The sequence below is a fragment of the Streptomyces sp. NPDC039480 genome (assembly GCF_055597165.1).
Genome location: NZ_JBVITX010000008.1, coordinates 165,808 through 223,079, shown reverse-complemented (window position 1 = coordinate 223,079; position 57,272 = coordinate 165,808). Strand labels below are relative to the sequence as shown.

General features: G+C 71.4%; 47 protein-coding genes and 2 pseudogenes (2 of these 49 only partly in view). 25 read left to right on the top strand and 24 right to left on the bottom strand.

The features are described 5' to 3' along the window. The 4 genes in view from iolD to iolC are tightly spaced (at most 26 nt apart) and all read right to left on the bottom strand, a layout consistent with a single transcriptional unit that may run on beyond the window. Positions 1–390, bottom strand: the 5' portion of a protein-coding gene (gene iolD / locus ACZ56E_RS25225) for a 3D-(3,5/4)-trihydroxycyclohexane-1,2-dione acylhydrolase (decyclizing) (RefSeq protein ID WP_471217491.1). 1,500 nt of this gene lie to the left of the window's left edge; the window shows 390 of its 1,890 coding nt (coding positions 1–390); it begins with the start codon at positions 388–390; its stop codon lies off the left edge, out of view. Further along, positions 387–1,199, bottom strand: coding sequence for a 5-deoxy-glucuronate isomerase (gene iolB / locus ACZ56E_RS25220; protein WP_471217489.1), 813 nt, complete (start codon positions 1,197–1,199; stop codon positions 387–389). Before iolB ends, iolD begins: the two co-directional genes overlap by 4 nt. A 26-nt stretch (positions 1,200–1,225) precedes the next feature. Next, the gene (locus tag ACZ56E_RS25215; protein WP_471217487.1) at positions 1,226–2,152 is read right to left on the bottom strand and encodes a Cgl0159 family (beta/alpha)8-fold protein; all 927 of its coding nucleotides are present in this window, start codon (positions 2,150–2,152) and stop codon (positions 1,226–1,228) included. Further along, positions 2,145–3,092 carry a 5-dehydro-2-deoxygluconokinase gene (gene iolC, locus ACZ56E_RS25210; RefSeq protein ID WP_471217779.1) on the bottom strand — a complete coding sequence of 316 codons (948 nt, stop codon included), beginning with the start codon at positions 3,090–3,092 and terminating at the stop codon, positions 2,145–2,147. Before iolC ends, ACZ56E_RS25215 begins: the two co-directional genes overlap by 8 nt. 157 nt (positions 3,093–3,249) lie before the next feature. On the opposite strand from iolC, the gene ACZ56E_RS25205 reads away from it, so the two are divergent. From ACZ56E_RS25205 to ACZ56E_RS25190, 4 genes are all read left to right on the top strand, one after another. Continuing rightward, a complete protein-coding gene (locus tag ACZ56E_RS25205; protein WP_471217485.1) occupies positions 3,250–4,149 on the top strand; it encodes a sugar phosphate isomerase/epimerase family protein in 900 nt (299 codons plus the stop codon). Between the two features lie 266 nt (positions 4,150–4,415). Further along, positions 4,416–4,613 carry a MerR family transcriptional regulator gene (locus ACZ56E_RS25200; RefSeq protein WP_150168108.1) on the top strand — a complete coding sequence of 66 codons (198 nt, stop codon included), beginning with the start codon at positions 4,416–4,418 and terminating at the stop codon, positions 4,611–4,613. A 163-nt stretch (positions 4,614–4,776) separates the two neighbouring features. After that, entirely contained in the window at positions 4,777–5,097 is a 321-nt protein-coding gene (locus tag ACZ56E_RS25195) for a heavy-metal-associated domain-containing protein (RefSeq protein ID WP_468601304.1), read from the top strand. A gap of 125 nt (positions 5,098–5,222) precedes the next feature. After that, entirely contained in the window at positions 5,223–7,487 is a 2,265-nt protein-coding gene (locus ACZ56E_RS25190) for a heavy metal translocating P-type ATPase (protein ID WP_471217482.1), read from the top strand. Between the two features lie 413 nt (positions 7,488–7,900). Here ACZ56E_RS25190 and ACZ56E_RS25185 read toward each other — a convergent pair whose 3' ends face one another. Beyond that, positions 7,901–9,199 (bottom strand): citrate synthase, encoded by a 1,299-nt coding sequence (locus tag ACZ56E_RS25185; RefSeq protein WP_398297948.1) that lies wholly within the window; start codon positions 9,197–9,199, stop codon positions 7,901–7,903. A 197-nt stretch (positions 9,200–9,396) separates the two neighbouring features. Further along, positions 9,397–11,628 (bottom strand): SF1B family DNA helicase RecD2, encoded by a 2,232-nt coding sequence (gene recD2 / locus ACZ56E_RS25180; RefSeq protein ID WP_471217777.1) that lies wholly within the window; start codon positions 11,626–11,628, stop codon positions 9,397–9,399. Positions 11,629–11,997: 369 nt separating this feature from the next. On the opposite strand from recD2, the gene ACZ56E_RS25175 reads away from it, so the two are divergent. Further along, positions 11,998–12,195, top strand: coding sequence for a hypothetical protein (locus tag ACZ56E_RS25175; RefSeq protein ID WP_468601308.1), 198 nt, complete (start codon positions 11,998–12,000; stop codon positions 12,193–12,195). A 4-nt stretch (positions 12,196–12,199) separates the two neighbouring features. Here the strand turns inward: ACZ56E_RS25175 and ACZ56E_RS25170 are convergent, their stop codons facing one another. Genes ACZ56E_RS25170 through ACZ56E_RS25160 form a run of 3 tightly spaced genes read right to left on the bottom strand, consistent with a single transcriptional unit; the run spans position 12,200 to position 15,389 of the window. Further along, positions 12,200–13,057, bottom strand: a complete 858-nt coding sequence (locus tag ACZ56E_RS25170) for a sugar phosphate isomerase/epimerase family protein (RefSeq protein ID WP_471217481.1) — start codon at positions 13,055–13,057, stop codon at positions 12,200–12,202. Then, the gene (locus ACZ56E_RS25165) at positions 13,054–14,223 is read right to left on the bottom strand and encodes a dihydrodipicolinate synthase family protein (RefSeq protein WP_471217479.1); all 1,170 of its coding nucleotides are present in this window, start codon (positions 14,221–14,223) and stop codon (positions 13,054–13,056) included. Before ACZ56E_RS25165 ends, ACZ56E_RS25170 begins: the two co-directional genes overlap by 4 nt. Beyond that, positions 14,220–15,389 (bottom strand): Gfo/Idh/MocA family protein, encoded by a 1,170-nt coding sequence (locus tag ACZ56E_RS25160; RefSeq protein ID WP_471217478.1) that lies wholly within the window; start codon positions 15,387–15,389, stop codon positions 14,220–14,222. Before ACZ56E_RS25160 ends, ACZ56E_RS25165 begins: the two co-directional genes overlap by 4 nt. Before the next feature lie 251 nt (positions 15,390–15,640). Between ACZ56E_RS25160 and ACZ56E_RS25155 the strand changes: the two genes are divergently transcribed. After that, positions 15,641–16,684 carry a LacI family DNA-binding transcriptional regulator gene (locus ACZ56E_RS25155; RefSeq protein ID WP_471217476.1) on the top strand — a complete coding sequence of 348 codons (1,044 nt, stop codon included), beginning with the start codon at positions 15,641–15,643 and terminating at the stop codon, positions 16,682–16,684. A gap of 49 nt (positions 16,685–16,733) precedes the next feature. On the opposite strand, the gene pdxR is transcribed toward ACZ56E_RS25155, so the two are convergent. After that, positions 16,734–18,263 (bottom strand): MocR-like pyridoxine biosynthesis transcription factor PdxR, encoded by a 1,530-nt coding sequence (gene pdxR, locus ACZ56E_RS25150; protein WP_471217474.1) that lies wholly within the window; start codon positions 18,261–18,263, stop codon positions 16,734–16,736. 29 nt (positions 18,264–18,292) lie between these two features. Here pdxR and ACZ56E_RS25145 point away from each other — a divergent pair, with 29 nt between their 5' ends. The 4 genes from ACZ56E_RS25145 (at position 18,293) to ACZ56E_RS25130 (ending at position 21,498) form a co-directional block, all read left to right on the top strand. After that, entirely contained in the window at positions 18,293–18,892 is a 600-nt protein-coding gene (locus tag ACZ56E_RS25145) for a LysE family translocator (protein ID WP_468601320.1), read from the top strand. Positions 18,893–18,992: 100 nt separating this feature from the next. Then, on the top strand, positions 18,993–19,565 hold the full coding sequence (locus ACZ56E_RS25140) for a Uma2 family endonuclease (RefSeq protein WP_471217472.1): 573 nt from the start codon (positions 18,993–18,995) through the stop codon (positions 19,563–19,565). 85 nt (positions 19,566–19,650) lie between these two features. After that, complete coding sequence (locus tag ACZ56E_RS25135; RefSeq protein ID WP_471217470.1) at positions 19,651–20,643, top strand: bifunctional helix-turn-helix transcriptional regulator/GNAT family N-acetyltransferase; 993 nt, start codon at positions 19,651–19,653, stop codon at positions 20,641–20,643. Positions 20,644–20,697: 54 nt separating this feature from the next. Beyond that, positions 20,698–21,498 (top strand): sugar phosphate isomerase/epimerase family protein, encoded by an 801-nt coding sequence (locus ACZ56E_RS25130; RefSeq protein WP_471217468.1) that lies wholly within the window; start codon positions 20,698–20,700, stop codon positions 21,496–21,498. A gap of 133 nt (positions 21,499–21,631) precedes the next feature. Here ACZ56E_RS25130 and ACZ56E_RS25125 read toward each other — a convergent pair. Next, positions 21,632–22,516: pseudogene (locus ACZ56E_RS25125) on the bottom strand (EamA family transporter); the annotation flags it as partial. Between the two features lie 122 nt (positions 22,517–22,638). On the opposite strand from ACZ56E_RS25125, the gene ACZ56E_RS25120 reads away from it, so the two are divergent. The 3 genes from ACZ56E_RS25120 (at position 22,639) to ACZ56E_RS25110 (ending at position 25,893) form a co-directional block, all read left to right on the top strand. Next, positions 22,639–23,535 carry a LysR family transcriptional regulator gene (locus tag ACZ56E_RS25120; RefSeq protein WP_471217465.1) on the top strand — a complete coding sequence of 299 codons (897 nt, stop codon included), beginning with the start codon at positions 22,639–22,641 and terminating at the stop codon, positions 23,533–23,535. 356 nt (positions 23,536–23,891) lie between these two features. Then, the gene (locus tag ACZ56E_RS25115; protein ID WP_471217776.1) at positions 23,892–25,655 is read left to right on the top strand and encodes a glycoside hydrolase family 3 protein; all 1,764 of its coding nucleotides are present in this window, start codon (positions 23,892–23,894) and stop codon (positions 25,653–25,655) included. 49 nt (positions 25,656–25,704) lie between these two features. Next, on the top strand, positions 25,705–25,893 hold the full coding sequence (locus ACZ56E_RS25110; RefSeq protein WP_471217463.1) for a hypothetical protein: 189 nt from the start codon (positions 25,705–25,707) through the stop codon (positions 25,891–25,893). Positions 25,894–25,941: 48 nt separating this feature from the next. On the opposite strand, the gene ACZ56E_RS25105 is transcribed toward ACZ56E_RS25110, so the two are convergent. From ACZ56E_RS25105 to ACZ56E_RS25075, 7 genes are all read right to left on the bottom strand, one after another. After that, positions 25,942–27,375 (bottom strand): aminopeptidase, encoded by a 1,434-nt coding sequence (locus tag ACZ56E_RS25105; RefSeq protein ID WP_471217461.1) that lies wholly within the window; start codon positions 27,373–27,375, stop codon positions 25,942–25,944. A gap of 89 nt (positions 27,376–27,464) precedes the next feature. Then, positions 27,465–27,872, bottom strand: a complete 408-nt coding sequence (locus ACZ56E_RS25100) for a hypothetical protein (RefSeq protein WP_468601332.1) — start codon at positions 27,870–27,872, stop codon at positions 27,465–27,467. 121 nt (positions 27,873–27,993) lie between these two features. Continuing rightward, entirely contained in the window at positions 27,994–31,722 is a 3,729-nt protein-coding gene (locus ACZ56E_RS25095) for an ABC transporter ATP-binding protein (RefSeq protein WP_471217459.1), read from the bottom strand. Between the two features lie 116 nt (positions 31,723–31,838). Then, positions 31,839–32,777 (bottom strand): serine hydrolase, encoded by a 939-nt coding sequence (locus ACZ56E_RS25090; RefSeq protein WP_471217457.1) that lies wholly within the window; start codon positions 32,775–32,777, stop codon positions 31,839–31,841. A 150-nt stretch (positions 32,778–32,927) separates the two neighbouring features. After that, a complete protein-coding gene (locus tag ACZ56E_RS25085) occupies positions 32,928–34,616 on the bottom strand; it encodes a thiamine pyrophosphate-binding protein (protein ID WP_471217456.1) in 1,689 nt (562 codons plus the stop codon). 104 nt (positions 34,617–34,720) lie between these two features. Next, positions 34,721–35,713, bottom strand: a complete 993-nt coding sequence (gene speB / locus ACZ56E_RS25080; RefSeq protein WP_471217455.1) for an agmatinase — start codon at positions 35,711–35,713, stop codon at positions 34,721–34,723. A gap of 56 nt (positions 35,714–35,769) precedes the next feature. Further along, a complete protein-coding gene (locus tag ACZ56E_RS25075) occupies positions 35,770–37,239 on the bottom strand; it encodes a sodium:solute symporter family protein (RefSeq protein ID WP_471217453.1) in 1,470 nt (489 codons plus the stop codon). Positions 37,240–37,419: 180 nt separating this feature from the next. Between ACZ56E_RS25075 and ACZ56E_RS25070 the strand changes: the two genes are divergently transcribed. Further along, the gene (locus ACZ56E_RS25070; protein WP_471217451.1) at positions 37,420–38,877 is read left to right on the top strand and encodes a PucR family transcriptional regulator; all 1,458 of its coding nucleotides are present in this window, start codon (positions 37,420–37,422) and stop codon (positions 38,875–38,877) included. A 79-nt stretch (positions 38,878–38,956) separates the two neighbouring features. Continuing rightward, positions 38,957–39,745, top strand: a complete 789-nt coding sequence (locus ACZ56E_RS25065) for a phosphatase (protein ID WP_398297981.1) — start codon at positions 38,957–38,959, stop codon at positions 39,743–39,745. On the opposite strand, the gene ACZ56E_RS25060 is transcribed toward ACZ56E_RS25065, so the two are convergent. The 4 genes from ACZ56E_RS25060 to ACZ56E_RS25045 form a co-directional block, all read right to left on the bottom strand. After that, positions 39,706–40,680: a cation diffusion facilitator family transporter gene (locus ACZ56E_RS25060; protein WP_471217449.1), complete on the bottom strand. Its 975-nt coding sequence runs from the start codon at positions 40,678–40,680 to the stop codon at positions 39,706–39,708. The two genes, ACZ56E_RS25065 and ACZ56E_RS25060, sit on opposite strands and share 40 nt — an antisense overlap. A gap of 20 nt (positions 40,681–40,700) precedes the next feature. After that, a complete protein-coding gene (locus ACZ56E_RS25055; RefSeq protein WP_471217447.1) occupies positions 40,701–41,561 on the bottom strand; it encodes an acyl-CoA thioesterase in 861 nt (286 codons plus the stop codon). A 23-nt stretch (positions 41,562–41,584) separates the two neighbouring features. Continuing rightward, a complete protein-coding gene (locus ACZ56E_RS25050) occupies positions 41,585–42,742 on the bottom strand; it encodes an acyl-CoA dehydrogenase family protein (RefSeq protein ID WP_468601350.1) in 1,158 nt (385 codons plus the stop codon). Between the two features lie 94 nt (positions 42,743–42,836). Next, positions 42,837–43,427 (bottom strand): SACE_7040 family transcriptional regulator, encoded by a 591-nt coding sequence (locus ACZ56E_RS25045; protein WP_471217444.1) that lies wholly within the window; start codon positions 43,425–43,427, stop codon positions 42,837–42,839. Positions 43,428–43,547: 120 nt separating this feature from the next. On the opposite strand from ACZ56E_RS25045, the gene ACZ56E_RS25040 reads away from it, so the two are divergent. The 7 genes and pseudogenes from ACZ56E_RS25040 to ACZ56E_RS25010 all read left to right on the top strand — a co-directional run bounded on the left by ACZ56E_RS25040 (position 43,548) and on the right by ACZ56E_RS25010 (position 51,827). Next, entirely contained in the window at positions 43,548–45,179 is a 1,632-nt protein-coding gene (locus ACZ56E_RS25040; RefSeq protein ID WP_471217442.1) for a carboxyl transferase domain-containing protein, read from the top strand. 13 nt (positions 45,180–45,192) lie between these two features. Then, positions 45,193–47,130, top strand: a complete 1,938-nt coding sequence (locus ACZ56E_RS25035) for an acetyl/propionyl/methylcrotonyl-CoA carboxylase subunit alpha (protein ID WP_468601847.1) — start codon at positions 45,193–45,195, stop codon at positions 47,128–47,130. Positions 47,131–47,195: 65 nt separating this feature from the next. Beyond that, positions 47,196–48,155, top strand: a complete 960-nt coding sequence (locus ACZ56E_RS25030) for a hydroxymethylglutaryl-CoA lyase (protein ID WP_471217773.1) — start codon at positions 47,196–47,198, stop codon at positions 48,153–48,155. Between the two features lie 6 nt (positions 48,156–48,161). Further along, a complete protein-coding gene (locus tag ACZ56E_RS25025; protein ID WP_471217440.1) occupies positions 48,162–49,316 on the top strand; it encodes an acyl-CoA dehydrogenase family protein in 1,155 nt (384 codons plus the stop codon). A gap of 125 nt (positions 49,317–49,441) precedes the next feature. Continuing rightward, positions 49,442–50,491 carry an ABC transporter substrate-binding protein gene (locus ACZ56E_RS25020; protein WP_471217438.1) on the top strand — a complete coding sequence of 350 codons (1,050 nt, stop codon included), beginning with the start codon at positions 49,442–49,444 and terminating at the stop codon, positions 50,489–50,491. Positions 50,492–50,608: 117 nt separating this feature from the next. Further along, positions 50,609–51,553: pseudogene (locus ACZ56E_RS25015) on the top strand (pyridoxal phosphate-dependent decarboxylase family protein); the annotation flags it as partial. Further along, the gene (locus tag ACZ56E_RS25010; protein WP_471217772.1) at positions 51,543–51,827 is read left to right on the top strand and encodes a GNAT family N-acetyltransferase; all 285 of its coding nucleotides are present in this window, start codon (positions 51,543–51,545) and stop codon (positions 51,825–51,827) included. The pseudogene ACZ56E_RS25015 and the gene ACZ56E_RS25010, both read left to right, overlap by 11 nt. A gap of 62 nt (positions 51,828–51,889) precedes the next feature. Here the strand turns inward: ACZ56E_RS25010 and ACZ56E_RS25005 are convergent, their stop codons facing one another. Next, positions 51,890–53,542, bottom strand: coding sequence for a beta-N-acetylhexosaminidase (locus tag ACZ56E_RS25005; RefSeq protein ID WP_471217436.1), 1,653 nt, complete (start codon positions 53,540–53,542; stop codon positions 51,890–51,892). A 93-nt stretch (positions 53,543–53,635) separates the two neighbouring features. On the opposite strand from ACZ56E_RS25005, the gene ACZ56E_RS25000 reads away from it, so the two are divergent. From ACZ56E_RS25000 to glmS, 3 genes are all read left to right on the top strand, one after another. Continuing rightward, positions 53,636–54,508, top strand: coding sequence for a DUF4429 domain-containing protein (locus ACZ56E_RS25000; RefSeq protein ID WP_471217435.1), 873 nt, complete (start codon positions 53,636–53,638; stop codon positions 54,506–54,508). Between the two features lie 99 nt (positions 54,509–54,607). Then, the gene (locus ACZ56E_RS24995) at positions 54,608–54,865 is read left to right on the top strand and encodes a hypothetical protein (RefSeq protein WP_398298003.1); all 258 of its coding nucleotides are present in this window, start codon (positions 54,608–54,610) and stop codon (positions 54,863–54,865) included. 10 nt (positions 54,866–54,875) lie between these two features. Beyond that, the gene (gene glmS, locus ACZ56E_RS24990) at positions 54,876–56,693 is read left to right on the top strand and encodes a glutamine--fructose-6-phosphate transaminase (isomerizing) (protein ID WP_471217433.1); all 1,818 of its coding nucleotides are present in this window, start codon (positions 54,876–54,878) and stop codon (positions 56,691–56,693) included. Positions 56,694–56,932: 239 nt separating this feature from the next. Here the strand turns inward: glmS and ACZ56E_RS24985 are convergent, their stop codons facing one another. Then, positions 56,933–57,272, bottom strand: partial view of a universal stress protein gene (locus ACZ56E_RS24985; RefSeq protein WP_398298007.1) — the 3' portion only. Its footprint extends 185 nt past the window's final position; only the last 340 of its 525 coding nucleotides appear in the window; its start codon lies beyond the right edge, outside the window; the stop codon is at positions 56,933–56,935.

The following is a 57,272-nucleotide window of genomic DNA, read 5'->3' as shown; positions in this document are numbered from 1 at the left end:
GGCGGGGCGGGCCGCGAAGGTGTCGCCGGGCAGCAGGAGGACGGGCAGCCGGTTGACGGTGGCGAGGGCGGCACCGGTGACGAGGTTGGTGGCGCCGGGGCCGATGGAGGTGGTGACGGCGTGGGTGGCGAGGCGGCCGCACTGCCTGGCGTAGCCCACGGCGGCGTGCACCATGGCCTGTTCGTTCCTGCCCTGGTGGAAGGGCATCTCCTCGGCGTGCTCGACGAGTGCCTGCCCGATGCCGGCCACGTTGCCGTGGCCGAAGATGCCCCAGGTCGCGCCGATCAGCCGCTGCCGCGTGCCGTCCCGCTCGGTGTACTGCCGGGACAGGAAGCGCACGAGCGCCTGCGCGGTGGTGAGCCGCACACGGCCCGTCTGGACCTGTGTCATCGGTATCCCTCCGTGTGGTCGGGGTGGAAGCAGATCCTCCACTCCCGCTCCTGGCCGGGTCCCGCCATCACGTTCAGGTAGTACATCGCGTGCCCCGGCTGGGCGATGGACGGGCCGTGCCAGCCGTCCGGGACCAGCACGGCGTCGCCGGTGCGGACCTCCGCGAGGACGTCGGTGCCGCCCTCCCGCGACGGGAAGACGCGCTGGTACCCGAATCCTTCGCGGCCGTCCGGCGCCTCGATCTCGAAGTAGTAGATCTCCTCCAGCTCCGCCTCGACGCCGGGGCGGTGCTCGTCGTGCTTGTGCGGCGGGTACGAGGACCAGTTGCCGCCGGGCGTGATCACCTCGACGGCGATGAGCCGGTCGCAGTCGAAGGCGTCCGCGGAGGCGAAGTTGCGGACCTCGCGGGCGCAGCCGCCGCTGCCCCTGCTCTCGACGGGTACCTCCGGCGCGGAGCCGTAGCGGGCGGGGAGTCGACGCTCGCACTTCGCTCCTGCCAGGGCGAAGCGGCCTCCCGCGCCGGAGGCGATCTGGATCCGGGCATCACGGGGCACGTAAGCGAAGTCGGAGACTCCGCTGAACACGCTCTCGCGGCCCAGCAGTTCGATGATCCCGTCTGCTGTCTGCACCGTACAGCCGCCGGTCAGCGGGAGCACGATCCATTCACTCTCCCCGCTGTCGAAAGAGTGCCGCCCGCCCGGTTCGAGCTCGACGACACGCAGGTGGGAGTAGGTCCAACCCGCCTTTTTCGGATCGATGTCCAGGGCGTACGGACCGTCGGCCGCACTCCCTTTCGGTACGTACGTCATGGGGGCCTCCTCGGCATGCCTCAGGGCTACAGCAGTCCTACGGCGGTGTCGACCGCCCCGGCGACGTCACCGTCGGGCGGATAGAGCAGCGCCCTGCCGACGACGAGCCCCTGCACCGTGGGCAGTTGCAGGGCGCCGCGCCACTTCTCGAACGCGGCGTCCGCGTCCCCGGCCTCTCCCCCGATGTCGCCGCCGAGCAGCACCGCGGGCAGCGTCGAGGTCTCCATGACACGGGCCATGTCGTCGGGGTTCTCGGTGACGGGGACCTTCAGCCAGGTGTAGGCGGAGGTGCCGCCGAGGCCGGAGGCGATGGCGATGGACCGGGTGACGGCCTCGGCGCTCAGGTCGTTGCGGGGTGCCCTTCGGCGTCGTCGGGGTCTCCCCTGCTCATCAAGAGCTTGGGGAACGGTGAGGAACGGCTCGACGAAGACGGGCAGCCGGCGCTCGGCCATGGCGTCGACGACCCGGGCGGCGGAGTGCAGGGTCCGCAGCGACCCCGGGTCGTCGTAGTCGACGCGGAGCAGCAGCTTGCCGGCGTCGAAGCCGAGGCGCTCGATGTCCTCGGGCCGGTACCCGGTGAACCGGTCGTCCAGTTCGAAGGCGGCGCCCGCGATGCCGCCGCGGTTCATCGACCCCATGACGACCTTGCCGTCGAGGGCGCCGAGGAGCAGCAGGTCGTCCAGTACGTCGGCGCTGGCGAGGACTCCGTCGACGCCGGGCCGCGACAGGGCAAGACAGAGCCGTTCGAGCAGGTCCGCGCGGTTGGCCATGGCGAAGGGCGCGCCGCCCACGCCGAGGGAGCCGCGGGCGGGGTGGTCGGCGGCGACGATCATCAGCCGCCCGGTGTCGCCGAGCAGTGGCCGCCGCGGGCGCCTGGCGGCGGCTTCGGCGATGACTTCGGGGTGCCGGGCCCTGGTCCTGACCAGTGCGGAGACGTCCACGCCGCTACTCATGCCCGCCCTGCCCCTGTTGGGCTGAATCCCCCAGCGCCTCCTCGACCTCGTCAGGAAAAGGCATGGCGGACGAACACTCCAGGCGGGAGGCGACAATCGCCCCCGCCGCGTTGGCGTACCGCATGATCCGCTCCAGGTCCCAGCCCGCGAGCAGCCCGTGGCAGAGCGCCCCGCCGAACGCGTCCCCGGCGCCGAGTCCGTTGAGGACCTTCACGGGGAGCGGCGGCACCTGCGCCGCCTCGCCCGCGCTGTTCATCGCAAGGACTCCGGCGGGGCCCTGTTTGACGACGGCCAGTTCGACGCCGGCGTCGAGCAACGCCCCGGCGGCCGCGAGCGGTTCGCGCTGCCCCGTGGCGATCTCCACCTCGTCGAGGTTGCCGACGGCGACGGTGGCGTGGGCGAGGGCGGCGGCGTAGTGCGGCCGCGCCTCGTCCGGGTCGGCCCAGAACATGGGCCGCCAGTCCAGGTCGAAGACGGTGATCCCGGACCGCGCGCGGCGGGCGAGCGCCGCCAGCGTCGCCGACCTGCTCGGCTCCGCGCACAGCCCTGTCCCCGTCATCCAGAAGATCCGCGCCGCCGCGATCGCGTCGAGGTCGAGCTCGGCCTCGTAGATCTCCAGGTCGGGTGCCTTCGGCAGCCGGTAGAAGTACAGCGGGAAGTCGTCCGGCGGGAAGATCTCGCAGAACGTCACCGGCGTCGGCAGGTCCGCGACCGGGCTCACCCAGCGGTCGTCGACGCCGAACTCCCGCAGCGCGCCGTGCAGATAGTCGCCGAAGGGGTCCTGTCCGGTGCGGGTGACGACGGCGGCGCGGCGTCCGAGGCGGGCAGCGGCCACCGCGACGTTGCTCGCCGAGCCGCCGAGGAACTTCCCGAACGCGGTCACCTCGGCGAGGGGCACCCCGCTCTGCAGGGGATACAGGTCCACCCCGATCCGGCCCATCGTGATGACGTCGTACGGATCGGACACCCTGCACGCCCCTTCATCGCGTTCATGTGCCCCCAGGTCTAATCCCGCCCCGGGAACCCTGTCAACATTTTGTCCTTACATTCGGACCACTGCTTGACACTCTTCCGAGACGGCCTGGAGTCTGGCTGGCATGACGACGCTGTCCCGCATCCGGATCGGTTCGGCGCCCGACTCGTGGGGCGTCTGGTTTCCCGAGGACCCTCGGCAGGTCCCCTGGCGGCGCTTCCTCGACGAGGTCGCGGAGTCCGGGTACGAGTGGATCGAGCTCGGCCCGTACGGCTATCTGCCCACCGACCCGACCGAACTGACCGCGGAGACGGCCCGCCGCGGCCTCAAGGTGTCCGCGGGCACGGTCTTCACGGGGCTGCACCACGGGCCGGCCGTCTGGGAGAAGACGTGGGCCCACGTCGCGGACAACGCCGCACTGGCGCAGGCCATGGGCGCCGAGCACCTCGTCGTCATCCCCTCCTTCTGGCGCGACGACAAGACCGGCGAGGTCCTGGAGGACCGCGTCCTCACGCCCGCACAATGGCGCGAACTGACCACCCAGACCGAGCGCCTGGCCCACGAGGTCCGCGAGCGGTACGGCCTGCGCGTCGTGGTCCACCCGCACGCCGACACCCACATCGACAGCGAGGAGAACGTCACCCGTTTCCTCGACGCCACCGACCCGGACCTCGTCTCGCTCTGCCTGGACACCGGCCACTACGCCTACTGCGGCGGCGACAGCGTCAAACTCATCGAGACGTACGGCGAACGCATCGGCTATCTGCACCTCAAGCAGGTCGACCCGGAGATCCTCGCGGAGGTGCGGGCCCACGAGGTGCCGTTCGGGCCCGCGGTGGCGCGCGGCGTGATGTGCGAGCCGCCCGCCGGGATGCCGGCCCTCGGGCCGGTCCTCGAGGCCGCCCAGCGGCTCGGCGTGGAGCTGTTCGCCATCGTGGAGCAGGACATGTACCCGTGCGAGCCGGACAGGCCGCTGCCGGTCGCCCGCCGCACCCGCGCCTACCTGAGGTCGTGCGGCGCGTAGAGACCTGAGGTCGTGCGGCGCGCAGAGAAGGGACGGACAGCCGGACCGGACCGCGTCCGCATGCGTCTCTTCTGTCACAAACACTCCCGTCCTGTCACACATGTCTCACGAACGCGGGGCTTGCGTCACAGGCGGTCGACAGTCGCCCCCCTGTGGTCACCCTGTGTCGTTGCACGGGGCACAGGCTGAGTGATCGCCACGCGTCACGCCCAGTTCCCCCGTCGGCCTTTCCGGTCGCCCTGGGCGCGCGCAGGGAGGTGCCACCGATGACCGACCGCAGGCTCTGGTCCTACAAGGAGATCGCCGCGCACATTCGTGTGCAGCCCGACACCGTCCGTTCCTACCGCAAGCACGGACTGCTGCCGGACCCCGACCACGTCGAGGGCGGCAAGCCCTACTGGTACGCGGACACCGTCCGGGCCTGGGTGGCCGCCCGGCCCGGCAATCGGGGCCGCAGAGGCTGACGTCACGGGGCCGCGTCCGCCCCGGCGCGGCCCCACCTCGTTGAGTAATACCCCCTAGGGGTATAGTCTCTGATTGTGAGGCGAGGAGGTCGCCGGGGCTCCCGGGACCACCTCCAGCACGCTACGCCGCATACGTACACATCCCCTCCCCGAGGAGAACGACATGAGCGCCCAGACCGAGCTCCCGCAGGCCGCCTCCGAGACGACCGGGTCCTGCTGCTCCCCCAGCGGTTCCTGCCACTCCGACGCCGCCGAGACGCCGCAGGGCGCCGTCACCACCGAGTACGAGGTGACGGGGATGACCTGCGGGCACTGCGAGGGCGCGGTGTCCGAGGAGATCTCGGCGATCGCGGGCGTCACCTCCGTCAAGGCCGTCGCCGCCACGGGCCGGGTCACCGTGGTCTCCGACGCCCCGCTGGACGAGGCCGCCGTGCGCGCCGCCGTCGACGAGGCGGGTTACGAGCTCGTCTCCACCGAGGCCTGAGGCCCCGTCGCGCCTGCCGCGACGCCTGCCCGGCGATCCGCCGGGTACCCCGGGCCCTGTGGTGTCGACGCCGACGCCACAGGGCCCGCCGCCGTACCCCCACCCGGAAGCAGTACGAAAGAGTCATGACCGAAGTCGAACTCGCCGTCGGCGGGATGACCTGCGCCTCCTGCTCCTCGCGCATCGAGAAGAAGCTGAACCGCGTGGAGGGCGTGACCGCCACGGTCAACCTCGCCACGGAGAAGGCGAAGGTCTCGTACGACGAGGGCGAAGGGGTCGCGGTCGACCAGCTGATCGCCCTGGTCGAGAAGCTGGGCTACACGGCCGAGGAGATCGTGCCGCCCCCGCCGGAGCCCCTCTCCCCCGCCGCCGACGGCACCTCGGCCCCCACCACCGCCGACATCACCGAGCCCGACACCCTGCGCCAGCGCCTGATCGTCTCCGCCGCCCTGTCGCCGCCCGTCGTCCTGCTCGCGATGATCCCAGCCCTCCAGTTCGACTACTGGCAGTGGCTCTCGCTGACGCTGGCCGCGCCCGTCGTCGTCTGGGGCGGCCTGCCCTTCCACCGGGCGGCGTTCACCAATCTGCGGCACGCCGCCGCGACCATGGACACCCTCGTCTCCGTCGGCACGCTCGCCGCCTTCGGCTGGTCGCTGTGGGCGCTGTTCGTCGGGGACGCCGGGATGCCGGGGATGCGGCACGGCTTCGACTTCACCGCCTCGCCCGGTGACGGGGCCTCCACCATCTATCTCGAAGTCGCCTCCGGCGTCGTCACGTTCATCCTGCTCGGCCGCTGGCTGGAGGCCCGCTCCAAGCGGAGGGCGGGATCGGCGCTGCGCGCCCTGCTGGAGCTGGGCGCCAAGGACGTGGCGGTGCTGCGGGACGGCACGGAGCAGCGGGTGCCGGTCGGGCGGCTGGCCGTCGGGGACCACTTCGTCGTACGCCCCGGGGAGACCGTCGCCACCGACGGCACCGTCGTCGAGGGCGCGTCCGCGATCGACGCCTCCATGCTGACCGGTGAGTCCGTGCCGGTGGACGTGGGCGCGGGCGCCACCGTGACCGGAGGCACCGTGAACGTCTCCGGGCGCGTCGTGGTGCGGGCGACCCGCGTCGGCTCGGACACCTCGCTCGCGCGCATCGCCCGGCTCGTCGAGAACGCGCAGACCGGCAAGGCCCAGGTGCAGCGGCTCGCCGACCGGATCGCCGGGATCTTCGTGCCCGCGGTGCTGCTCATCGCGATCGGCACGCTCGGCGGTTGGCTGGGCGCGACCGGCGACGTGACCGCCGCGTTCACCGCCGCCGTCGCCGTCCTGATCATCGCCTGCCCCTGCGCGCTCGGCCTCGCCACGCCGACCGCCCTGATGGTCGGCACGGGCCGCGGCGCCCAGCTCGGCATCCTCATCAAGGGCCCCGAGGTCCTGGAGTCCACCCGCCGCGTCGACACCGTCGTCCTCGACAAGACCGGCACGGTGACGACGGGCCGCATGGAGCTGACGGACGTGCACCTCGCCGGGGACACCCAGGAGCAGCTGCTCCTCCGGCTCGCGGGCGCACTGGAGCACGCCTCGGAGCACCCGGTCGCCCGCGCCGTCACGGCGGGCGCCGCCGGCCGCCTGGGGATCGCGGCCGGGGAGCTGCCGGCGCCCGAGGGGTTCGAGAGCGTCGCCGGGTTCGGGGTGCGCGGCACGGTGGAGGGGCACGAGGTGCTCGTCGGCCGGGAGCGGCTCCTCGCGGACGCGGGGGTGACGGGCCTCGAAGCGGTGGCCAAGCTGCGGGACGACGCGGAGGCCGCCGGGCGCACGGCGGTCCTGGTCGCCTGGGACGGCGCCGCGCGCGGGGTCCTCGCGGTCGCGGACGCGCTGAAGGAGACGAGTCCGGAAGCGGTGCGCGAGCTGCGCGCGCTCGGTCTCACGCCGGTGCTGCTGACCGGCGACAACAAGGCCGTCGCCGACACGGTCGCCCGCGCGGTGGGCATCGCGCCGGACTCCGTCCGCGCGGAGGTCCTGCCGCAGGACAAGGTCGATGTCGTACGACGGCTGCAGGGCGAGGGCAGGGTCGTGGCGATGGTCGGGGACGGCGTGAACGACGCGGCCGCGCTCGCCACCGCCGATCTGGGCCTCGCGATGGGCACCGGCACGGACGCGGCCATCGAGGCGAGCGACCTGACATTGGTGCGCGGGGACTTGCGGGTCGCGGCCGACGCCATCAGGCTCTCCCGAAAGACTCTCGCCACCATCAAGGGCAATCTCTTCTGGGCCTTCGGCTACAACGTGGCCGCGCTGCCGCTCGCGGCGGCCGGTCTGCTGAACCCGATGATCGCGGGCGCCGCGATGGCGTTCTCCTCGGTCTTCGTGGTGACCAACAGTCTCCGCCTGAGAACGTTCACATAACCCCTTCACAAGGTCGTTTCAGCATCCTCACGCCAGTCCCGAAATCCCCATATCGGGGTCCTTGCGCATCTACTGGACATATGCAAGAGACGCAGATCACAGTGATCCGAACGTAACCATTGAGGGGGGAGGAGAGTCTAATGGGGCGATGCAGGAAGATGTCTTGGGGGACGTCTTCCGACATCAGGGGACATCTTGGGGGATGTTCCTGGAAATTGCGTTGCCGGGGCACGTGCACCGGGGAGCTTTGAGCGGCCCTCCCGTACGTACGCGTCCCGGCAGACCGCAGGGCAACCACAGACGCCCGGCCGGATCCCGTGGGGGGAATCCGCACCGGGAAAAAGGGAAGCGCCCCGACCGTCGACCCGTGGGGGGATCGGCGGCGGGGCGCTTTCCGCTTGTGCGGCCCGGGGTCAGCGACCCTCGACCGGCACGAAGTCGCGGAGCACCTCGCCCGTGTAGATCTGGCGCGGGCGGCCGATGCGGGAACCCGGCTCCTTGATCATCTCGTGCCACTGGGCGATCCAGCCCGGCAGCCGGCCGAGGGCGAAGAGCACGGTGAACATCTCGGTCGGGAAGCCCATCGCGCGGTAGATGAGGCCCGTGTAGAAGTCCACGTTCGGGTAGAGCTTGCGCTCGACGAAGTAGTCGTCGGCCAGCGCGTGCTCTTCCAGCTTCAGCGCGATGTCGAGCAGCTCGTCGGACTTGCCGAGGGCCGAGAGGACGTCGTGCGCCGCCGCCTTGATGATCTTCGCCCGGGGGTCGAAGTTCTTGTAGACGCGGTGCCCGAAGCCCATGAGCTTCACGCCGTCTTCCTTGTTCTTCACCTTGCGGATGAAGGTGTCGACGTCGCCGCCGGAGGCCTGGATGCCTTCCAGCATCTCCAGGACCGACTGGTTGGCGCCGCCGTGCAGCGGGCCCCACAGGGCCGAGATGCCGGCGGAGATCGAGGCGAACATGTTCGCCTGCGAGGAGCCGACCAGACGCACGGTGGAGGTCGAACAGTTCTGCTCGTGGTCCGCGTGCAGGATCAGGAGCTTGTCGAGCGCCGCGACGACGACCGGGTCCAGCTCGTACTCGGCGGCGGGCACCGAGAAGGTCATGCGCAGGAAGTTCTCGACGTAGCCGAGGTCGTTGCGCGGGTAGACGACCGGGTGGCCCTGCGACTTCTTGTACGCGTAGGCCGCGATGGTCGGAAGCTTGGCGAGCAGGCGGATCGTCGAGAGGTGACGCTGCTTCTCGTCGAACGGGTTGTGGCTGTCCTGGTAGAACGTCGACAGCGCGCTGACCACGGACGACAGCATCGCCATCGGGTGGGCGTCACGCGGGAAGCCGTCGTAGAACCGCTTGACGTCCTCGTGCAGCAGCGTGTGCTGCGTGATCTCGTTCTTGAAGGTGGCCAGCTCGTCGACCTTCGGCAGCTCGCCGTTGATCAGGAGGTACGCCACCTCGGTGAAGGTGGAGCGCTCGGCCAGCTGCTCGATCGGGTAGCCGCGGTACCGGAGGATGCCCTGTTCACCGTCGAGATAGGTGATGGCGGATTTATAGGCGGCGGTGTTTCCATAGCCGCTGTCCAGGGTCACCAGACCGGTCTGGGCGCGGAGCTTCCCGATGTCGAAGCCCTTGTCGCCGACGGTCGACTCGATCACCGGGTAGGTGTACTCGTCGTCGCCGTACCGCAGTACTACACCGTTGTTAGCGTTCTCGCTCACGTCATCCCTCACCGACGTTGTGCCTCTTCTTCGAGGTGCCCTGACTGTCTCTACCATCCCCCATTTGGCCCTGGAGAGTGCACTCGGGGTCGACCATTGGGCCTATTGGCGGCACTCAGTGCCGCCAACCTGCTCATCCTGCCCCCTTCGCCCCGGTTCCGGAAGTGCTGTGTGAGGTTTCCTACTCGTTTGATCGATCAAAAGTTTCCAGGGCCTGCTCCGCGGCGGCCGACAGGCCCCGAAAGCCTGAAATCCAGGGCCGTACAGCGCCTTCCCGCGGAGACCGTGCGCACTGCCTGTCCCAGAGCCTTGCGCGAACCGACCAGGACGACCAGCCTCTTGGCGCGTGTCACGGCGGTGTAGAGCAGATTCCGCTGCAGCATCATCCAGGCGCCGGTGGTGACCGGGATCACCACGGCCGGATATTCACTGCCCTGGGAGCGGTGGATGGTCACGGCGTAGGCATGGGCGAGCTCGTCCAGTTCGTCGAAGTCGTACGGCACTTCCTCGTCCTCGTCGGTGCGGACGGTGAGCCGCTGCTCGTCGGTGTCGAGGGCGGTGACGACGCCCACCGTGCCGTTGAAGACGCCGTTCTGGCCCTTCTCGTAGTTGTTGCGGATCTGGGTGACCTTGTCGCCGACGCGGAAGACGCGGCCGCCGAACCGCTTCTCCGGCAGGTCGGGCCTGGCGGGGGTGATGGCCTGCTGGAGCAGGCCGTTCAGATTGCCGGCGCCGGCCGGGCCGCGGTGCATGGGGGCCAGCACCTGCACGTCACGGCGCGGGTCGAGGCCGAACTTCTTCGGGATGCGGTACGCGGCGACGTCCACCGTCACACGGCCCGCGTCCTCGGTCTCCTCCTCGACGAAGAGGAAGAAGTCCTTCATGCCCTGGGTGATGGGCGGGACGCCGGAGTTGATGCGGTGGGCGTTGGTGACGACGCCCGACTCCTGGGCCTGCCGGAAGATGCGGGTGAGGCGGACGGCGGGGATGGGGCTCTCGTCGCTGAGCAGGTCCCGCAGCACCTCGCCGGCGCCGACGCTCGGCAACTGGTCCACGTCCCCCACGAAGAGCAGGTGGGCGCCGGGCGGCACGGCCTTCACCAGTTTGTTGGCGAGCAGCAGGTCGAGCATCGAGGCTTCGTCGACGACGACCAGGTCGGCGTCGAGCGGGCGGTCCTTGTCGTACGCCGCGTCGCCGCCGGGCCGCAGTTCGAGCAGGCGGTGGACGGTGGAGGCCTCCGCGCCGGTGAGCTCGGCGAGGCGCTTGGCGGCGCGTCCTGTGGGGGCGGCGAGGACGACCTTGGCCTTCTTGGCGCGGGCCAGCTCGACGACGGAGCGGACCGTGAAGGACTTGCCGCAGCCGGGGCCGCCGGTCAGGACGGCGACCTTCTGGGTCAGCGCGAGCCGGACCGCCTCCTCCTGCTCGGGCGCGAGCTCGGCGCCCGTCCGGTCCGAGAGCCAGGCGAGGGCCTTGTCCCAGGCGACACCCTGGAAGGCGGGCATGCGGTCGTCCGTGGTCTTCAGGAGCCGCAACAGCTGCCCCGCGAGGGACAGTTCGGCGCGGTGGAAGGGCACCAGGTACACGGCCACTATGTCGTCGCCCCCGTCCGGGTCGGGCAGGGCTTCGCGGACCACGCCCTCCTCTTCCCCGGCCAGCTCGGCGAGGCAGTCGATGACGAGGCCCGTGTCGACCTGGAGCAGCTTCACCGCGTCCGTGATGAGGCGCTCCTCGGGCAGATAGCAGTTGCCCTGGTCGGTGGATTGCGAAAGGGCGTACTGGAGACCGGCCTTGACGCGCTCCGGGCTGTCGTGCGGAATGCCGACGGACTGGGCGATGCGGTCGGCGGTGAGGAAGCCGATGCCCCAGACGTCGGCAGCGAGGCGATAGGGCTCGTCCTTCACTACGGAGATGGACGCGTCGCCGTACTTCTTGTAGATCCGGACGGCGATGGAGGTGGAGACGCCGACTCCCTGGAGGAAGACCATGACCTCCTTGATGGCCTTCTGCTCCTCCCAGGCGGCGGCGATCATCTTCGTCCGCTTGGGTCCGAGGCCGGGCACCTCGACGAGCCGCTTCGGCGCGGTCTCGATGATGTCGAGGGTGTCGACGCCGAAGTGGGTGGTGATCCGGTCGGCCATCACAGGGCCGATGCCCTTGATGAGGCCGGAGCCGAGATAGCGGCGGATGCCCTGGACGGTGGCGGGCAGGACCGTCGTGTAGTTCTCGACCGTGAACTGTTTTCCGTACTGCGGGTGGGAGCCCCAGCGGCCGTGCATCCGCAGCGACTCGCCGACCTGCGCGCCGAGCAGCGCGCCGACGACGGTGAGCAGGTCACCGGCGCCGCGGCCGGTGTCGACACGCGCGACCGTGTACCCGGTCTCCTCATTGGCGTACGTGATGCGCTCGAGGACCCCCTCGAGCACCGCCATCGCTGCAGCTGGACTCGACATGATCCGACGCTACCGCCCGGCACCGACAACGCGGCGGGCCTGTGGACAACTTCCGCACGCCGGGGCGGGGGGCCTGTGGACAACTTCCGCGCCCGCGGCAACTTCGAAGGGGCCTGGCCCTGTGGACCAGACCCCTTCGGGTTTCCCCTCCCCTGCCAGAACCTCGCGATCCCCCCGGATCCCCCGGATCCCCCCAGATCCTGGATTTCCCCCCTCAGAAGCTCTGACGCCATATACGACACGCGTCGTGCCCGAAGGGTTGCACGGTGTTGCCCAAAAGTTTTCGGCGGGCTTCCAGGTGCTGACAAAGCGGGGCATAGGTAGCGTTTGACGCATGACTGAGGAGGAATGATGTTCGGTGTCCTCGCGAAGTTGAGCAAGCCGGTGGCCAAGGCCGTCTCCAAGAAGACCGGCATTCCCGTGCCGACGGTCACGCGCGCGATCGAGGTGGCTGTCCCTGTGGTCCTGACTGTGCTCTCCAAGCGGGCCGCGCGCACGAAGGGCAAGGGTGGCGCGGGCCCCACGGGCAGGGGTCGCGGGAAGTAGACCGCTACGCGTGCGCGCGGAAGCGTTCCGCCGTCTCCCTCAGCACCTCGCTCCCATCGCGCGCCCACAGCCCCTCGTTGAAGATCTCCACCTCGATCGGCCCGCCGTACCCGGCGGCGTCGACAAGGCCCCGGAAGGCCCGGAAGTCGACGCTGCCGTCGCCCAGTTGTCCCCGCCCGAGCAGGACGCCCGCGGGCAACGGCGTGATCCAGTCCGCCAGTTGGAAGGCGTACAGCCGGCCGGTGGCCCCCGCCCGTGCGATCTGCTCGGGCGCCCGGTCGTCCCACCACACGTGGTACGTGTCGACGACCACGCCGACCTGGTGCGCGGGGAAGCGCTCCGCGATGTCGAGCGCCTGGCCGAGGGTGGAGACCACGCAGCGGTCCGACGCGAACATCGGGTGCAGTGGCTCGATCGCGAGGCGCACGCCCCGCTCCTCGGCGTGGGGCCCGAGGACGGCGAGCGCGTCCGCGACGCGCTCGCGCGCGCCGGACAGGTCCTTGCTGCCGGGCGGCAGACCGCCCGAGACCAGGACCAGCGTGTCCGTGCCGAGGGCCGCCGCCTCGTCGACGGCCGCGCGGTTGTCGTCGAGGGCACGCGCGCGTGCCGCCCCTTCGACGTCCGTGAGGAAGCCGCCCCTGCACAGGCTCGTCACCGTGAGGCCGGCGTCCCGCATCAGGCGGGCGGTGCGCTCGACCCCGTACTCCTGGACGGGCGCCCGCCACAGGCCGACCGCTCCGATGCCCTCCTTGACGCAGCCCTCGGCGAGTTCGGGGAGCGACCACTGCTTGATGGTCTCCTGGTTCACACTCAGCCGCGACAGCGGCACGGGAGCGGGCTCGGGAGCGGGCTCGGGGCTCATTGCGGGACTCCGTGGACGGTGAGCAGGGATCGCATGCGGGCGGCCGCGAGGGCCGGGTCGGGGAAGAGGCCGAGGCCGTCGGCGAGTTCGTAGGCGCGGGCGAGGTGGGGCAGGGAGCGGGCCGACTGGAGGCCGCCGACCATGGTGAAGTGCGTCTGGTGTCCGGCCAGCCAGGCCAGCAGGACGACACCGGTCTTGTAGTAGCGGGTCGGGGGCTGGAAGAGGTGGCGGGACAGCTCGACGGTGGGGTCGAGAAGGGCGCGGAAGCGCTTCGCGTCGCCGGTGTCCAGGGCGCGCACGGCCTCCGCGGCGACCGGGGCCAGCGGGTCGAAGACGCCGAGCAGGGCGTGGCTGAAGCCGTGGTCGTCGCCCGCGATCAACTCGGGGTAGTTGAAGTCGTCGCCGGTGTAGCAGCGGACGCCGTCGGGCAGGCGGCGGCGCAGAGCGATCTCTCGGTCGGCGTCCAGGAGCGAGACCTTGATGCCGTCGACCTTGTCGGCGTGTGCGGCGATCACCTCCAGGAAGGTGTCCGTGGCCGTGTCGAGGTCGGCCGACCCCCAGTAGCCCTCCAGAGCGGGGTCGAACATGGGGCCGAGCCAGTGCAGGATCACGGGCTCGGTGGTCTGGCGCAGGAGATGGCCGTACGTCTCCAGATAGTCGCCCGGTGATGCGGCCGCGGCGGCGAGGGCGCGGGACGCCATCAGGATCGGCTGGGCACCCACCGACTCGACGAGGGCGAGCTGTTCCTCGTACGCGTCCCTGACCTGCGGAAGGCTTGCGGGCAGGGTGAGTTGGTCGGTGCCCACCCCGCATGCGATGCGCCCGCCGGACGCCTTCGCCTCCGCGGCGGAGCGACGGATCAGCTCGGCCGCGCCCGCCCAGTCCAGGCCCATGCCGCGCTGGGCGGTGTCCATGGCCTCGGCGACGCCCAGGCCGTGCGCCCAGAGGTGCCTGCGGAAGGCGAGGGTGGCGTCCCAGTCGACGGCGGCGGGGCCGTCCGGTGACACGTCCGCGTACGGGTCGGCGACCACGTGGGCGGCCGAGAAGACGGTGCGGGAGGTGAGCGGGGGCCCGCCGACGGTCGTGCGCGGCGGCGCCTCGCGCGGGGTGTACGCGCGCGTGCCGCCTCCCGCGGCCGGCAGCAGCACCTGAGGGGGGCGGGTCACAGCGCGATCTCCGGGACGTCGATGCGGCGACCCTCGGCGGAGGACTTCAGGCCCAGTTCGGCGAGCTGCACGCCGCGCGCGCCCGCGAGGAGGTCCCAGTGGTAGGGCGCGTCGGCGTACACGTGCCTGAGGAAGAGCTCCCACTGCGCCTTGAAGCCGTTGTCGAACCCGTTGTCGAACCCGTCGGCCTGGTTGTCCGGCACCTCCTGCCACTGGTCGCGGAAGGAGTGGGTGACGGGCAGGTCCGGATTCCAGACTGGCTTCGGCGTCGCACTCCGGTGCTGGACGCGGCAGTTGCGCAGCCCGGCGACCGCCGACCCCTCGGTGCCGTCGACCTGGAACTCCACGAGCTCGTCGCGGTTGACGCGCACCGCCCAGGAGGAGTTGATCTGCGCGACGGCGCCGCCCTCCAGCTCGAAGATGCCGTACGCGGCGTCGTCTGCGGTGGCGTCGTAGGGCTTGTCGCGCTCGTCCCAGCGCTGCGGGATGTGGGTGGCGGTGAGCGCCTGGACGGTGCGTACGCGGCCGAACAGCTCGTGCAGGACGTACTCCCAGTGCGGGAACATGTCGACGACGATGCCGCCGCCGTCCTCGGCGCGGTAGTTCCAGGAGGGGCGCTGGGCGGGCTGCCAGTCGCCCTCGAAGACCCAGTAGCCGAACTCGCCGCGCACGGAGAGGATCCGGCCGAAGAACCCGCCGTCGATGAGCCGCTTCAGCTTCAGGAGCCCCGGCAGAAAGAGCTTGTCCTGGACGACGCCGTGCTTGATGCCGGCGTCCTCGGCGAGCCGGGCGAGCCCGAGGGCGGCGTCGAGCCCGGTGGCGCTCGGCTTCTCGGTGTAGATGTGCTTGCCGGCGGCGATGGCCCGCTTGATGGCGTCCTCGCGCGCGGAGGTGACCTGCGCGTCGAAGTAGATGTCCACGGTCGGGTCGGCGAGGACGGCGTCGAGGTCGGTCGAGAAGTGCTCCAGGCCGTGCTGAGCGGCGAGTGCGCGCAGCGCGTGCTCCCTGCGGCCGACCAGGACGGGCTCGGGCCACAGCACGGTGCCGTCGCCCAGATCGAGGCCGCCCTGGTCGCGGAGGGCGAGGATCGAGCGGACCAGGTGCTGGCGGTGGCCCATGCGTCCGGTGACGCCGTTCATGGCGATGCGCACCGTCTTGCGTGTCACGGAAGTCCCTCCGTAGGAGCGGGGAGCGGGGAGCGGCGGAGCGAGGCGCTAGGCGCTAGGCGCTAGGCGCGTAGCAAGCGCTTTCTATTTGGGGGCAAGCTAGCCTGCCGGACAAGGTTCGGACAAGGGTTCCGGTCGAGAGTGAAGACCGGGCGCGGACAAACGGGTGACTGGGGGCGCGCGTGGGACGACCGGAGGGCTGTGTGAGGGCTGCGTGAGGACTACGTGATGGGCGACCGGAGGAGTACGACGTGACCGTGACCCTGGCGGATGTGGCGGCCCGCGCGCAGGTGTCGCCCGCCACCGTCTCCCGTGTGCTGAACGGCAATTACCCCGTGGCGGCCGCCACGCGCGAGCGCGTCCTGCGCGCCGTGGACGACCTCGACTATGTCCTCAACGGCCCCGCGAGCGCGCTCGCCGCGGCCACCTCCGACCTGGTCGGCATCCTCGTCAACGACATCGCCGACCCCTTCTTCGGGATCATGGCGGGCGCGGTGCAGTCCGAGATCGGCGGGCCCGGTGGCCGCGCGGGCGGTGAGCGCATGGCCGTCGTCTGCAACACCGGCGGCTCTCCGGAGCGCGAACTCACCTACCTCACGCTCCTTCAGCGCCAGCGCGCCGCTGCCGTGATCCTCACGGGCGGTGCGATCGAGGATGCCGAACACGCCGCCGCGATCGCGGGGAAACTGCGGCGCCTCGCGGAGGCGGGCACGCGGGTGGTGCTGTGCGGCCGGCCGCCCTCGCCGGACACCGACGCGGTGGCGCTCACTTTCGACAACCGGGGCGGGGCGCAGCAACTGACGGAGCATGTGCTGGGCCTCGGGCACCGCCGCATCGGCTACATCGCGGGTCCGGAGGAGCGCACGACCACCCGGCACCGCCTGGAGGGCCACCGCGCCGCCCTCGCCGCGCGCGGCATCGCGGACGACCCGGCGCTGACGGTCCACGGTCCGTACGACCGCCGGTCCGGTTACGACGCCACGGACGAACTCCTGCGCCGCGCCCCCGACCTGACGGCCGTCGTCGCCGCCAACGACACGGTGGCACTCGGCGCCTGCGCGGCGCTGCGCGACAAGGGCCTGCGCATCCCGGACGACGTGTCGGTGGCGGGCTTCGACGACCTCCCGTTCAGCATCGACGCCGTCCCCGCCCTGACGACGGTCCGCCTCCCTCTCCACGAGGCGGGCGCCCGCGCCGGCCGCATCGCCATGAACAAGGAGAAGCCACCGCCGGGCGGCGTGGCGACGGTGCATGGGGAACTGATGGTGCGGGGGTCGACGGCGGGGCCTCGGTAGGGGGTTCGGGGGGCGGGGGTGGCCGGAGCAGGCACCGTGGCTGAGGCCATCACAGCAGGCGCCCCAGTACCGCCACCCCCTCCGCGATCTCCGCGGTGCCGGTGGCCGCGTAGCCGAGGACCAGGCCGGGGGGCTGGGGGTGTTGGGTGTGCCAGGACAAGGGGTGGACCTTGACTCCGTGGGTGAGGGCCGCGGTGGCGAGCTCCGCGTCGGAGAGGTCGCCGTAAGGGCCTCCGTGCGCCTCCGTGCCGAACGTGATCATCAGGTGCAGGCCCGCCGCGGCGCCGTGCACCACCGCCCCCGGCAGGTGTTCCCGGATCGCCCCGATCATCGCGTCCCTGCGTCGGCGGTGGTGTCTGCGGATGAGGCGCAGGTGGCGTTCCAGGTCGCCCGACTCCATGAGGTGGGCGAGGACCAGTTGGGGCAGGGCCGGGCTGCCGAGGTCGATGAGGCGTTTGGCGTCCACGAGCGCGTCCCGGTACGCGGGCGGGGCCAGCAGCCAGCCCAGGCGCAGGGCGGGCGCGAGGAGCTTGGAGACGCTGCCCGCGTAGCAGACGTGTTCGGGGAGCAGGGCGCGCAGGGCGGGGACGGCGGGCCGGTCGTAGCGGTGTTCGGCGTCGTAGTCGTCCTCGATGACGAGGTTGTCGTCGCGGGCCCAGTCCATCAGCTCGCGGCGCCGTTCGCCGCCGAGGACGACTCCGGTGGGGAACTGGTGGGCGGGCGTGAGCAGGACGGCCGGGGCCCCCGTGGCGCGCAGGGCGTCGACGCGGATGCCGTGGGCGTCGACCGGGACGGGCGGGGTGTCGAGCGGCCGCAGGTGCTGTCGTACGCCGAGCGAGCCCGGCTCCTCCACCGCCACGCCGGAGATCCCGTCGGCGCGCAGGACGTCGACGAGCATCCGCAGCGCCTGGGCCGTGCCGCTGACGATGAGCACGTCGTCCGGGTCGGCGAGGATCCCGCGGTTGCGGGAGAGCCAGTGCGCGACGGCGCCGCGCAGGGCCGGGGTGCCGCGCGGATCGCCGTATCCGAAGTCCACCGGCGAGAGCCCGGCGAGCACGGAGCGCTCGGCGCGCAGCCAGGCCGCCCGCGGGAAGGCGGCGAGGTCGGGCAGGCCGGGCGACAGGTCGATGCGGGCGGGCGCGGCACGGATGGCGTCGAAGACGCCGAGGTCGGGAGGGGAGGTGAAGAGGGTGGTGGTGGAGGAGGAGGGCGGACGCTCCCCAACCACCCCGCCCGCTCCGTGGGTTGACGCCCGCGACCCCGCGCCCCGCGCATGGGGCACGGCCACGACGACCGTGCCGCCCCGCCCGCGCCCCGCCACGTGCCCGTCCTCGGTGAGGCGGCGGTAGGCCTCCGTGACGACGCCGCGGGACACGCGCAGGTCGCCGGCGAGGGTGCGGGTGGCGGGGAGTCTGCTGCCGACGGTGAGGCGGCCGTCGGCGATCGCGCCCCTGATCTGCCGCGCCAGCCAGTCGGAGAGCCCGCCCCTGGGGGCGTCACCGATGTCGAGCTGGAGGAAGTCGACGGCTCCGGCCGCGGTTATGGACCTGTGGGGAGGAGATCCAATGGACCTGTTCATGGAGCCATTGTGGCGGGAGGGTCGGGGGCATGGAATTTCTGCTCACCTCCCTGGTCGTCTGCGTGACGCCGGGCACCGGCGCCCTGTTCACCATCGCGGCCGGGCTCTCGCGCGGCACCCGCGCCGCCCTGATCGCGGCCGTCGGCTGCACGCTGGGGGTCGTCCCGCACATGGTGGCGGCGATCACCGGCCTCGCGGCGCTGCTGAACACCAGCGCCGTCGCCTTCCAGACGCTCAAGTACCTGGGCGTTGCCTATCTGCTGTACATGGCGTGGAGCACGCTGCGGGACAAGAGCGAGCTCACCGCCGAACGGGAGAGCGAGCCGCGTTCGGCGGGCCGCACGATCCTGACGGGCGTACTGATCAACATCCTCAACCCGAAGCTGACGCTGTTCTTCTTCGCGTTCCTGCCGCAGTTCGTGAACACCGACGAGCCGTACGCCGCCCTGCGCATGACGGAGCTGAGCGCCTACTTCATGCTGATCACGTTCCTCGTCTTCGCCGTGTACGGCCGGTTCGCCGCCGCCATGCGCAACCACGTCATCTCCCGCCCCCACGTGCTGAACTGGCTCCGCCGCACCTTCGCGGTCGCGTTCGCGGCCCTGGGCGCACGCCTGGCGTTCCTCTGAGACGGTCGGGGTCCTTCTGAGGTGGCGCCCTGGTTCCCTCCTCGACGCCGTGTCCGTGACCTGCCGATATCGTTGACATCACCGGGAAAAGGAGGCTCATATGGCAGTCATGGTCATGGATGCACCCAGCGCCTGGGACGTGCTCGACGGCGTCAACCTTCCCCGCGGCTACCGCGTCGAGATCACCGAGGGGAGGATCATCATGACGCCGCAGGGCGAGTATCAGTGGAAGGTCATCCTCGAGGCGGCCCCACAGATCAAGGAGCAGCTCGCCACCCACGGCGACATCCTCTCCGACGTCATGATCGATTTCCCGTCGAGTCAGTACGGCTACGCCCCCGACCTGGCGATCATCGCGCCGGGCGCCGAGCGCAACAGCCGTGGCCGCTTCGAGTGGCACAGCCTGGAAGCGGTGCTCGAAGTCGTCTGCAAGAGCAGCCGGGACAACGACTTCGCCAAGAAGTTCCGCCTCTACGCGGAGTGCGGCATCCCGCTCTATGTGGTGATCGACCCCGAGGCCGGTTCCTGCACCGTTCACCGCGGCCCGACCAGGACCGGAACCTATGAGGACGCCACGGACGTCCCGTTCGGCCGGGAGCTGATCCTGCCGCTGGCGGGCCGGGAGATCACGGTCAGGACCGACGGCTTCCCCAGGGCCGGCGACCTCGGGTGAGCCGTTCGGTCGACGCAGGGGTTCCCAGCTTCGGCCGCCCGGCGTACCGTTGACTCAGTCAAGGGTGACCCGGAGTGTGATCCGTATGACGAAGCCCCCTCGCGAAGCACCGGTGCGTGCGGTGTCGCGTGCGCCCGTCCAGGAGATGCGTGCCTTCAACCGGTTCTATACGAACCTCATCGGTGCGCTGGACTACAGCCGCCACCTGTACGTCCCGTACACCCTCACCGAGTCCCGCGTCCTGTACGAACTGGCGCACTCGGCTCGTACCGACGCCGCCGATCTGCGGGCCGAACTTTCGCTTGATGCCGGGTACTTGAGTCGGCTGCTTGCCAAGTTCGAGCGGGACGGGCTCGTCGAGCGGGCGCCCTCGGCGGACGACCCGCGACGGCAGCGCATCACGCTCACCGCGCGCGGGCGCGACGCCGCCGAGCTGCTCGACGAGCGGTCGCGGGAAGCCGTCGGCTCGCTGATCGCCGAGGTGCCCGCCGCGGACCGGGCCCGCCTCACGGCGGCCATGCGCACGGTGCGGGAGATTCTCGGGGGCGGCCGCGGGCGGCCCCACCGCCGCGGGAAGCGCGCGGACGTCCTGCTCAGAGAGCCGGGACCGGGCGACCTCGGGTGGATCGTGCAGCGCAACGCCGCCGTGTACGCCGCCGAGTTCGGCTGGAACACCGACTACGAAGGCCTCGTCGCCCGCATCGTCGCCGACTTCGCCGAGGACCACGACCCCCACCTGGAGCGCGTGTGGATCGCCGAGCTCGACGGGCGGCCCGTGGGGTGCGTGATGTGCGTACGGGACGAGGCGCCAGGGACGGCCCGGCTGCGCCTCCTGCTCGTCGAACCCGACGCACGGGGCTTCGGTATCGGCGATCAACTGGTCGTGGCCTGCGTCGAGTTCGCCCGGAGTGTCGGCTACCGCGAGCTGACCCTGTGGACCAACGACGTCCTCGCGTCGGCCCGCGGGATCTACCAGCGGCACGGTTTCGTCCTCGTCTCCGAGAAGCCGCACCGCTCCTTCGGCGTCGACCTCGTGGGACAGGACTGGCTGCTTCCGCTGCACGGGCGGCCGACGTGACGCCCCCGCCGAGGCGGGGTTGACCTTGCCCGCACGCCGCCTACTGTCGGGACCATGAAATTCGCCTTCTCCACCCTCGGCGTCCCCGGCCTGCCCGTCCCCGACGTGCTGCGGCTCGCCACGGCCCACGGCTACCACGGCGTCGAGCTCCGCGCGCACCCCGAGGAGCCGGTGCACCCGGGGCTCGGGCTGGTCGAACGGGCCGACGTGGCCGCCGAGTTCAAGGCGGCCGGCGTCGAGATCCTGGGAATCTCCGGGTACGCGCGCGTGGCGGCGCCCGGCGAGGACGGTCCCGTCCTCGACGAGATACGGTCCCTCGTCGACCTCGCCCGCGACGTGGGCGCCCCCTTCGTCCGCGTCTTCCCCGGCGGCGGCACCGAACAGAGCGCGGCGGAGGCCGACGCGACGGCCGCGCGGCGGCTCGGCACCGCAGCCCGGCACGCCGCCGACGCCGGCGTCCGCATCCTCCTGGAGACCCACGACTCGCACCGCACGGGCGCCGACGCCACCCGCGTCCTCGGCACCGTCGGGCACCGGCAGGTCGGCGCCCTGTGGGACGTGATGCACACCTGGCTCGGCGGCGAATCCGTCACCGACACCTACGCCGCGCTCTCCCCCTACCTCGGCTACGTCCAGGTGAAGGACATCGCGTCTGCCGACGACAAGACCCCACTGGCCCTCGGCGCCGGCGCGCTGCCGCTCGCGGAGTGCGTGGCGCTGCTCAGCGCGGAGAAGTGGGAGGGGTGGCTGTGCTGGGAGTACGAGAAGCGCTGGTACGAGGGGGCGGCACCGCTCCCGGAGTTGCTGGGGCCGGGCCGCGACCTCCTGTCACGGCTGGTGACCCGCTCGGGCTGACCCCGTCGGCAACGACTGACGACCCGCTCCGGCTGACCCCGTCCGCAATGACTGGCGCCCCGCTCCGACTGACCCCGCCGGCAACGACTGGTGACCCGCTCCGACTGACCCCATCGGCAACGGCTGGTGACCCGATCCGGCCGACCCGGGCGCGGCCCGGACCGCCCGCCCCCGCGAACGAGGTCAGCGCGACCCCGCCCACCAGCAGCGCCGCCGCGCACCACCGCAGGCCGCTCACCGACTCGTCCAGGACCAGGGCCGCCGACGACATCCCGAAGACCGGTACGAGCAGGGAGAACGGGGCGACCGTGGACGCGGGGTGGCGCCGCAGCAGATAGCCCCACGCGCCGAAGCCGAACACCGTGGTGACCCAGGCGACGTACACGATGATGCCCGCGCCCGACCAGTCGAGGGAGCGCAGCGCCGCCAGATCCCGGGACGGCCCCTCGAAGAGCAGGGAGAGGCCGAGCAGCGGCAGCACCGGAACCGTACTCACCCACACCATGAAGTTCAGGGCGTCCGGCGGCGACGCCCTGCGGGTGAGGATGTTGGAGACGCCCCAGCAGGCCGCCGCGCCCACAAGGAGCGCGAAGGCGGTGAGCGGCCCGGTCCCGCCCTCGTCGACGCCCGCGACCGCGATCCCCGCGAGGGCGACGACCATGCCCACCACCCGTACCCGCCCCGGCCGTTCACCCAGCAGCACGAAGGCGAACAGCGCGGTGAACACGGCCTGGACCTGCAGCACCAGCGAGGACAGACCAGCGGGCATCCCCGCGTCCATCCCGATGAAGAGCAGCCCGAACTTGGCCACGCCGAGCACGAGGCCCACCCCGATCACCCACTTCCACGCCACCTTCGGCCGCCCCACGAAGAAGACGGCGGGCAGCGCCGCCACGAGGAAGCGCAGGGCGGAGAAGAGCAGCGGCGGGAAGTGGCCGAGCCCCACCTCGATCACCACGAAGTTGATGCCCCAGACGGCGGCAACAAGGACAGCCAGACAGACGTGTGCAGGTCGCATGCGTCGAGGATCACCCGCCCCGACCATGTAGGACCAGCGCGGATCTCTGCATGATTGGATGAAGCAACGCTAATGAATAGCGTCGCTTACGAATAGCGACGCCTATGAACAGGGAGGCCCGCGTGCTCGATCTCGCCCGGCTCCGCGCGCTGCACGCCGTCTCCGTGCACGGCACGGTGGGTGCCGCCGCGACCGCGCTCGGCTATACGCCGTCCGCAGTCTCCCAGCAGATAGCCAAGCTGGAACGGGAGACCCGCACGACGCTCCTGGAGCGCCGCGGCAGAGGCGTCGCCCTCACCGAGGAGGCGCTCCATCTCGCCGATACGGCACGGCAGTTGATGGCCATCGTCGAGCGCGCCGAGACCGAGCTGGAGGAGCGGCGCGGGGTGCCCGCGGGGCGCCTCACGATCGCCGCGTTCGCCTCGGCGGCGCGCGGGCTCCTGCCGTCCGTCCTGGCCGACCTGGCGCGCCGGCACCCCGCCCTGGACGCCCGTATGACGGAGATCGACCCGCACCTGTCCGTCGACCTCGTGGCCAAGGGCGCAACCGACGTGGCAGTCGTCCACGACTGGGACATCGCGCCCCTCCCGACGCCGCCCGGCGTCGAACAGGCGGTCATCGGCGACGACTTCTGCGACCTCGTGGTCCCCGAGGGCCACTGGCTCGCGGGGCGCGAGTCCGTGCGCCGCGAGGAGCTGAAGGCGGAGCGCTGGATCACGCAGCCGCCGGGGCTCGTCTGCCACGAGTGGCTGATCCGGACGCTCCGCGAGGCCGGGTGCGAGCCCGACATCGCCCACCAGGCCGAGGAGAACCCCACCCTGGTCGCGCTCGTCGCCGCGGGGCTCGGCATCGCGCTCATCCCCCGCCTGGGCCGCGGCCCCATCCCGCCCGGCGCGGTCACGGTCCCCCTCGACCCCGTCCCCGTCCGCCGCCTCTACGCCCTGTGGCGCACGGGCGCCTCTCGCCGCCCCGCCATCGCCGAGACGGTCCGCACCCTCCAGTCCCACTGGCCGTCCTAGCCCGCTCGCCTCACCCTTCCCACCCTCGCCCCGACTTCCGTGATTTCAGGGGCTGTCGGGAACCCACCCGGCATCCCGGCCGTCCAACCGGCACGCTGCCGGTGAGTTCCCGCGAGGCGGTGTCGGCATCGCTGCTGGCTGCGAACGCTGACCACCCTCTCCGCCGCCCGCGGCCGGCAGCCCGCCGTCACCGGTGCGCCCCCCTTCACAGCGCCGGTGACGGCCCCGCGCTCCTCCCTTGACCGGCAGAAATCTTCGGGATATCCGTAACTCCTGAAAGTTTCCTCCGAACCGCAGGAGCCCACGTGCAGCAGCCCGACGACAGCGACCGCAGGCTCCGCGACCTCGTCGGCTCCATGTCCCTGGAGGACAAGGTCGGCCAGCTCTTCGTGATGCATGTGTACGGCCACAGCGCGACCGACCCCGACCGGGCCGACATCGACACGAACCTCCGGGAGCTCGGCGTGCGCGACGCCGCCGAGCTGATCGCCCGCTACCGCCTCGGCGGCGTCATCTACTTCGGCTGGGCCCACAACACCCGCGACCCCCAGCAGATCGCCGAGCTCTCCCGCGGCATCCAGCGGGCGGCACCGGCCGTCCCCGTCCTCATCTCCGTCGACCAGGAGCACGGCGTCGTCGCCCGCGTCGGCGCGCCCGCCACCCTGCTCCCCGGCGCCATGGCCCTCGGCGCGTCCGGCTCGCACGAGCACGCCCGCGAGGCCGCCCGCATCGCGGGCACCGAGCTGCGCGCCCTCGGCATCCGCCAGGACCACGCCCCGGACGCCGACGTGAACGTGAACCCCGCCAACCCGGTCATCGGCGTACGCTCCTTCGGCGCCGACCCCGACGCCGTCGCCGGCTTCGTGACCGCGCAGATCGAGGGCTATCAGAGCGCCGGTATCGCCACCGCCGCCAAGCACTTCCCCGGGCACGGCGACACGACGGACGACAGCCACACCGAGCTCCCGCACATCCACCACACCCGCGAGGAGTGGGACCGCTACGACGCGCCCCCCTTCCGCGCCGCGATCGCCGCGGGCGTCGACTCCGTCATGACCGCGCACATCGTGGTGCCCGCCCTCGACCCGTCGGGCGACCCGGCGACGCTCTCCCACCCGATCCTGACCGGCGTCCTGCGCGAGGAGCTCGGCTTCGACGGCGTGATCTCCACGGACTCGCTCGCGATGCGCGGGGTCCGCACGAAGTACGGCGACGACCGCGTGGCCGTGCTCGCCCTCAAGGCGGGCGCCGACCAGCTCCTGAACCCGCCGCGCCCGGACGTCGCGTGGCACGCGGTCATCGACGCGGTCAGGAGCGGCGAACTCACGGAGGACCGCATCGACGAGTCGGTCCTGCGCGTACTCCGCATGAAGGCGAAAGTCGGCCTCCTGAGCGACGACGAGCCCGCCGCCGCACACCCCGCCCCCGAGCTCACCACCGTCGGCGCCCCCGCCCACCTCGCCGCCGCCGACCGCATCGCCGAAGCCACCACGACCCTCCTGGTCAACACCGACGGGCTCCTCCCCCTGTCGCCCGCCACCCACCCCAACATCCTGGTGGTCGGCGCCGACCCCCGCTCGCCGTCCGGGACCACGGGCCCGCCGACCACGGTCCTCGCGGACGCCCTCGACGCCCTGGGCTTCCGGGCCACGGCGCTGCCCACCGGCACCGCCCCCGACGAGGCGGCGATCGAGAAGGCCGTGGCGGCCGCACAGGGCGGCCAGGACGCCGTCCTCGTGACGACGTACAACATCACGACGCACGCCACCACCAGGGACAACACCCAGGCGGCGAACACGGCCCTGGACGACACCCGCGCCCGCGCCCACCGAGCCACCGACCACCCCGACGACACCAGCCAGGCCACCCTCGTCGCAGCGCTCAGGACGACCGGCGTCCCCGTCATCACCCTCGCGATCCGCAACCCGTACGACATCGCCCACCTGCCCCCCGTCGACGCCGCCCTCGCCTCGTACTCCTGGACGGACGTCGAACTGCGCGCCGCCGCACGGGTGATCGCGGGCCGCGTCGCGCCCCGGGGCCGGCTGCCCGTGCCGGTGCGGCGGGCGGACGACCCGGCACAGGTGCTGTACCCGATCGGGTACGGCCTGACGTACTGAGCCGTACGCCGCACCGCCCGTGCGACGTTCACGGAGGTCTCGTGCGCCAGTGAACGGGCGGTCGCGCGGGTCGTCGCGCGGCGAGGTGTGGGAGACGGCCTGTGACGGTTCGGGCAAGCGGCGTCCGGAGTACCTCGTGACGTCGGCGGTGGCGGACCGCGCCGCGTGCCCCGCCGCCACGCGGCTCTACGTGACCCTGGACGGGAATCGCCCCGTGGGCTGCGCGGTACGGCTGTAGCAGCGGTACGGCTGTTGCAGCCGTACCGCTGTCACAAGGTTCCGACCGCTACGGCCGCAGCGTCCGCTCCTCCCGCACGTCACGCCGGTCGAGCTTCTTGTCGTACGCGGCCAGCGGCTTCCCGGAGTCGGAGGGCACCCCGGCCCACGTCTGGATCCGCTGTGTGGCCTTCGCCTTCTGGTCGGCGACGAGCTGCGCCACGGTCGCCCCGTGGTTGGCGCCGGGCGCGGTGAAGACGTAACTGTCGTGCTTGGCGCCCCGCGCGGGGCGGAACTGCTCGGCGCCGTACGGGTCGTACTCGCCGTACACGTACATCATCCGGTGCGCGTTGTGCCGCACCCAGCGGTCGACGTCCCGCATCGCGTGCGGCTTGAACCTCATCGGGATCTCGCGCGGCACGAAGTTCCGCGGCGGCTGGTAGCCGTACCGGCTCAGGTCGCCGAGCCAGGGCTGCTGGATGGTGGGCGCGCCGAGTTCGGTGCCCGCCTGGTAGTAGTACGGCGTGTAGGGGGCGAGGCCCTGGTCGGTGTAGGAGGACCAGCCGCCCACCGAGTCGACGTAGTCGAAGAGGGCCTGGTCGGTCATGGTGGCCGCGTCCGGGATCTTTCCGCAGGCGGTGGCGGCGGGCTGGTACTGCCAGAAGCCCCACACCAGGTCCATGACGACGGCTTCGAAGGCCTTGTCCAGCGTGCCGATGGTCCGGAAGGTGTAGCCCTCCGCCTCCGCGTACGCGGCGAGCTTCGCCGACAGCGGCTCCCTGCGCACCATGGCCTCGCGCTGCACGGCCTGGATCCGGTCGCGGCACTCCTTGGTGCCGACCTCCGCGAGGAACTCGTCGTAGGCCGAGTCCTCCTTGTCGACGACGTCATTGGGCGCTACGTAGGCGACGATGCCCGCCATGTCGCGCGGGTAGAAGCGCTCGTAGTACGTCGCGGTCATGCCGCCCTTGGAGATGCCGGTGGCCAGCCACTTCTTGCCGTAGATGGGCTTGAGCGCCTGATGGATGCGGTGCTGGTCGGTGGCGGCCTGCCAGATGTCGAGCTTCGACCAGTCGGCGGGGTCGGGGCGCGACGGCGTGAAGAATCGATACTCCATGGAGACCTGGTTGCCGTCGACGATCTGGGTCGGCTCGCGGCGGCCGGGGTTCGTGGAGACGCTGTAGCCGCTGGTGTAGTAGACCGTGGGGCGGCTGGTGTCCTTGTGCAGCACGGTGAGGCGCTGCTTGAAGGTGCCCTTGGACGGGCGCCGGTGGTCGACCGGCTGGGTGTAGTTGAGTACGAAGAAGCGGTAGCCGGGGTACGGCTTCTCCTCGATCAGGCTCATGCCGGGTATGGCGAGCAGTCTGTCCTTGATGTCAGTGCTGTGCGCACTGTCGGTCGTGGCCGGTTCTGCGGCGGTGGCCGCTCCGGACGTCGCTCCGGCCGCGCCCACCGTGCCTATCAGCACCACGAGCGACAGCACCCATCTGAGCGTCTTGCGCATGCACCCTCCCCTGTCGACACAGCGATGCCCCGGAACCTAACGAAGCAACTGGGTCCACACCAGAGGGAGTTGCACTCCGTCCAAGGGGATCAGCAGAGAATCCAGCCCGAACTGACCCCGTGGCCGCCGATCTTCCCCTTCACCCACACGCAGCGGTGGCCCGCGTGGACCGTGACCGGGCCCGCGTGGTGGGAGTACCGGCCCTTGTCGCGCGCGGGCCTGCTGCCGCGGGCCTGGACGCTGACGGACATCGTCTTGCGGGTGCCGGTGCGCTTGGCGAAGGCGACGGCGCAGACGTAACCGCGGGTCTTGAAGACGTCGACCCGGCCGGTGCTGAAGGGGAGCGTGCGCACCTTGCGGCCCGCGCAGAGGCCGTTCACCGCCTCCGCGGAGGCGGTGCCGGGGCCCGCGAGGGCGAGGAGCACTGCGGCGGCGAGCACGGCGGTGCCGAGCGTCAGCCGCCGTCGTATCCGGCCACTGCTCCGCTCACTGCTCACGGTTGCCCCTCCCGCCACTCCTGCCTCAGCGTACTGGTGTACGGACGCAGCCCGGACCGTTCCGGTTGCGGGGAACCCCCACCTTTTCCGGTGCCGTCCCGCGCGCGGTCCGCCGGCCCGCTCAGACCGCTTCGGCCGGCTCCCCCACGAACGTCCGCCACAGGCGCGCGTACCGCCCGTCCAGCGCGAGGAGCTCCTCGTGCGTGCCGTCCTCCGCGACCCGGCCGTGGTCCATGACGACGACCCGGTCGGCGCGGGCCGCCGTGGTCAGCCGGTGGGCGACGACCAGGGTCGTGCGCTTGCCCGCGATGCGGTCGGTGGCCTGGTTGACCTGCGCCTCCGTGGCGAGGTCGAGCGCGGCCGTCGCCTCGTCGAGGAGCAGGATGTCGGGGTCGACCAGCTCGGCGCGGGCCAGCGCGATCAGCTGGCGCTGCCCGGCGGAGAGGTTGCGGCCCCGCTCGCTCACCTCGTGGAGGTAGCCGCCCTCCAGGGTGGCGATCATGTCGTGCGCGCCGACCGCGCGGGCGGCCGCCTCGACCTCGGCGTCGGTGGCGTCGGGACGGCCGTAGGCGATGGCGTCGCGGACCGTGCCGGCGAAGAGGTACGCCTCCTGCGGCACGACACCGAGGCGGTGGCGGTACGAGGTGAGGTCGAGGGAGCGGAGGTCCGTGCCGTCGACCGTGACGCGGCCGCCGGTGGGGTCGTAGAAGCGGGCGACGAGCTTCACGAGCGTCGACTTGCCCGCGCCGGTCTCGCCGACGAAGGCGACGGTCTGCCCCGCGGGTATCCGCAGGCGCACGTCGCTGAGCGCCTCCTCGGGGTCGCCCTCGCCGGTGGCCGCGTACGCGAAGTCGACGTCCTCGAAGGCGATCTCGCCACGCAGCGAGAGCACCTCCAGCGGCTCCTTCGCGGCCTGTGTCGACGTGGGCTCCTGGAGCAGTTCCTGGATGCGGCCCAGCGAGACGGACGCCTGCTGGTAGCCGTCGAAGACCTGCGACAGCTGCTGCACGGGCGCGAAGAACAGATCGATGTAGAGGAGGTAGGCGACGAGCGCGCCGGTCGTGAGCGTGCCCGCCTCGACCCGGCCCGCGCCGACGATCAGTACGGCGACGACGGCGACGGACGACAGGAACTGCACGAACGGGAAGTACACGGAGATCAGCCACTGGCCGCGGATGCGGGCCTGCCGGTAGCTGTCGCTGTTCTTCGCGAACCGCTCGGCGCCCGCGCGCTCGCGCCGGAAGGCCTGCACGATGCGCAGCCCGGCGACGGACTCCTGGAGGTCGCCGTTGACGACGGACACGCGCTCACGGGCCAGTTCGTACGCCTTCACGCTGGCCTTGCGGAAGAAGTACGTGCCGACGATCAGCAGCGGCAGCGTCGCGAAGACGACGAGGGCGAGCTCCACGTCGATGACGAGCAGGGCGGCCATGATGCCGAAGAAGGTGACGACGGAGACGAACGCGGTGACGAGTCCGGTCTGCAGGAACGTGGACAGCGCGTCGACGTCGGTCGTCATCCGGGTCATGATGCGCCCGGTCAACTCGCGTTCGTAATAGTCGAGTCCGAGCCGCTGGAGCTGCGAGAAGATCTTCAGCCTGAGCGAGTAGAGCACCCGCTCGCCGGTCCGTCCCGTCATCCGCATCTCACCGGTCTGCGCCACCCACTGCACGGCGACGGCGGCGAGCGCGAGCCCGGCCGCGGCCCAGACGGCGCCGAGCGCGAGTTCGTTGACACCCTCGTCGATGCCGTGCCGGATCAGGACGGGAAGCAGCAGCCCCACGCCCGCGTCGACGGCGACGAGCAGCAGGCTGAACAGGAGCGGCACCCCGAATCCGCCGAGCAGTCTGCGCAGGCCGTACGACTCCTCGGGCGTGACGGCCCGCGCCTCGTCGATGCCGGGGGTGTCGGTGGCCGGGGGCAGCGCCTCGACCTGGGCGAGGAGTTCGGGCGTGGACGGCATCCCGGCGAGGGTGGTGTCCTTCGGCTCCCGGTCGCCGGTCCACAGCGCGGGCGTGATGCCGCGCTCCGCGTCGAACTCGGCGTCCAGCTCGTCGCGTACGGAGGTGTCCTCGGGCAGGTCGGCCGGGAGGGCGTGGCCGGGCGAGACGCCGCCCAGCTCGTCGGGGTCGGTGAGCAGCCGCCGGTAGAGGGCGGAGCGCTCCTCCAGCTCGTCGTGCGTGCCGAGGTCGGCGAGGCGCCCTCCGTCGAGGACGGCGATGCGGTCCGCGAGGTTGAGGGTGGAGCGGCGGTGGGCGATGAGGAGAGTGGTGCGCCCCGCCATGACGCTGCGCAGCGCCTCGTGGATCTCGTGCTCCACGCGCGCGTCGACCGCCGATGTGGCGTCGTCGAGGACGAGGAGGCGGGGGTCGGTGAGGATGGCGCGGGCGAGCGCGATGCGCTGGCGCTGGCCGCCGGAGAGGGTGAGGCCCTGCTCGCCGACCTTGGTGTCGTACCCCTCGGGCAGCTCGGATATGAATCCGTGGGCCTGGGCGGCGCGGGCGGCGGTCTCGATCTCTTCGCGGGTGGCGTCCGGGTGGCCGTAGGCGATGTTGGCGCCGACGGTGTCGGAGAAGAGGAAGGAGTCCTCGGGGACGAGCCCGATGGCGGACCGCAGGGAGTCGAGGGTCAGCTCGCGCACGTCGTGGCCGCCGATGAGGACGGCGCCGTGCGACACGTCGTAGAAGCGGGGCAGGAGCAGCGAGACGGTGGACTTGCCGCTTCCGGAGGAGCCGACGACGGCGAGGGTCTCGCCGGGGCGGATCTCGAAGGAGAGCCCGCCGAGGACGGGTCGGTCATCCTCATAGGCGAAGCCGACGTCGTCGAACTCGACGGTGGCGGGGGCGTCGGCGGGCAACTCCTTCGTCCCGTCCTGCATGCTCGGCTCGGTGTCGATGAGTTCGAGGACGCGCTCGACGCCCGCGCGGGCCTGCTGGCCGACGGTGAGGACCATGGCGAGCATGCGCACGGGTCCGACGAGCTGGGCGAGGTAGGTGGAGAAGGCGACGAACGTGCCGAGGGTGATGTCCCCCTCGACCGCGAGCCAGCCGCCGACGGCGAGCATGGCGACCTGGCCGAGCATGGGGACGGCCTGGAGGGCGGGTGTGTAGCGGGCGTTGAGGCGGATGGTCCGCAGCCGCCCCGCGAACAGCTTGCGCCCGACCTCCCTGAGCTTCCCGGTCTCCTGGTCCTCCTGCCCGAAGCCCTTCACGACGCGTACGCCGCTGACGGCGCCGTCGACCACTCCGGCGACGGCGGCGGCCTGGGCCTGCGCGTACCAGGTGGCGGGGTGCAGCCGGGAGCGGGAGCGGCGGGCGATGAACCAGAGGGCGGGGGCGACGGCGAGGGCGACGAGGGTGAGCGGCAGGGAGAGCCACGCCATGATCACGAGGGAGATCACGAAGAGCAGGATGTTGCCGATGGTCATCGGCAGCATGAAGAGCAGGCCCTGGATGAGCTGGAGGTCGCTCGTCGCCCGCCCCACGACCTGCCCGGTGGACAGCTCGTCCTGCCGCCGTCCGTCGAGCCTGGTGATCGTGCCGTACATCTCGGTCCGCAGGTCGTGCTGGACGTCGAGGGCGAGGCGGCCGCCGTAGTAGCGGCGGATGTAGGTGAGGACGTAGACGACGACGGCGGCGCCGATGAGCGCGCCGGCCCAGGGCCCCATGGACCGGCTGCCGCCCTGGCCGTCCTGGCCTATGACGTCGTCGATGATCACCTTGGTGATCAGCGGCACGAGGGCCATGACGGCCATGCCGCCGAGCGAGGAGCCGAGCGCGAGCACGACGTCCTTCGGATACCGCCACGCGTATCCGGTAAGCCGTCGCGCCCATCCCCGTTGCTCTGTCACTCGGTGCCTCCCGGTCGTCTGCTCTGCCGGAAGGCACCAACACCGCGTGGAGCGGATTTCATCCCGCCGCAACAAACCCGCGTCCCGTCAGCCACGACGGGCCCGCAGCGAAGCACTCAGTTGCCGGGCACCGCCACGAACGCCTCCTTCGGCGTATCGGTCGGGGTGTACCTGCTCGCCGCCGAGACCCTCGGCGCCAGGTCCTTGTGGATGGCCTTGGCCACGCCCTGAATCGTGGCGACGCCATAGTTCATCGTGCTGTTGCCGTGCGTGAGCACAGAGATCGTGTAGTCGTGGCCGCCGCCCTTGAACGCGCCGATGCTGTGCACCCGCCAGCCGTGGGTCGACCGCTGCAGCCAGCCGTTCTTCACGTGGATCTTGACGGCGGACGGGGCGCCCGCCGGGGTGCCCCAGCGCTGCGAGGAGACGACCTTGTTCATGAGTTTGAGGATGTAGGCGCGGGCGTTGTCGCTCAGGACGGAGTTCTTCGCGGTGATCAGCGCCAGGAGCTTCTGTTCGTCGGCCGCGTTGATCCTGGTCAGGCCCCAGTAGCCGTCGGCCCCCGGCACGGTCTTCGTCATCTTGGCGGCCTTGAGGAACTCCTTGATCTTCCCCGTGCCGAGCTGGCGCCAGAGCGTGCTGGTCGCCGCGTTGTCCGAGGTGGTGATCATGGCGTGCGCGAGGTCCGACTCACGCTCGGTCAGCTTCCGCTCGGTCTTCTTCGCGTCCCACAGGAGTGCCGCGAGGACCGTCGTCTTGACGACGCTCGCCGAGTCGAACGAGGTGCCCGCCCGCAGGGTGCAGGTGGTGTCGGTGGTGCGGTCGTGGAGGCCGACCGCGACGGTGCCCTTGCGGTTCTTCAGCGCGGCGGTGATGTCCTTGGTGAGCTTGGCGGCCAGGCCGGCCTGCGCGGAGGTGCAGGTGACCGTGGGTGCCGGCGCGGCGACGGCGGGCGTCGCGGTGACGGCCGTGCCGAGCGGTACGAGCACTCCGGCGGCGAGTCCCGCCGAGAGCACGCGGGCGCGCCGGGATATCCCGGATACCGGGTGAGTCATGGAGTTCTTCCCATCCCCTTGGGTCTGTACAAGACCCTCGGGGCCCGTACAAGCGCGTCCCCCGACGCGCTCGCTTCACATGACTCACCGGCACCGGTGAAGGGTTGTATGACTTATATGAAAATCTGGGCCGGTCAAGCTCTCGGCCGGTCAGCCCAGATGCGTCGGCGCGAACATCCGGAGCACCGCCGGCAGCACCACGACCGAAGGCCCCGGCTCGGCCAGCGCCTTCGCCAGGTCGTCCCGGAGCGTCTCCGGGGTCGTGCGGACGCCCGGCACACCGAAGGACTCCGCGAGCCCGACGAAGTCGGGCCGCGTCAGCTCCGTGCCGGTCGCCTCGCCGAAGGCGTCGGACATGTACTCGCGCAGGATGCCGTAGCCGCCGTCGTCGACGATCAGCCACGTCACCGGCAGGTCGTACTGCTTCGCCGTGGCCAGCTCCGCGATCGAGTACATCGCGCCGCCGTCGCCGGAGACGGCGAGGACCGGGTGGGAGGGGTCCGCGACGGCCGCGCCGAGCGCCGCCGGAAAGCCATAGCCGAGGCCGCCCGCGCCCTGCGCCGAGTGCATGGTGTTCGGGCGCCGCGCGTCGAAGGCCGACCACGCCCAGTACGCGAGGATCGTCATGTCCCAGAAGGACGGGGACGCGTCGGGGAGTGCGTCGCGGACGGCGGCGAGGACCTGCTGCTCCAGAGTGAGGTCCTGCGCGGCGATCCGCTCGCGGACCTTGCCGAGCACGGCGGACACCCGCTCGGGGGCCTCGGCGTCCTCCCTGGGCGTCTCGATCGTCTCCAGGAGCGCGGAGAGCGCGATCCGCGCGTCCGCGTGGATGCCGAGCCCGGGGTGGTTGGACTCCAGCTTCCCGGCGTCCGCCTCGATCTGGATGACCCGGCCGCGCGGCGTGAACGTGTGGTAGTTCGAGGAGAGCTCGCCGAGCCCGGAGCCGACCACCAGCAGGACGTCCGCGTCCTCCAGGAAGTCCGTGGTGTGCCGGTCCTCCAGCCACGACTGGAGCGAGAGCGGGTGCTCCCAGGGGAAGGCGCCCTTGCCGCCGAAGGTGGTGACGACAGGGGCGTTGATCAGCTCGGCGAGCGCGAGCAGCTTGCCGCTCGCGTCCGAGCGCACGACACCGCCGCCCGCGATGATCGCGGGCCGCTCGGCGCGCGACAGCAGATCGGCGGCGACGGCGGTCAGCTCGGGGCGCGGCACGACCTCCTCCGGGGTCGCGTCCATCGCCGTGACGACCGGCAGCGTCGTCTCGGCGAGCAGCACGTCCTGCGGGATCTCCACCCAGACGGGACCGTGCGGGGCCGTCAGCGCCGACTCCCAGGCCGCCGCGACGGCGGACGGGATCTGCGAGGCCGTGCGGACCGTGTGGACGGACTTCACGATGTCGCGGAAGGACGCCTGCTGGTCGCGGAGCTCGTGCAGATAGCCGTGGCGTCCGCCGCCGAGCCCGGCCACCGGCACCTGGCTGCCGATCGCGAGGACCGGCGAGGAGCCCGCGGCCGCCTCCTGGAGCGCGGCGAGCGAGGTGAGCGCGCCGGGCCCGGTGGAGAGCAGCAGCGGGGCGACCTCGCCGGTGATGCGGCCGTACGCGTCCGCCGCGAACCCCGTGTTGTTCTCGACGCGGAAGCCGACGTACGAGAGCGAGGAGCGCCGCAGCGCGTCGAACATGCCGAGCGCGTGCTGGCCGGGCAGGCCGAAGACGGTGGTCGCGCCGAGTCCCGCGAGGGTCTCGACGACGAGGTCGCCGCCGTTGCGCCCGGCGGGCGGGTTCAGGGCGGCCTCGGTCTGGCGCGGCGTGGGGCGCAGCACCAGGTCGTGGTCGTGGGTCATGCGGCGTCTTCTCCTTCTCGCCGGGCTCCGGCCCGGCGTGCGCTCCGGCCGCCGGGCCGCGTACGGCCCGGCGTGCTGTGGTGCCCGACAGCCTTACGGCGTGGTCACTTCGCGTTCTGCTCCGCACCGGCGGCGCGGCCGGCCGCGATCTGCCTGCTCATGATCGTCGTCAGTTCGTACGCCGTGTGGGAGGCCGCCACCGCCGTGATCTCGGCGTGGTCGTAGGCCGGGGCGACCTCGACGACGTCCGCGGAGACGAGGTTGCAGGAGGAGAGGCCGCGCAGGATCTCCAGGAGCTCGCGGGAGGTCATGCCGCCCGCCTCGGGGGTGCCGGTGCCGGGCGCGTGGGCCGGGTCGAGGCAGTCGATGTCGATGGAGATGTAGAGCGGGCGGTCGCCGATGCGCTGGCGGAGCTGGTCGGCGACCTCGTCGGCGCCGCGCCGGTAGATGTCCGCCGAGGTGACGATGCCGAAGCCCATCTTCTCGTCGTCGGTGAGGTCCTTCTTGCCGTACAGCGGGCCGCGCGTGCCGACGTGGGAGAGCGCCTCGGTGTCGAGGATGCCCTCCTCGACGGCGCGGCGGAACGGCGTGCCGTGCGTGTACTCGGCGCCGAAGTAGGTGGCCCAGGTGTCCAGGTGCGCGTCGAAGTGGAGCAGCGCGACCGGGCCGTGCTTCTTGGCGACCGAGCGGAGCAGTGGCAGCGCGATGGTGTGGTCGCCGCCGAGGGTCATCATGCGGGCGCCGGTGCCGAGGAGGTCGTCGGCGGCGGCCTCGATGGTCTCCACGGCCTCGTTGATGTTGAACGGGTTGGCCGCTATGTCGCCCGCGTCGGCGACCTGCGCGAGCGCGAACGGCGAGGCGTCCTGCGCCGGGTTGTAGGGGCGCAGGAGGCGGGAGGCCTCGCGGATCGCGTTGCCGCCGAAGCGGGCGCCGGGGCGGTACGAGACGCCGGAGTCGAAGGGCACGCCGACCACCGCGACGTCCGCCTTGCCGCCGACCTCGTCGAGGCGGGGCAGCCGGGCGTACGTCGCCGGGCCCGCGTACCGGGGGATGCGGGAGGAGTCGACGGGGCCGCGGGGCGTCTCGTTGCTGCTCATGGGGTGGAGTGCCTTCCTTTTTACGCTTCGGTGCGCTTTGTGGGCGCTTTCTGACTTTACTGAGGTACGGGGGTCGGTTCGGTCTCGGGCTCGGGGTCGGCGCCGCGCCCTGCGAGGCGTTCGCGCCAGGCGGCGAGGACCGCGGCGTCGGTGGGCTTCGTCGCGAAAGAGACCACTACGTAAACGGCGAGTGAGGTCAGCAGGCCGTAGTAGACGGGTTCGTTGGCGAGGATCCCGTACCCCGCCATGAGCCCGATGACGGACAGGCCGCCCGCGGCGACGGCGGCGAGCGCGCCGGCCGCGGTGCCCCGGCGCCACAGCAGACCGCCGAGGATCGGCACGAGCAGCCCGCCGACGAGGAGGTTGTAGGCGACGGTCAGGGCCTCGACGACGTCGTTGAGCGCGATGGCGATGACGATCACGCCGACGCCCATGACGAGGATGAAGGCGCGGTTGCCCTTGACCTCGTCGTGCGGCTCGTCGCCGCCCTTGGTGACCGCGCCGCGCAGCCGCGACCAGATGTCGTTGTTGGCGACGGTCGCGCAGGCGATGAGCGCTCCGGAGGACGTCGACATGACGGCGGCGAGCGCGGCGGCGAGGACGAGGCCGCGCACGCCCATGGGGAGTTCGTCCTTGACGATGGTCGCGAAGGCCGCGTCGGCGCTGGGCAGCTTCGGGTACATGACCTTGGCGGCGGTGCCGATGACGGCGCCCGCGACGGCGTAGACCAGGCAGTACGTGCCGGCGACGGTGCCTCCGTAGCGGGCGACCTTGTCGCTGCGTGCGGTGAAGACGCGCTGCCAGATGTCCTGCCCGATGAGCATGCCGAACGTATAGATCAGCACGTACGTGAAGATCGTCTCGCCGCCGATGCCCAGCGGGTCGAAGTACTCGGTGGGCAGCTTCTCCTTCATCTCGCCGAAGCCGCCCGCCTTGACGACCGCGATGGGCAGCAGGAGCAGCAGCACGCCGATCGTCTTCACCACGAACTGCACCATGTCGGTGAGCGTGATGGACCACATGCCGCCGAGCGTGGAGTAGGCGACGACGATCGAGCCGCCGAGGACGATCGCGACCGTGCGGTTCATGTCGAACAGGACGTCGAAGATCGTGGCGTACGCGATGGTCGAGGTGACCGCGAGCATCAGCGTGTACGCCCACATGACCACTCCGGAGATGACGCCCGCGCGCCCTCCGTAGCGCAGGTCGAGCATCTCGGAGACGGTGTACACCTTCAGGCGGGCGATGCGGGCGGAGAAGAACACGCTCAGCGCGAGGAGCCCGAGGCCGATGGTGAAGACCATCCAGGCGCCGGAGAGCCCGTACTGGTAGCCGAGGCCGACGCCGCCGATGGTGGAGGCGCCGCCGAGGACGATGGCGGCCATGGTCCCGGAGTACATCCACGGCCCGAGGCGGCGCCCGGCGACCAGGAACTCGGCTTTGGACTTGGCGCGGCGCATGCCCCACCAGCCCATGGCCAGCATCCCGGCGAGATAGACGACGATCACTGTGTAGTCGACGGCCATAAGGGAGGCCTCCTTCGCGCACCTCGGTGGCGTGTCGTGCAGATGGGGGTGAGGACCGGCCGCGGGGACATCCGCCCGTACCCGAGGCCTGCGGTCGGCACGACCTTAAGTGGCCGGAAAGCAACGCTGAAGTGTACGTTTCCTCCACTCTCCGCGCCCCAGACGGATGGAACGTCCACCATGGCCGACCCCACGGCACCTCCCACCCCGCCCGTCCCGCTCGCCGCGCTGCTCGCCCGCGAGGACCTCGGCCTGCGCCAGGTCGCGGGCCCCGACGCGCGGACCGCGGGCACGGCCGTGCAGTGGGTGCACACCTCGGAGATGGCCGACCCGTACCCGTACCTGCTCGGCGGCGAGCTGCTCCTCACCGCGGGCGTGCACCTCACGGACCCGGCGGGCTCGGCCGCCTACCTCGACGACTACGTGGCCCGGATCCTCGCGGCGGGCGGCGCCGCCCTCGGCTTCGGCGTCGCGCCCGTGCACGACACGGTGCCGCGCGCCCTCGCCGAGGCCTGCGACCGGTACGGCCTGCCGCTCGTCGAGGTCCCGCCGCGGACCACCTTCAGCGGGGTCGCGCGGGCCGTGTGGCGGCTGATGGCCGAGGCCAGGCACGCGGAGCTGCGCCGGGTCACGGAGGCGCAGCAGGGCCTCGCCACGGCCGCGGCACGGCCCGACCCGGTGCCTGCCGTGCTGCGGCAGCTGGCGGCCAGGCTCGGCGGGGCCGCGGTGCTGTACGGGCCGGACGGGGCGGAGCTGCAGGCGGCGGGTCAGGCGCGGGACGCCGCGCGCGCCGCGCTGCGGGAGCTGACCGAGGTCGTGCGGCGCCCCGCGCCCGCCGCCCCCGCGTCCGCCGCCGACACGGTGGAGGCCACCCACCTGGCCGCCTATGCCCTGGGCGGCGGCCGCGGCTTCGCGCTCGGGGTCGCCACCGAGCGCCGCGAGCCGGGCGACCACACCATCGCGGGGGCGGCGGTCGTCCTGCTCTCGCTGCTCACCGGCGAACACCAGGGCGCCTCCGAGGCGGCCCGCTCGGCGGCGCTGGTGCGGCTGCTCCTCGGGGCGCCCCCGGAGGAGACCGGCCCTCTCCTGGGGAGCGAGCTGTGGACCGTGGTCCACGCGCGCGGGGAGCGCACCCCGCTGGCCGCGGCCGCCCTCGCCGCGGCGCTGGGCACCGGCCTGGTCGACCCGCGGGACGACGTCGTACGCCTCCTCGTCCCCGCGGGCCACGAGGTGACCGCGACGGACGGCTGGACGCTGGGCGTCGCCGCCCCTGCGGCGCCCGGCGACCTGCCCGCGGCCGACGCCCGCGCGTCCCGTGCCCTGCGCCGCGCGGAGGCCACCCGGCAGCCTCTCGTACGCCACCACGAGAACGGCCTCGCCGCCCTGCTCGCCCCCGAAGAGGCCGACGCCCACGCGCGCGTGCTGCTCGCCCCCCTGGCCGGGAACGAGGCACTGACCACCACCCTGCGCACCTGGCTCTCCCTGCACGGCAGTTGGGACCGCACGGCGGTGGCCCTGTCCGTCCACCGCAACACGGTCCGGCAGCGGATCACGCGCTGCGCGACCCTGCTCGGCGCGGACCTGGACGACCCGGACGTCCGCATGGAGCTGTGGTTCGCGCTGAGTCGTTCCTCCTGAGGCCAAAGGGGCAGAGGTCACAGGTCCGGGGTGCGGGACGGCCCACCGCGGGACCGTCACCGACGGCAGAATGGGACGCATGCCGATACCCAGCCGTGCCGCGCTCGTCGACCATCTTGTCCGCACCCGCATCGCGGGTGACGTCGCCACGCCCCGTGACAACAACCTCAGCCACTACAGGAAGCTCGCGAACGGCGACCGTCACTACTGGCTCGGTCTGGAGCTCGGCGACCGGTGGACCGACGAGCAGGACGTCCTCGCGGTGATGGCGGAGCGCTGCGGCGTCATCGACGACCCGCAGTACCGGCACGGCCAGGACACCATCGACCCGGAGCTGACGGTCGACGCCCTGGAGCGGATGGCGGCGCGCCTGCGCAAGGCCGCCGCCGGCAAGGAGAGCGTGCTTTTCGCGACCGGCCACCCCGGAGGGCTGCTCGACGTCCACCGGGCGACGGCCGCGGCCCTCCGCGCGGCGGGCTGCGAGATCGTCGTGATCCCCGAGGGCCTGATGGCCGACGAGGGCATGGTGTTCCAGTTCGCGGACGTGGCGGTGCTGGAGCGCGGCGCCACGCTGTGGCACACCCACTCCCCCGAGCCGATGAACGCCATCCTGGACGGCTTGGAGCGCGAGGGCCGCCCGCAGCCCGACCTCGTCGTCGCCGACCACGGCTGGGCGGGGCGCGCGGGCCAGCGAGGCCTGGACTCCGTGGGGTACGCGGACTGCAACGACCCGGCGCTGTTCATCGGCGAGGCCGAGGGCACCGTGCAGGTGACCGTGCCGCTCGACGACCACGTCACGAGCCCGCGCCACTACGACCCGCTGACGGCCTATCTGCTCGACGCGGCGGGGCTGACGCCCGCGTCCTGAGCCGGGCCCGGCGTCGGGTCCAGGTAGACCCGCCGGACGGCGGGGAAGCGCTCCTGAAGGCGCTGCGCCATCCGGTCGCAGGCGCGCTCGATGTCCCCTGCCGTCGACACGTCCCGGAAGTCGACCTTCGCGGCGACCAGCGCCTCGTTGGGTCCCTGGAGGAGCGTGGTCAGTTCCAGTACGTCCACGACGTGCGGGTCGGCGAGCAGTTCGGCGCGGACCGCGGCCCGCATCTCCGGCGGCAGCGGACGCCCGATGAGCAGCTCGGAGTTGGCGTGCCCGAGGACCCAGGCGACGTACACGAGCAGCACGCCGATGCAGAGCGAGGCGACGCCGTCCCACACGCCGGACCCGGTGAGCTGTCCGCCGAGCAGCCCGGCCGCGGCGAGCACGAGGCCCGCGAGCGCCGCCGAGTCCTCCATCACGACGGCCTTGACCGCGGTGTCGGGGGTGTGGCGCAGATAGCGCTTGAGGTGCACTCCGAAGCGGTCGGCCTCGCCGCGCGCCTGCTTGAGTCCGGTGCGCAGCGAGTAGCCCTCCAGGAGGAAGGCGACGGCGAGCACGATGTACGAGATGAGGGGGTCGCCCGGCTCCTCCCCGTGGGTGAGGGTGTGGATGCCGTCGTAGACGGCGAAGACACCGCCGCCGACGAACGTGGCGACGGAGGCGAGCAGCGCCCAGATGTAGCGGGCGCCTCCGTAGCCGAGCGGATGCTCCTCGTCGGCCGGTCTGTCACTGGCCTTCAGGGAGACGAGCAGCATCAGCTCGGTGACGGTGTCGGCCACGGAGTGCGCCGCTTCGGAGAGCATGGCGCTGGAGCCGCTGATGACACCGGCGACGGCTTTGGCAAGCGCGATCCCGAGGTTGGCGACGGCGGCGACGATGACTGTGAAGGTGCTCTCGCCGTTGTCCTTCTGTTCCACTTGCTCCGACATGTATCGGACGGTATGTCCGATCAGCGGGGAACGCGAACGACACCCTCCTGGATGACGGTCACCGCGAGCCGGCCGTCCTGGGTCCAGATGCGCGCCTGGCCGAGCCCGCGCCCGCCGGAGGACGACGGCGACTCCTGGTCGTACAGCAGCCATTCGTCCGCGCGGAAGGGCCGGTGGAACCACATGGCGTGGTCGAGCGAGGCGCCGACGACGTCGCCGACGGCCCAGCCGCCGCGGCCGTGCGCGAGCAGCACGGAGTCGAGCAGGGTCATGTCGGAGACGTACGTGGCGAGGCAGACGTGCAGCAGGGAGTCGTCCGCCAGCTTCCCGTCGGTGCGGAACCACACCTGGGAGCGGGGTTCGCGCGGCTGCCCGACGGTGGCCCAGGGCGGCTCGTCCACATAGCGCAGGTCGACGGCGGCGCGGGTCTCCAGGAGCCGGTCGGCGACCTCGGGCGGCAGATGGCGCGGGAGCGTCTCGGCGGCGGTGGGCAGCGTCTCCGGGTCGGGCGCGGGCGGCATCTGCGCCTGGTGCTCCAGGCCTTCCTCGTACGTCTGGAAGGACGCGGAGAGGTGGAAGATCGGCTGCCCGTGCTGGACGGCGACGACGCGGCGCGTGGTGAAGGAGCGCCCGTCGCGGATGCGGTCCACCTGGTACACGATCGGGGCGCCGGGGTCCCCGGGGCGCAGGAAGTACGCGTGGAGGGAGTGGGCAGGACGGTCCCCGGGGACGGTGCGTCCGGCCGCGACGAGCGCCTGTGCGGCGACCTGGCCGCCGAAGACGCGGGGCACGAGCGCCGAGCGGCTCACGCCCCGGAAGATGTCCTCCTCGATCTGCTCCAGGTCGAGCAGAACGAGGAGGTCCTCAAGTGCCTGGTTCATAGAGGTAGTTCTACAAGCCGGTTCTACAGGCCCATGTTCTTGGCGATGATCATCTTCATGACCTCGCTGGTGCCGCCGTAGATGCGGTTGACGCGGTTGTCCGCGTACAGGCGGGCGATGGGGTACTCGTTCATGAAGCCGTAACCGCCGTGCAGCTGGAGGCACTTGTCGATGACGCGGTGTGCGACCTCGGTGGCGAACAGCTTCGCGGACGCGGCCTCGGCGGCGGTCAGCTCACCGGCGTCCAGCGCCTCCAGGGCGCGGTCGACGACGGCCTCCGCGGCGTCCACCTCGGCCTGGCAGGCGGCCAGTTCGAACTTGGTGTTCTGGAAGGAGGCGACCGTCTTGCCGAAGACCGTGCGGTCCTGGACGTACTCCTTGGCGAACCGGACGGCGGCCTTGGCCTGCGCGTACGCGCCGAAGGCGATGCCCCAGCGCTCGGAGGGAAGGTTGCTGCCGAGGTAGTAGAAGCCCTTGTTCTCCTCGCCGAGGAGGTCCTCGACCGGGACCTTGACGTCGACGAACGCCAGCTCGGCGGTGTCGGAGGTCTTCAGGCCCAGCTTGTCGAGCTTGCGGCCGACGGAGTAGCCCTCGGACTTGGTGTCGACGGCGAAGAGGGAGATGCCGAAGCGGCGGTCCTCGGCGGTGGGCGCGGAGGTGCGGGCGCAGACGATCACGCGGTCGGCGTGCACGCCGCCGGTGATGAAGGTCTTGGCGCCGTTGAGGACGTAGTGGGTGCCGTCCTCGGAGAGCTTGGCGGTGGTCTTCATGCCCGCGACGTCGGAGCCGGTGCCCGGCTCGGTCATCGCGAGGGCCCACATCTCCTCGGCGGAGACGAACTTCTCCAGGTAGCGCTTCTTCTGCTCGTCGGTGGCGAGCATCTTGATGTACGGCAGGGCGAGCAGCACGTGGACGCCGGAGCCGCCGAAGGAGACGCCCGCGCGGGCGGTCTCCTCGTACTGGATGGCCTCGAACTTGTGGGTGTCCAGGCCGGCGCCGCCGAACTCCTCGGGGACATTGATCCCGAAGAGGCCCAGCTCGGCGAGCTTGTAGTAGAACTCGCGCGGCACCTGGCCGGAGGCGAACCACTCGTCGTGGACCGGGACGACCTCGGCCTCGATGAAGGCGCGCAGGGTCTCCCGGAACGCCTCGTGGTCCTCATTGAAAACGGTACGGCGCACGGAGAACTCCCTCTGCCAACAGCTGCCTGCATCGACTAAGCGCTTGCTCAGAGGCAGGTTACCCGGCGGTCACGAGAGCGTCCAGAGACGCGTGTCACTCCGCGGCGGCCGCGAACGCCCCCCGGGCCAGGCGGTGCAGGAGTTCCGCCATGGCTCCCCTGCTGGGCAGCGCGTCGCGGCGGCTCAGGTGCGGTGTGGAGTTCAGCAGGCCGAAGACGGCGTGCACGGCCACCCGCGCCGCGTTCTCCGCGAGATCCGGGTAGACCTTGCGGACGACGTCGACCCAGATCTCCACGTACTGCCGCTGGAGCTGGCGGACCAGCTTGCGGTCGCTGTCCCGCAGGCGGTCCAGCTCGCGGTCGTGCAGGGTGATCAGGGAGCGGTCGTCGAGCGCGAAGTCGATGTGCCCCTGGATCAGCGCGTCGAGGACCCGCTCGGGCGATCCGTCCACATCGGCCACGCAGTGCCTGCCGCCCGTCAGGAGCTGCCCGCTGATGCCCACGAGCAGCTCGGCGAGCATCGCGTCCTTGCCCGCGAAGTGCCGGTAGAGACCGGGGCCGCTGATGCCGACGGCGGCTCCTATCTCATCCACGCCGACCCCGTGGAAGCCCCGCTCGGCGAAGAGCCGGGCCGCTTCCCTGAGGATCTGCTCGCGACGGGTGGGGGCGTCGGTTCTGGTGGCCATGGAATTGATTCTAGACAGGCCCGTTAGCGCTCGTTAACCTGTAGGAAACGCGTTAACGCTCATTAACCGATCAGAGGTCGACCGAGTGAACCGAGTGGACCGAGCAAGGGGGCTCGACTGATGCGGCAGGCACCAGTGCTGACGAGCGCGGCTGACCCCGCGTCCGAGGCATGGCGGGCGAACGAGACGGCGCACACCGCCCTCGTCGACGAGCTGCGGGCCAAGCTCGCGGCGGCCGCGCTCGGCGGCGGCGAGCGGGCGCGCGACCGCCATGTGGCGCGCGGCAAGCTGCTGCCCCGCGACCGGGTGGACACGCTCCTCGACCCCGGCTCACCCTTCCTGGAGCTGGCCCCCCTCGCGGCCGACGGGCTGTATGGCGGCGGCGCGCCGGCCGCCGGTGTCATCGCCGGCATCGGCCGCGTCTCGGGCCGCGAGTGCGTGATCGTCGCCAATGACGCCACGGTCAAGGGCGGCACGTACTACCCCATGACGGTGAAGAAGCACCTGCGCGCCCAGGAGGTGGCCCTGGAGAACCGCCTCCCGTGTCTCTACCTGGTCGACTCCGGCGGCGCCTTCCTGCCGATGCAGGACGACGTCTTCCCCGACCGCGAGCACTTCGGCCGGATCTTCTACAACCAGGCGCGGATGTCGGGCGCCGGCATCCCGCAGATCGCCGCCGTCCTCGGCTCCTGCACGGCCGGCGGGGCGTATGTCCCCGCGATGAGCGACGAGGCGGTGATCGTCCGCAATCAGGGCACGATCTTCCTCGGCGGCCCGCCGCTGGTGAAGGCCGCCACCGGCGAGGTCGTCACCGCAGAGGAGCTCGGCGGCGGCGAGGTCCACTCGCGGACCTCCGGAGTCACCGACCACCTCGCCGAGGACGACGCGCACGCCCTGCGCATCGTGCGCACCATCGTCTCCACGCTCCCCGAGCGCGGCCCGCTCCCGTGGTCCGTGCGGCCGGTGGAGGAGCCGAAGGCCGACCCCCTGGGGTTGTACGGCGCGGTGCCCACGGACTCCCGCACCCCCTACGACGTCCGCGAGGTCATCGCGCGCGTGGTCGACGGCTCCCGCTTCGCCGAGTTCAAGGCGGAGTACGGCACGACGCTCGTCACCGGCTTCGCCCACATCCACGGCCACCCGGTCGGCATCGTCGCGAACAACGGCATCCTGTTCTCCGAGTCCGCCCAGAAGGGCGCGCACTTCATCGAGCTCTGCGACCAGCGCGGCATCCCCCTGGTCTTCCTGCAGAACATCTCGGGCTTCATGGTCGGCCGGGACTACGAGGCGGGCGGCATCGCCAAGCACGGCGCGAAGATGGTGACGGCCGTGGCCTGCACCCGCGTGCCGAAGCTGACCGTAGTCGTCGGCGGTTCGTACGGCGCGGGCAACTACTCCATGTGCGGCCGGGCCTACAGCCCCCGCTTCCTGTGGATGTGGCCGAACGCCAAGATCTCCGTGATGGGCGGCGAGCAGGCCGCGTCCGTCCTCGCCACGGTCAAGCGCGACCAGCTGGAGGCGCGCGGCGAGCAGTGGACCGCCGAGGACGAAGAGGCCTTCAAGGACCCGATCCGCGCCCAGTACGAGGAACAGGGGAACGCGTACTACGCCACGGCCCGCCTCTGGGACGACGGCGTGATCGACCCCCTGGACACCCGGCAGGTGCTCGGACTGGCCCTGACGGCGTGTGCGAACGCCCCGCTTCCCGAAAAGGACCCCGCGGCGCCCGCCTTCGGCGTCTTCCGGATGTGAGGAACAAATGACGATGTTCGACACGGTCCTGGTCGCCAACCGGGGCGAGATCGCGGTCCGCGTCATCCGCACGCTGCGGGCGCTCGGCGTCCGCTCGGTCGCCGTCTTCAGCGACGCGGACGCGGACGCCCGGCACGTGCGCGAGGCCGACACGGCGGTACGGATCGGCCCCGCGCCCGCCACCGAGAGCTATCTGCGCGTGGACCGCATCCTGGAGGCGGCCGCGAAGTCCGGCGCCCAGGCGGTCCACCCGGGCTACGGCTTCCTCGCGGAGAACGCCGAGTTCGCGCAGGCCTGCGCCGACGCCGGACTCACCTTCATCGGCCCGCCCGCCGCCGCCATCTCCCTCATGGGCGACAAGATCCGCGCCAAGGAGACCGTCGAGGCGGCCGGCGTGCCCGTCGTCCCTGGCTCCTCCGGCAGCGGCCTCACCGACGCCCAACTGGTCGACGCGGCCCGCGAGATCGGCACCCCCGTGCTGCTCAAGCCGAGCGCGGGCGGCGGCGGCAAGGGCATGCGCCTGGTGCGGGACGAGACGCTCCTCGCAGACGAGATCGCGGCGGCCCGCCGTGAGGCCCGCGCCTCCTTCGGCGACGACACCCTGCTCGTGGAGCGCTGGGTCGACCGCCCCCGCCACATCGAGATCCAGGTCCTCGCGGACGGCCACGGGCACGTGGTGCACCTCGGCGAGCGCGAGTGCTCCCTCCAGCGCCGCCACCAGAAGATCATCGAGGAGGCGCCGAGCGTCCTCCTGGACGAGGCCACGCGCGCGGCGATGGGCGAGGCCGCCGTCCAGGCCGCCCGCTCCTGCGGGTACGCGGGCGCGGGCACGGTGGAGTTCATCGTGCCGGGCAAGGACCCGTCCTCGTACTACTTCATGGAGATGAACACCCGCCTCCAGGTGGAGCACCCGGTCACCGAGCTGATCACCGGGCTCGACCTGGTGGAGTGGCAGCTGCGGGTGGCCGCGGGTGAGGAACTGCCCTTCACCCAGGACGACATCACCCTCACCGGGCACGCCGTGGAGGCGCGGATCTGCGCCGAAGACCCGTCGCGCGGCTTCCTGCCCTCCGGCGGCACGGTCCTCGCCCTGCACGAGCCGCAGGGCGACGGCGTGCGCACCGACTCCGGCCTCAGCGAGGGCACCGAGGTCGGCAGCCTCTACGACCCGATGCTCTCCAAAGTCATCGCGTACGGCCCGGACCGTGCGACGGCGCTCCGCAAGCTGCGCGCCGCTCTCGCGGACACGGTCACCCTCGGCGTCCCGACCAACGCGGGCTTCCTGCGCAGGCTCCTCGCCCACCCGTCCGTGGTCGCGGGCGAGCTGGACACCGGCCTCGTGGAGCGCGAGGCGGACTCACTCGTCCCGGACGGCGTGCCCGACGAGGTGTACGAGGCGGCGGCCGCCGTGCGCGAGGCCGCGCTCCGGCCGGCGGCCGACGGCTGGACCGACCCCTTCTCCGTGCCGAGCGGCTGGCGGCTCGGGGGCACCCCGACGCCCGTGACGCACTGGCTCAGGGCAGCGGGACTCGAACCCGTCGCCCACCGCCTGCGGGGCACCGACCGCACGGTCACCCCCGACCGTGTGCACGTCACCGTCGACGGCACCCGGCACACCTTCCGCCGCGCCGCCGACTGGCTCGGCCGCGACGGCGACGCCTGGCACATCCAGGACCACGACCCCGTCGCGGCCTCCCTCACCGGCGCCGCACATGCCGGGGCGGACGCCCTCACCGCCCCCATGCCCGGCACCGTCACCGTCGTGAAGGTCTCCCCCGGCGACCGGGTGGACGCCGGCCAGAGCCTGCTGGTGGTCGAGGCGATGAAGATGGAGCACGTCATCTCCGCCCCGCACGCCGGCACCGTCACCGAGCTCGACGTCACCCCGGGCACGACCGTCGCCATGGACCAGGTCCTCGCCGTCGTCACCCCCGAGGAGGAGCAGGAATGACCAGCACCGATCCGGCCTCCGAGCCCGCGCCCGAGCCGCTGGAGCTGGCGGACGCGCCGCTCCCCATGGTCGTCCCGACCCGCGGCCTGCCCTCCCACGTCCGCATCCACGAGGTCGGCGCCCGCGACGGCCTGCAGAACGAGAAGACGGCGCTGCCCACGGAGATCAAGGCGGAGTTCATCCACCGCCTCGCCGACGCGGGCCTCACGACCGTCGAGGCGACCAGCTTCGTGCACCCCAAGTGGGTGCCCCAACTGGCCGACGCCGAGCAGCTGTTCCCGCTCCTCGGCGACCTCCAGGGCGTCCACCTGCCGGTCCTCGTGCCGAACGAGCGGGGTCTCGACCGCGCCCTCGCGCTCGGCGCGCACCGCGTCGGGGTCTTCGCCAGCGCCACCGAGTCCTTCTCCCGAGCCAACCTCAACCGCACGGTGGACGAGTCCCTCGCGATGTTCGCCCCGGTCGTCGCCCGCGCGCGTGAGCAGGGCGTGCACGTCCGCGGCTATCTCTCGATGTGCTTCGGCGACCCCTGGGAGGGCGCCGTGCCCATCTCCAAGGTCGTCCGCGTCGCCCGCGCCCTGCTCGACATGGGCTGCGACGAGCTGAGCCTCGGCGACACCATCGGCGTGGCCACGCCGGGCCACGTCTCCGCGATGCTCGCCGCGCTCAACGCGGTCCAGGTGCCGACCGAGCGCATCGGCGTCCACTTCCACGACACGTACGGCCAGGCCCTCACCAACACCCTCGCCGCCCTGCAGCACGGCGTGACGACGGTGGACGCCTCCGCGGGCGGCCTCGGCGGCTGCCCGTACGCGAAGAGCGCCACCGGGAACCTCGCCACCGAAGACCTCGTGTGGATGCTGCACGGCCTCGGCATCGACACCGGGGTCGACCTCGTCCGTCTCAGCGCCACCAGCGCCTGGATGGCCGACCGGTTGGGCCGCCCCAGCCCCTCCCGCACCGTCCGCGCCCTCACGGCCCGCTCCCACGACGAGCAGACCGCGACCACCTCCCACCAGGAGCAGTGAAGAACGATGGACCACCGCCTGAGCCCCGAGCACGAGGAACTGCGCCGCACGGTAGAGGCGTTCGCGCACGACGTCGTCGCCCCCAAGATCGGCGACTTCTACGAGCGGCACGAGTTCCCCTACGAGATCGTCCGCGAGATGGGCCGCATGGGCCTGTTCGGCCTGCCCTTCCCCGAGGAGTACGGCGGGATGGGCGGGGACTACTTCGCGCTGGGCATCGCCCTCGAAGAGCTCGCCCGCGTCGACTCGTCCGTGGCGATCACCCTGGAGGCCGGCGTCTCGCTCGGCGCGATGCCGCTGCACCTCTTCGGCACGGAGGAGCAGAAGCGCCAGTGGCTGCCGCGGCTGTGCGCGGGCGAGGTGCTCGGCGCGTTCGGTCTGACGGAGCCGGACGGCGGCTCGGACGCGGGCGGCACGCGCACGACGGCGGTGCGCGACGGCGACGAGTGGGTGATCAACGGCTCGAAGTGCTTCATCACCAACTCCGGCACGGACATCACGGGTCTGGTCACGGTCACCGCCGTCACCGGCCGCAAGGCGGACGGGCGCCCGCTGATCTCCTCGATCATCGTGCCGTCCGGGACGCCCGGCTTCACGGTGGCCGCGCCCTACTCGAAGGTGGGGTGGAACGCCTCGGACACCCGCGAGCTGTCCTTCTCCGACGTCCGCGTGCCCGCGGCGAACCTCCTCGGCGAGGAGGGCCGGGGTTACGCCCAGTTCCTGCGCATCCTCGACGAGGGCCGGATCGCGATCTCCGCGCTCGCCACCGGGCTCGCGCAGGGCTGCGTGGACGAGTCCGTGAAGTACGCCAAGGAGCGGCACGCCTTCGGCAAGCCGATCGGTGCGAACCAGGCGATCCAGTTCAAGATCGCCGACATGGAGACGCGGGCGCACATGGCCCGCGTCGGGTGGTACGACGCGGCGTCGCGCCTGGTCGCGGGCGAGCCCTTCAAGAAGGAGGCGGCCATCGCCAAGCTCTACTCCTCGACGGTCGCCGTGGACAACGCCCGCGAGGCCACCCAGATCCACGGCGGGTACGGCTTCATGAACGAGTATCCGGTCGCCCGCATGTGGCGGGACTCGAAGATCCTGGAGATCGGTGAGGGCACGAGCGAGGTGCAGCGCATGCTGATCGCCCGGGAGCTGGGCTTCGCGAGCTGAGCCGGTCGTGGCGTGACGTACGGCGGGCATGAGGGGTCCACCGAGCCGGAGTTAGCTTAGGTTAACCTAAGCTCTGATTCCGGCCAGCGGCCCCGCCGCCGTACGTCACGAAAGCAGAGACCCCCATGCCCCAGGCCCGCCTCCCCCAGCCTTCCCGCCGCGGCATCCTCGCCGCCGGCGGCGCCCTCGGCCTCACCGCCGTCCTGGCGGCCTGCGGCAGCGAGAAAAAGGACGGGTCCGGCAAGACCGAGGGTGGCGCGGGCAAGTCCGGCCCGTGGAGCTTCAAGGACGACCGCGGCAAGACGGCCGAGAAGGGCGCGACGCCGAAGAACATCGTGGCGTTCACGGGTGTCGCCGCGGCCCTCTACGACTACGGCATCGAGGTCAAGGGCGTCTTCGGCCCCACGGAGACCAAGGACGGCAAGCCCGACGTCCAGGCCGGCGACATGGACATCAGCAAGCTGACGATCATCGGCAACGAATGGGGTCAGTTCAAGATCGAGAAGTACGCGGCCCTCGCGCCCGACGTGCTGATCTCCACGATGTTCGACGGCCAGGGCACCCTCTGGTACGTCCCCGAGGAGAGCAAGGACAAGATCCTCAAGCTCGCCCCGAGCGTCGGCATCAGCGTCTACGACCGCCAGCTCACGCACCCGCTGCAGCGCATCCTGGAACTCGCCGAGTCGCTGGGCGCGGACGTGAAGTCCGACAAGGTCGTCAAGGCGAAGAAGCGCTTCGAGGACGCGTCCGAGCGGCTGCGCAAGGTCGCCAAGGCGCACAAGGACATCAAGGTGCTCGTCGGCTCCGCGAGCCAGGAGCTGTTCTACGTCTCGGGCACGAACCTCTCGGTCGACCTGGAGTACTTCAAGGCGCTCGGCGTGAACTTCATCGAGCCGCCGGAGAAGGCGAAGAAGGAGTCCGGCGGCTGGTTCGAGAACCTCAGCTGGGAGAACGTCGACAAGTACGACCCGGACATCATCATGATGGACAACCGCACCTCCGCGATCCAGCCCGCCGACCTGGACAAGTCCAAGCCGACGTGGAAGAAGCTGCCCGCGGTCAAGGCCGGACAGGTCATCCCGCGCGTGACGGAGCCGATCTTCTCGTACGACAAGTGCGCGCCGATCCTGGAGGACCTCGCGGACGCGATCGAGAAGGCGAAGAAGCTGAAGTAGCCCCGCATCCGTCGCCGCCCCCTCGCTATACGGAGGGGGCGGTTTCGTTTTCCGGACCCCGCCCCCCCAAAGAGAGCCAAAGTTAGGTTAGGCTTACCTAAGTCAAGTCCCGGCCCTGGAGGACAACTCATGCGCTCGCACCTGCTCAACGGCACCACCGTCGACGGGGTATTCACCGGCAGCGGTGCCGAGTCCGATCTGCAGGCGCTGCTACTCGCCCGCGAGGCGGCCGGGGAGCGGGACCCGGCCTCCCTGCGGATCCTCACCTCCGAGGCCGCTCTCCCGGGCGTGCGCCGGACGGCCCGGCTGCTCGGCCTCGCCGACGAAGCCGTCGTGGCGGTCCGCACCGACCGGAGCCGGCGCATGCAGACCGTGGCCCTCGCCCGGGCCCTTGAGCGCTGCGTGCGCGACGACCTCTCCCCCATGGCGGTCGTCGCCACCGCGGGCACCGACGACTTCGGCTCCATCGACCCGCTGCCCGAGATCGCCACGCTCTGCGCGCAGTACGACACCTGGCTGCACGTGGACGCCACGTACGGCTGCGGGCTGCTCGCCTCGCGCAGGTACCGGCATCTCCTGGACGGCATCGAGCGCGCCGACTCCGTCACCGTGGACCACCACAAGGCCTTCTTCCAGCCGACGGGTTCGTCGGCGCTCCTGGTGTGCGACCGGGGCGACACCTCCCTCCGGACCACCGCTCGGCGCGTCGGCGACCTCTTCGACGAGGTCTGCGACCTGGCCACCCATGGCTGGAAACTGCTCGTCGCCGACCCTCGCTTCGACGTCGTGGCCGAGCCGCAGCTGGCCACGCTCGTCTTCCGCTACATCCCCGCGGAGATCTGCGCCCCGTCCGTGATCGACCGCGCCAACCTGTACGCGCGAAAAGCCCTGTTCGCCGCCGGGAACACGGTGGTGACGGGCACCGAGGTGCGCGGCCGGCAGTTCCTGACGTGCACGCTCCTCGACCCCGCGACGACCGCCTCGGACATCGCGGCCGTCCTCGACCTGATCGCCGACCACGCCGAGCGGTACCTGGGAGAGCGCCTTGACCGTGCTAGCTGACCTCCACCTGCCCACCGGCCACCTCGACCGCCGGAGCCCCGACTTCACGCTCCGGACCCTCGACCCCCTGACCGACTCCGAGCTGGTCCACTCCTGGGTGACGCACCCCCGGGCGGAGCACTGGATGACGCGGGACGCCACCCTCACCGACGTCGAGCGCGCCTACATGGCGATCGCGGCCTCCGGCCGCCGCGAGGCCTACCTCGGCCTGTGCGAGGGCATGCCGTCGTTCCTCGTGGAGTGGTACGACCTGCGGGCGCTGTCGGCCCCATGACCGAGCGGGGCTCCCGAGACGGTCCTCGGGAGCCCCGCTCCTGAACGTGCCCGATCCCTCGCCTACTTGGCGGCGGGCCAGGGCACCTGCGGCGACTTGTAGTAGCCGATGCCCAGCGCGTCCCAGCGCGGCGCCTGCGCGGCGAGCCGCACCTTGTACTTCTCCCAGTCGTGCGTGGCCGCGGGCGACCAGCCGAGCTCGGCGATGCCGGGAAGCCGCGGGAACGCCATGTAGTCGAGGTGCGCGGAGGTCGACAGCGTCTCCGTCCACAGCGGCGCCTCGACGCCCAGGACCGAGTCCGCCGGTGCGCCCTGGAGGTAGGTGGCCGGGTCCCAGTCGTAGGAGCGCTGCACCTCGACATAGCCCGCCCAGGACAGACCGAGCGGTGTGTCCTTCGTGTACTTGTGGTCGATGTAGGCGCGGTCGGCCGGCGAGAGGACCAGCTTGGTGCCGTTCTTCGCGGCGTTCACGACCTGCTCGCGCTCGGCGGCGCCGGTCCTGTCGTAGCCCCAGTACTGCGCGACGGCGCCCTTCGCGGGCTTCGCGCCGGCCAGCTGGTGCCAGCCCATCACCGTCTTGCCGTACTTGGCGACGATCGGCTGCACCTTGTCCATGAAGGCGACGAAGTCCTCGTGGCTGGTGGAGTGCGCCTCGTCGCCGCCGATGTGGATGTACTTGCCCGGCGTCATCGCGGCGAGCTCGCGGATCACGTCGTCCACGAAGTCGTACGTCACGTCCTTCTTGACGCAGAGCGAGCTGAAGCCGACCGCGGTGCCGGTGTAGAGCGGCGGGGCGACGCCGTCGCAGTTCAGTTCGGCGTACGAGGCGAGCGCGGCGTTGGTGTGGCCCGGCATGTCTATCTCGGGGACGACTTCCAGGTACCGGGAGGCGGCGTGGTCGACGATCTCCTTGTACTGCGCCTTCGTGTAGTAGCCGCCCTTGCCGCCGCCGACCTGCGTGGAGCCGCCGTACGTGGCGAGGCGCGGCCAGGAGTCGATGGCGATGCGCCAGCCCTGGTCGTCGCTGAGGTGCAGGTGGAGCTTGTTCATCTTGTAGAGGGCGGCCTGGTCGATGTAGCGCTTGACCTGGTCGACGGTGAAGAAGTGCCGGGACACGTCGAGCATCGTGGAGCGGTAGCCGTAGCGCGGCATGTCCTTGACCGTGCCGCCCGCGATGCGCCAGGGGCCCGGCTGCTTCGTCTTCCTCTCGACGGCGGCGGGCAGTTGCTGGCGGACGGTCTGCACGCCGTGGAAGAGCCCGGCGCCGGTCCAGGAGGTGATGGTGAGGGAGCCGCGCGCGGAGATGACGCGGTACCCCTCGTCGCCGAGGGCCTTGTTCGCCGGTTCGGCGCTGATCCGCAGCCGGATGCCGTCGCGCCCCCCGCCGGTGGTGACGGGCAGCTTGTAGCCGGTGGAGGGGCGCAGCACCTCGGCGAGGTACTCGCCGACGCGCCGCTCCTCGGGGCTGCCCCTGCCGACGCGGATGCGGGTCTTGGCGGTGATCTCGTACCCGGCGCCGTCGGCCTCGGCCGCCAGGGGCGCGGGGACGACCTCGCCGAGTGGGGTGACGGCGGGGGCCGTTGCCTCGCTCGCGGCGGGCGCGGCGGCGAACGAGGAGATTCCGACGGCCGCGACGAGCAGCAGCGGGCCGAGGATGCGTGTCGATCTGCTGTGCGATCTCACAAGCGGGTCCCTTCGGGCGCATCTGTGGTGCATCGCAATCGAACGATCCTCCTTGGTAACCCGGGCCCCATAAGGGGTCAAGGGGTGTAGACCAGTTATCCGAGAGGTCGGTGCGAGAATCCCTGCATGGCGGAAATCATCCAGCGCGACGGGACCTGGACCTTCGACGGGGAGACGCTGCGCATCGTGCCAGGACGCGACAAGAGCGTGTCCCTGTTGCGCGCGACGCTGGGCGAACTGGCCGTCCCCCTCGCGGCGTTGGCGGGCATCGCCTTCGAGCAGGGCAAGAAGTCCGGCCGGTTGCGGCTGCGGCTGCGGGAGGGCGCCGACCCGCTGCTCCAGGCGACGGGCGGGAAGCTGACGGACTCCTCGGACCCGTATCGACTGACGGTCGACGCGGACCGGTACGGGGTCGCGGAGTACCTGGCCGACGAGGTCCGCAACGCGCATCTGATCGAACAGGTGCCGACCACGCCCTGCGACGCCTATCTCCTCCCCGGCCCGTCCGTGCCGCTGTCCGTCTCCGCGGGGGACGGCACGGCGAGCTTCGACGGGGAGCGCGTCCGCCTGGAGTGGAACTGGAAGACGGAGGAGGCGAAGTCGGTGTCCGGCACCCGGTCCCTTGCGCTCGCCGACATCGAGGCGGTGGAGTGGCAGCCGGCGGTCGGCCTGGAGAACGGCTGTCTGCGGCTCACCGTGAAGAACGCGCCGACGAAGGCCCCGCCGAAGTACGACCCGAACTCCGTGGAGCTGTGGGGCTTCAAGAAGGACCCGCTGATGGCCCTGGTCGCCGCCGCGGTCCAGGCCCGCCTGCCGCACCCCTCGGCCCCGGCGGCCACGCCGCCCGCCGCCACCAAGAGCCTCACCCCGCCACCCCCGGCCGACGACCACGACACGCTGCTGCGCCGCCTGCGCGAACTGGGCGAGCTGCACCAGGGCGGCATCCTCACGGACGAGGAGTTCGCGACGGCCAAGCAGGCGGTCCTGCGCCGTATGTGACCTCCGATTCCCTGCCTCGCGAGCACCACTGCGACACGATCCTGCCCGATTCCGGGCAGGATTCTTGCGAAAGGGCATGCGATACCCCAGGATCAACGAATGCACGACGACCTGGTGGACCACCTCACCCGCAGCACCCCGCTCCAGCGGGGCGAAGCGCTGCGGGTCATCCAGGACGTGCTCGCCTACTTCGACGAGACGACCGAACAGTTCGTCCGTCGCCGCCACCGCGAGCTGCAGGGTCAGGGCCTGCTGAACGCGGCGATCTTCGAACAGATCTCGGCGGACCTCGCATACCGCGCGGTCGCACCGCCGGAGCTCACGCTCCGCCAGCTGCGCCGCATCGTCTACGGCTAGGAATCCCTCCATGTGCGGAATCGTCGGATACATCGGCAAGCGTGACGTCGCCCCGCTTCTCCTCGAAGGCCTGCAGCGCCTGGAGTACCGCGGCTACGACTCCGCGGGCATCGCCGTCACCGGCCCCAAGGCCACGGGCCTGAAGACGGTCAAGGCCAAGGGCCGCGTCCGCGACCTGGAGGCCAGGGTCCCCGCCCGCTTCAAGGGCACGACCGGCATCGCCCACACCCGCTGGGCCACCCACGGCGCCCCCTCCGACGAGAACGCCCACCCGCACCTCTCGCAGGACGAGAAGGTCGCCGTCGTCCACAACGGCATCATCGACAACGCCTCCGAGCTGCGCGCCAAGCTCATCGCGGACGGCGTCGAGTTCCTCTCCGAGACGGACACCGAGGTCCTCACCCACCTCATCGCCCGCTCCCAGGCGGACACCCTCGAGGAGAAGGTCCGCGAGGCGCTGCGCCACATCGAGGGCACGTACGGCATCGCCGTCCTGCACGCCGACTTCAACGACCGCATCGTGGTGGCCCGCAACGGCTCCCCCGTCGTCCTCGGCATCGGCGAGAAGGAGATGTTCGTCGCCTCGGACGTCGCCGCGCTCGTCTCGCACACCCGTCAGGTCGTCACCCTCGACGACGGCGAGATGGCCACCATCAAGGCCGACGACTACCGCACCTACACGACCGAGGGCTCGCGCACGACGGCCTCGCCGACCACCGTGGAGTGGGAGGCCGAGTCGTACGACATGGGCGGCCACGACACGTACATGCACAAGGAGATCTTCGAGCAGCCCGACGCGGTCGACCGCGTCCTGCGCGGCCGCATCGACGACCGCTTCTCCACCGTGCACCTCGGCGGCCTGAACCTCGACGCGCACGACGCCCGCAAGGTGCGCCGCGTCAAGATCCTCGGCTGCGGCACCTCGTACCACGCGGGCATGATCGGCGCCCAGATGATCGAGGAGCTGGCCCGCATCCCCGCCGACGCGGAGCCGGCGTCCGAGTTCCGCTACCGCAACGCGGTCGTGGACCCCGACACCCTCTACATCGCGGTCTCCCAGTCCGGCGAGACGTACGACGTGCTCGCCGCCGTCCAGGAGCTGAAGCGCAAGGGCGCCCGCGTCCTCGGCGTCGTGAACGTCGTCGGCTCCGCGATCGCCCGTGAAGCCGATGCGGGTGTGTACGTCCACGCGGGCCCGGAGGTCTGCGTCGTCTCCACCAAGTGCTTCACCAACACCACCGTGGCCTTCGGCCTGCTCGCCCTGCACCTGGGCCGCATCCGCGACCTGTCGGTCTCCGACGGCAAGCGGATCATCGAGGGCCTGCGGAAGCTGCCCGGCCAGATCTCGGAGATCCTCAAGCAGGAGGACGAGATCAAGAAGATCGCCAAGAGCTACGCGGACGCCCGCTCGATGCTCTTCATCGGGCGTGTACGGGGCTACCCCGTCGCGCGTGAGGCCTCCCTCAAGCTCAAGGAGGTCTCGTACATCCACGCCGAGGCCTACCCCGCCTCCGAGCTGAAGCACGGCCCGCTCGCCCTCATCGAGCCCGCCCTGCCGACGGTCGCGATCGTCCCGGACGACGACCTCCTGGAGAAGAATCGCGCCGCCCTGGAGGAGATCAAGGCCCGCAGCGGCAAGATCCTCGCGGTCGCGCACCAGGAGCAGGAGAAGGCCGACCAGACCATCCTCGTCCCGAAGAACGAGAACGAGCTGGACCCGATCCTGATGGGCATCCCGCTCCAGCTCCTCGCCTACCACACGGCGCTGGCGCTCGGCCGGGACATCGACAAGCCGCGCAACCTCGCGAAGTCCGTCACCGTCGAGTAGCCGAACGGCCCCCGTCGGGCCGTGACATGAACGACCCCCTGTGCGTGCCACCAGCGCACAGGGGGTCGTTCCTCAAGGGCCGGGGTCGCCCATTACCCCGACCCGCGCCGCCGACCGTTATGTACCCTTCAGAAGGGCTCAAACCACCTCTACGCACGAGTAGATTTATCTGCTCATGAAACCGCCCGCTCAAGGGAGTTGAGGGTTGCCGCCCGCAACTCACCGAGGGCCGCGGAGCGTTACGGGATGACGACGACGGGGCGCTGCGCGCGGCGCGCGAGACGGCCCGCGACGGAGCCGAAGATGCGGCCGACGATGCCGTGCGTGGAGCCGACGACGATCGCGTCCGCGCTGTACTCGCGGCCGACCTCCTCCAGCTCGTGGCAGATGTCGCCGCCGCGCTCGACGAGGATCCACGGCACCTCGGCGAGGTAGTCCGCGCAGGCCAGCTCCAGGCCGAGTACTTCCGTGCGGTGGTCCGGCACGTCGACGAAGACCGGCGGCTCGCAGCCCGCCCACACCGTGGTGGGCAGCCGGTTGGCGACGTGCACGATGATCAGGCCGGAGCCGGAGCGGTGG

Bases quoted from the DNA above. Each gene is read 5' to 3' on its own strand.
- ACZ56E_RS25115 (WP_471217776.1), top strand. From the start codon at position 23,892: ATGTCCCTGGAGGACAAGGTCGGCCAGCTCTTCGTGATGCATGTGTAC.
- ACZ56E_RS25060 (WP_471217449.1), bottom strand. From the start codon at position 40,680: ATGTCGGAGCAAGTGGAACAGAAGGACAACGGCGAGAGCACCTTCACA.
- ACZ56E_RS25170 (WP_471217481.1), bottom strand. From the start codon at position 13,057: ATGAGCCCCGAGCCCGCTCCCGAGCCCGCTCCCGTGCCGCTGTCGCGG.
- ACZ56E_RS25055 (WP_471217447.1), bottom strand. From the start codon at position 41,561: ATGAACCAGGCACTTGAGGACCTCCTCGTTCTGCTCGACCTGGAGCAG.
- iolB (WP_471217489.1), bottom strand. From the start codon at position 1,199: ATGACGTACGTACCGAAAGGGAGTGCGGCCGACGGTCCGTACGCCCTG.
- ACZ56E_RS25215 (WP_471217487.1), bottom strand. From the start codon at position 2,152: ATGAGTAGCGGCGTGGACGTCTCCGCACTGGTCAGGACCAGGGCCCGG.
- ACZ56E_RS25135 (WP_471217470.1), top strand. From the start codon at position 19,651: ATGACGAAGCCCCCTCGCGAAGCACCGGTGCGTGCGGTGTCGCGTGCG.
- ACZ56E_RS25030 (WP_471217773.1), top strand. From the start codon at position 47,196: ATGGTCGTCCCGACCCGCGGCCTGCCCTCCCACGTCCGCATCCACGAG.
- ACZ56E_RS25205 (WP_471217485.1), top strand. From the start codon at position 3,250: ATGACGACGCTGTCCCGCATCCGGATCGGTTCGGCGCCCGACTCGTGG.
- glmS (WP_471217433.1), top strand. From the start codon at position 54,876: ATGTGCGGAATCGTCGGATACATCGGCAAGCGTGACGTCGCCCCGCTT.
- ACZ56E_RS24995 (WP_398298003.1), top strand. From the start codon at position 54,608: ATGCACGACGACCTGGTGGACCACCTCACCCGCAGCACCCCGCTCCAG.
- ACZ56E_RS25175 (WP_468601308.1), top strand. From the start codon at position 11,998: ATGATGTTCGGTGTCCTCGCGAAGTTGAGCAAGCCGGTGGCCAAGGCC.
- recD2 (WP_471217777.1), bottom strand. From the start codon at position 11,628: ATGGCGGTGCTCGAGGGGGTCCTCGAGCGCATCACGTACGCCAATGAG.
- ACZ56E_RS25045 (WP_471217444.1), bottom strand. From the start codon at position 43,427: ATGGCCACCAGAACCGACGCCCCCACCCGTCGCGAGCAGATCCTCAGG.
- ACZ56E_RS25040 (WP_471217442.1), top strand. From the start codon at position 43,548: ATGCGGCAGGCACCAGTGCTGACGAGCGCGGCTGACCCCGCGTCCGAG.
- ACZ56E_RS25105 (WP_471217461.1), bottom strand. From the start codon at position 27,375: ATGCGCAAGACGCTCAGATGGGTGCTGTCGCTCGTGGTGCTGATAGGC.
- ACZ56E_RS25085 (WP_471217456.1), bottom strand. From the start codon at position 34,616: ATGACCCACGACCACGACCTGGTGCTGCGCCCCACGCCGCGCCAGACC.
- ACZ56E_RS25075 (WP_471217453.1), bottom strand. From the start codon at position 37,239: ATGGCCGTCGACTACACAGTGATCGTCGTCTATCTCGCCGGGATGCTG.
- ACZ56E_RS25145 (WP_468601320.1), top strand. From the start codon at position 18,293: ATGGAATTTCTGCTCACCTCCCTGGTCGTCTGCGTGACGCCGGGCACC.
- iolC (WP_471217779.1), bottom strand. From the start codon at position 3,092: ATGGGCCGGATCGGGGTGGACCTGTATCCCCTGCAGAGCGGGGTGCCC.
- ACZ56E_RS25090 (WP_471217457.1), bottom strand. From the start codon at position 32,777: ATGACTCACCCGGTATCCGGGATATCCCGGCGCGCCCGCGTGCTCTCG.
- ACZ56E_RS25195 (WP_468601304.1), top strand. From the start codon at position 4,777: ATGAGCGCCCAGACCGAGCTCCCGCAGGCCGCCTCCGAGACGACCGGG.
- ACZ56E_RS25070 (WP_471217451.1), top strand. From the start codon at position 37,420: ATGGCCGACCCCACGGCACCTCCCACCCCGCCCGTCCCGCTCGCCGCG.
- ACZ56E_RS25020 (WP_471217438.1), top strand. From the start codon at position 49,442: ATGCCCCAGGCCCGCCTCCCCCAGCCTTCCCGCCGCGGCATCCTCGCC.
- ACZ56E_RS25000 (WP_471217435.1), top strand. From the start codon at position 53,636: ATGGCGGAAATCATCCAGCGCGACGGGACCTGGACCTTCGACGGGGAG.
- ACZ56E_RS25140 (WP_471217472.1), top strand. From the start codon at position 18,993: ATGGCAGTCATGGTCATGGATGCACCCAGCGCCTGGGACGTGCTCGAC.
- ACZ56E_RS25130 (WP_471217468.1), top strand. From the start codon at position 20,698: ATGAAATTCGCCTTCTCCACCCTCGGCGTCCCCGGCCTGCCCGTCCCC.
- ACZ56E_RS25005 (WP_471217436.1), bottom strand. From the start codon at position 53,542: ATGCACCACAGATGCGCCCGAAGGGACCCGCTTGTGAGATCGCACAGC.
- speB (WP_471217455.1), bottom strand. From the start codon at position 35,713: ATGAGCAGCAACGAGACGCCCCGCGGCCCCGTCGACTCCTCCCGCATC.
- ACZ56E_RS25200 (WP_150168108.1), top strand. From the start codon at position 4,416: ATGACCGACCGCAGGCTCTGGTCCTACAAGGAGATCGCCGCGCACATT.
- ACZ56E_RS25035 (WP_468601847.1), top strand. From the start codon at position 45,193: ATGTTCGACACGGTCCTGGTCGCCAACCGGGGCGAGATCGCGGTCCGC.
- ACZ56E_RS25065 (WP_398297981.1), top strand. From the start codon at position 38,957: ATGCCGATACCCAGCCGTGCCGCGCTCGTCGACCATCTTGTCCGCACC.
- ACZ56E_RS25190 (WP_471217482.1), top strand. From the start codon at position 5,223: ATGACCGAAGTCGAACTCGCCGTCGGCGGGATGACCTGCGCCTCCTGC.
- ACZ56E_RS25025 (WP_471217440.1), top strand. From the start codon at position 48,162: ATGGACCACCGCCTGAGCCCCGAGCACGAGGAACTGCGCCGCACGGTA.
- pdxR (WP_471217474.1), bottom strand. From the start codon at position 18,263: ATGAACAGGTCCATTGGATCTCCTCCCCACAGGTCCATAACCGCGGCC.